Source organism: Demequina silvatica (genome assembly GCF_000971215.1).
Taxonomy (GTDB): domain Bacteria; phylum Actinomycetota; class Actinomycetes; order Actinomycetales; family Demequinaceae; genus Demequina; species Demequina silvatica.
The window spans coordinates 226,347-281,878 of record NZ_BBMA01000006.1 but is presented as its reverse complement, the minus strand read 5'-3'; the positions used below and the strand labels follow the sequence as shown (position 1 = coordinate 281,878).

Annotated in this window: 57 protein-coding genes, 1 tRNA gene and 1 riboswitch (1 of these 59 only partly in view); of the genes, 37 read left to right on the top strand and 21 right to left on the bottom strand. The window is 69.8% G+C overall.

Going from position 1 to position 55,532, the window contains the following annotated elements:
- The 4 genes in view from AOM05_RS10505 to AOM05_RS10490 are tightly spaced (at most 42 nt apart) and all read left to right on the top strand, a layout consistent with a single transcriptional unit that may run on beyond the window.
- Nucleotides 1-849, top strand: partial view of a dipeptide/oligopeptide/nickel ABC transporter permease/ATP-binding protein gene (locus tag AOM05_RS10505; RefSeq protein WP_062521983.1) — the end only. It extends 963 nt beyond the left edge of the window; only the last 849 of its 1,812 coding nucleotides appear in the window; its start codon lies beyond the left edge, outside the window; its stop codon occupies nt 847-849.
- Entirely contained in the window at nt 846-1,712 is an 867-nt protein-coding gene (locus AOM05_RS10500) for an ATP-binding cassette domain-containing protein (RefSeq protein ID WP_062521981.1), read from the top strand. Before AOM05_RS10505 ends, AOM05_RS10500 begins: the two co-directional genes overlap by 4 nt.
- A 42-nt stretch (nt 1,713-1,754) precedes the next feature.
- Nucleotides 1,755-4,202, top strand: a complete 2,448-nt coding sequence (locus AOM05_RS10495; RefSeq protein ID WP_062521979.1) for a glycoside hydrolase family 3 protein — start codon at nt 1,755-1,757, stop codon at nt 4,200-4,202.
- Entirely contained in the window at nt 4,199-5,704 is a 1,506-nt protein-coding gene (locus AOM05_RS10490) for a glycoside hydrolase family 43 protein (RefSeq protein WP_062521977.1), read from the top strand. Before AOM05_RS10495 ends, AOM05_RS10490 begins: the two co-directional genes overlap by 4 nt.
- 64 nt (nt 5,705-5,768) lie before the next feature.
- Here AOM05_RS10490 and AOM05_RS10485 read toward each other — a convergent pair whose 3' ends face one another.
- Nucleotides 5,769-6,404, bottom strand: a complete 636-nt coding sequence (locus AOM05_RS10485; protein ID WP_062521975.1) for a TetR/AcrR family transcriptional regulator — start codon at nt 6,402-6,404, stop codon at nt 5,769-5,771.
- Between the two features lie 203 nt (nt 6,405-6,607).
- Here AOM05_RS10485 and AOM05_RS10480 point away from each other — a divergent pair, with 203 nt between their 5' ends.
- Nucleotides 6,608-7,645, top strand: a complete 1,038-nt coding sequence (locus tag AOM05_RS10480; protein WP_062521973.1) for a nucleoside hydrolase — start codon at nt 6,608-6,610, stop codon at nt 7,643-7,645.
- A 2-nt stretch (nt 7,646-7,647) separates the two neighbouring features.
- A complete protein-coding gene (locus AOM05_RS10475; RefSeq protein ID WP_062521970.1) occupies nt 7,648-8,781 on the top strand; it encodes a serine hydrolase domain-containing protein in 1,134 nt (377 codons plus the stop codon).
- Nucleotides 8,782-8,864: 83 nt separating this feature from the next.
- On the opposite strand, the gene AOM05_RS10470 is transcribed toward AOM05_RS10475, so the two are convergent.
- Complete coding sequence (locus tag AOM05_RS10470) at nt 8,865-10,472, bottom strand: DUF1593 domain-containing protein (protein ID WP_082097454.1); 1,608 nt, start codon at nt 10,470-10,472, stop codon at nt 8,865-8,867.
- Between the two features lie 480 nt (nt 10,473-10,952).
- Nucleotides 10,953-11,068, top strand: a riboswitch (TPP riboswitch).
- A 109-nt stretch (nt 11,069-11,177) separates the two neighbouring features.
- Between AOM05_RS10470 and AOM05_RS10465 the strand changes: the two genes are divergently transcribed.
- The 4 genes from AOM05_RS10465 to AOM05_RS10450 all read left to right on the top strand — a co-directional run bounded on the left by AOM05_RS10465 (nt 11,178) and on the right by AOM05_RS10450 (nt 14,127).
- Nucleotides 11,178-11,471, top strand: a complete 294-nt coding sequence (locus AOM05_RS10465) for a thiamine-binding protein (RefSeq protein WP_062521967.1) — start codon at nt 11,178-11,180, stop codon at nt 11,469-11,471.
- Nucleotides 11,468-12,229: an ABC transporter permease gene (locus tag AOM05_RS10460; RefSeq protein ID WP_062521965.1), complete on the top strand. Its 762-nt coding sequence runs from the start codon at nt 11,468-11,470 to the stop codon at nt 12,227-12,229. The genes AOM05_RS10465 and AOM05_RS10460 overlap by 4 nt, the downstream gene beginning before the upstream one ends.
- A gap of 132 nt (nt 12,230-12,361) precedes the next feature.
- Complete coding sequence (locus AOM05_RS10455) at nt 12,362-13,270, top strand: ABC transporter substrate-binding protein (protein ID WP_228373268.1); 909 nt, start codon at nt 12,362-12,364, stop codon at nt 13,268-13,270.
- 164 nt (nt 13,271-13,434) lie between these two features.
- Nucleotides 13,435-14,127: an ABC transporter ATP-binding protein gene (locus tag AOM05_RS10450; RefSeq protein WP_062521961.1), complete on the top strand. Its 693-nt coding sequence runs from the start codon at nt 13,435-13,437 to the stop codon at nt 14,125-14,127.
- 180 nt (nt 14,128-14,307) lie between these two features.
- On the opposite strand, the gene AOM05_RS10445 is transcribed toward AOM05_RS10450, so the two are convergent.
- The 3 genes from AOM05_RS10445 to AOM05_RS10435 all read right to left on the bottom strand — a co-directional run bounded on the left by AOM05_RS10445 (nt 14,308) and on the right by AOM05_RS10435 (nt 17,139).
- Nucleotides 14,308-14,931, bottom strand: coding sequence for a superoxide dismutase (locus tag AOM05_RS10445; protein ID WP_062521959.1), 624 nt, complete (start codon nt 14,929-14,931; stop codon nt 14,308-14,310).
- 77 nt (nt 14,932-15,008) lie between these two features.
- Nucleotides 15,009-16,355 carry an FAD-dependent oxidoreductase gene (locus tag AOM05_RS10440; protein WP_228373267.1) on the bottom strand — a complete coding sequence of 449 codons (1,347 nt, stop codon included), beginning with the start codon at nt 16,353-16,355 and terminating at the stop codon, nt 15,009-15,011.
- A gap of 19 nt (nt 16,356-16,374) precedes the next feature.
- Nucleotides 16,375-17,139 carry an SDR family NAD(P)-dependent oxidoreductase gene (locus AOM05_RS10435; RefSeq protein WP_062521955.1) on the bottom strand — a complete coding sequence of 255 codons (765 nt, stop codon included), beginning with the start codon at nt 17,137-17,139 and terminating at the stop codon, nt 16,375-16,377.
- 96 nt (nt 17,140-17,235) lie between these two features.
- Here AOM05_RS10435 and AOM05_RS10430 point away from each other — a divergent pair, with 96 nt between their 5' ends.
- Nucleotides 17,236-17,622: a winged helix-turn-helix transcriptional regulator gene (locus tag AOM05_RS10430; protein ID WP_062521953.1), complete on the top strand. Its 387-nt coding sequence runs from the start codon at nt 17,236-17,238 to the stop codon at nt 17,620-17,622.
- Nucleotides 17,623-17,659: 37 nt separating this feature from the next.
- Here the strand turns inward: AOM05_RS10430 and AOM05_RS10425 are convergent, their stop codons facing one another.
- A complete protein-coding gene (locus tag AOM05_RS10425) occupies nt 17,660-18,667 on the bottom strand; it encodes a LacI family DNA-binding transcriptional regulator (RefSeq protein ID WP_169746749.1) in 1,008 nt (335 codons plus the stop codon).
- A 473-nt stretch (nt 18,668-19,140) separates the two neighbouring features.
- Between AOM05_RS10425 and AOM05_RS10420 the strand changes: the two genes are divergently transcribed.
- The 9 genes from AOM05_RS10420 (at nt 19,141) to AOM05_RS10380 (ending at nt 29,178) form a co-directional block, all read left to right on the top strand.
- Nucleotides 19,141-20,184 (top strand): nucleoside hydrolase, encoded by a 1,044-nt coding sequence (locus AOM05_RS10420; RefSeq protein ID WP_062521949.1) that lies wholly within the window; start codon nt 19,141-19,143, stop codon nt 20,182-20,184.
- 89 nt (nt 20,185-20,273) lie between these two features.
- Nucleotides 20,274-21,575 (top strand): ABC transporter substrate-binding protein, encoded by a 1,302-nt coding sequence (locus AOM05_RS10415; protein ID WP_228373266.1) that lies wholly within the window; start codon nt 20,274-20,276, stop codon nt 21,573-21,575.
- 207 nt (nt 21,576-21,782) lie between these two features.
- Complete coding sequence (locus AOM05_RS10410) at nt 21,783-22,583, top strand: carbohydrate ABC transporter permease (RefSeq protein WP_082097451.1); 801 nt, start codon at nt 21,783-21,785, stop codon at nt 22,581-22,583.
- Nucleotides 22,580-23,497, top strand: a complete 918-nt coding sequence (locus AOM05_RS10405) for a carbohydrate ABC transporter permease (RefSeq protein WP_228373265.1) — start codon at nt 22,580-22,582, stop codon at nt 23,495-23,497. The genes AOM05_RS10410 and AOM05_RS10405 overlap by 4 nt, the downstream gene beginning before the upstream one ends.
- Before the next feature lie 271 nt (nt 23,498-23,768).
- Nucleotides 23,769-25,172 (top strand): FGGY family carbohydrate kinase, encoded by a 1,404-nt coding sequence (locus AOM05_RS10400; protein ID WP_062521946.1) that lies wholly within the window; start codon nt 23,769-23,771, stop codon nt 25,170-25,172.
- Nucleotides 25,173-25,233: 61 nt separating this feature from the next.
- Nucleotides 25,234-26,223, top strand: coding sequence for a sugar phosphate isomerase/epimerase family protein (locus tag AOM05_RS10395; RefSeq protein WP_062521944.1), 990 nt, complete (start codon nt 25,234-25,236; stop codon nt 26,221-26,223).
- Nucleotide 26,224: 1 nt separating this feature from the next.
- Complete coding sequence (locus AOM05_RS10390; RefSeq protein ID WP_082097450.1) at nt 26,225-27,142, top strand: transketolase; 918 nt, start codon at nt 26,225-26,227, stop codon at nt 27,140-27,142.
- Nucleotides 27,139-28,080: a transketolase family protein gene (locus AOM05_RS10385; protein WP_062521942.1), complete on the top strand. Its 942-nt coding sequence runs from the start codon at nt 27,139-27,141 to the stop codon at nt 28,078-28,080. The genes AOM05_RS10390 and AOM05_RS10385 overlap by 4 nt, the downstream gene beginning before the upstream one ends.
- A gap of 96 nt (nt 28,081-28,176) precedes the next feature.
- On the top strand, nt 28,177-29,178 hold the full coding sequence (locus AOM05_RS10380) for a sugar-binding transcriptional regulator (RefSeq protein ID WP_228373264.1): 1,002 nt from the start codon (nt 28,177-28,179) through the stop codon (nt 29,176-29,178).
- A 7-nt stretch (nt 29,179-29,185) separates the two neighbouring features.
- On the opposite strand, the gene AOM05_RS10375 is transcribed toward AOM05_RS10380, so the two are convergent.
- A complete protein-coding gene (locus AOM05_RS10375; protein WP_062521938.1) occupies nt 29,186-29,578 on the bottom strand; it encodes an RbsD/FucU domain-containing protein in 393 nt (130 codons plus the stop codon).
- Nucleotides 29,575-30,480: a ribokinase gene (locus AOM05_RS10370; RefSeq protein ID WP_062521936.1), complete on the bottom strand. Its 906-nt coding sequence runs from the start codon at nt 30,478-30,480 to the stop codon at nt 29,575-29,577. Before AOM05_RS10370 ends, AOM05_RS10375 begins: the two co-directional genes overlap by 4 nt.
- A gap of 255 nt (nt 30,481-30,735) precedes the next feature.
- Between AOM05_RS10370 and AOM05_RS10365 the strand changes: the two genes are divergently transcribed.
- From AOM05_RS10365 to AOM05_RS10350, 4 genes are all read left to right on the top strand, one after another.
- The gene (locus tag AOM05_RS10365) at nt 30,736-31,395 is read left to right on the top strand and encodes a DUF2291 family protein (RefSeq protein WP_082097449.1); all 660 of its coding nucleotides are present in this window, start codon (nt 30,736-30,738) and stop codon (nt 31,393-31,395) included.
- Complete coding sequence (locus AOM05_RS10360; RefSeq protein ID WP_062521933.1) at nt 31,395-32,960, top strand: sugar ABC transporter ATP-binding protein; 1,566 nt, start codon at nt 31,395-31,397, stop codon at nt 32,958-32,960. The genes AOM05_RS10365 and AOM05_RS10360 overlap by 1 nt, the downstream gene beginning before the upstream one ends.
- Before the next feature lies 1 nt (nt 32,961).
- Nucleotides 32,962-34,101, top strand: coding sequence for an ABC transporter permease (locus AOM05_RS10355; protein ID WP_062521931.1), 1,140 nt, complete (start codon nt 32,962-32,964; stop codon nt 34,099-34,101).
- A gap of 73 nt (nt 34,102-34,174) precedes the next feature.
- The gene (locus AOM05_RS10350; protein WP_228373263.1) at nt 34,175-35,155 is read left to right on the top strand and encodes a D-ribose ABC transporter substrate-binding protein; all 981 of its coding nucleotides are present in this window, start codon (nt 34,175-34,177) and stop codon (nt 35,153-35,155) included.
- A 110-nt stretch (nt 35,156-35,265) separates the two neighbouring features.
- Here the strand turns inward: AOM05_RS10350 and AOM05_RS10345 are convergent, their stop codons facing one another.
- A complete protein-coding gene (locus tag AOM05_RS10345) occupies nt 35,266-35,910 on the bottom strand; it encodes an NAD(P)-dependent oxidoreductase (protein ID WP_062521928.1) in 645 nt (214 codons plus the stop codon).
- 26 nt (nt 35,911-35,936) lie between these two features.
- Nucleotides 35,937-36,389, bottom strand: coding sequence for a MarR family winged helix-turn-helix transcriptional regulator (locus AOM05_RS14285; RefSeq protein ID WP_062521926.1), 453 nt, complete (start codon nt 36,387-36,389; stop codon nt 35,937-35,939).
- A 26-nt stretch (nt 36,390-36,415) separates the two neighbouring features.
- On the opposite strand from AOM05_RS14285, the gene AOM05_RS10335 reads away from it, so the two are divergent.
- A complete protein-coding gene (locus AOM05_RS10335) occupies nt 36,416-37,585 on the top strand; it encodes an alkene reductase (protein WP_228373262.1) in 1,170 nt (389 codons plus the stop codon).
- A 91-nt stretch (nt 37,586-37,676) separates the two neighbouring features.
- Here the strand turns inward: AOM05_RS10335 and AOM05_RS10330 are convergent, their stop codons facing one another.
- Complete coding sequence (locus tag AOM05_RS10330; protein ID WP_082097447.1) at nt 37,677-39,236, bottom strand: nucleoside hydrolase-like domain-containing protein; 1,560 nt, start codon at nt 39,234-39,236, stop codon at nt 37,677-37,679.
- Nucleotides 39,237-39,489: 253 nt separating this feature from the next.
- Between AOM05_RS10330 and AOM05_RS10325 the strand changes: the two genes are divergently transcribed.
- From AOM05_RS10325 to dinB, 7 genes are all read left to right on the top strand, one after another.
- Nucleotides 39,490-40,485: a sugar-binding transcriptional regulator gene (locus AOM05_RS10325; RefSeq protein WP_062521920.1), complete on the top strand. Its 996-nt coding sequence runs from the start codon at nt 39,490-39,492 to the stop codon at nt 40,483-40,485.
- The gene (gene ribB, locus AOM05_RS10320; RefSeq protein WP_062521917.1) at nt 40,482-41,087 is read left to right on the top strand and encodes a 3,4-dihydroxy-2-butanone-4-phosphate synthase; all 606 of its coding nucleotides are present in this window, start codon (nt 40,482-40,484) and stop codon (nt 41,085-41,087) included. The genes AOM05_RS10325 and ribB overlap by 4 nt, the downstream gene beginning before the upstream one ends.
- Nucleotides 41,088-41,106: 19 nt before the next feature.
- The gene (locus AOM05_RS10315; RefSeq protein WP_062521915.1) at nt 41,107-42,345 is read left to right on the top strand and encodes a glycoside hydrolase family 1 protein; all 1,239 of its coding nucleotides are present in this window, start codon (nt 41,107-41,109) and stop codon (nt 42,343-42,345) included.
- Nucleotides 42,346-42,426: 81 nt separating this feature from the next.
- Nucleotides 42,427-42,783 carry a nuclear transport factor 2 family protein gene (locus tag AOM05_RS10310; protein ID WP_062521913.1) on the top strand — a complete coding sequence of 119 codons (357 nt, stop codon included), beginning with the start codon at nt 42,427-42,429 and terminating at the stop codon, nt 42,781-42,783.
- A 121-nt stretch (nt 42,784-42,904) separates the two neighbouring features.
- Entirely contained in the window at nt 42,905-43,501 is a 597-nt protein-coding gene (locus tag AOM05_RS10305; RefSeq protein WP_062521911.1) for a VOC family protein, read from the top strand.
- 31 nt (nt 43,502-43,532) lie between these two features.
- Nucleotides 43,533-44,168, top strand: coding sequence for a LysE family translocator (locus AOM05_RS10300; RefSeq protein WP_062521909.1), 636 nt, complete (start codon nt 43,533-43,535; stop codon nt 44,166-44,168).
- A gap of 100 nt (nt 44,169-44,268) precedes the next feature.
- Nucleotides 44,269-45,477 (top strand): DNA polymerase IV, encoded by a 1,209-nt coding sequence (gene dinB / locus AOM05_RS10295; protein ID WP_062521907.1) that lies wholly within the window; start codon nt 44,269-44,271, stop codon nt 45,475-45,477.
- Nucleotides 45,478-45,562: 85 nt separating this feature from the next.
- Here the strand turns inward: dinB and AOM05_RS10290 are convergent, their stop codons facing one another.
- A complete protein-coding gene (locus AOM05_RS10290; RefSeq protein WP_062521904.1) occupies nt 45,563-45,919 on the bottom strand; it encodes an iron chaperone in 357 nt (118 codons plus the stop codon).
- Nucleotides 45,920-46,584: 665 nt separating this feature from the next.
- Here AOM05_RS10290 and AOM05_RS10285 point away from each other — a divergent pair.
- A complete protein-coding gene (locus AOM05_RS10285; protein WP_062521902.1) occupies nt 46,585-47,169 on the top strand; it encodes a hypothetical protein in 585 nt (194 codons plus the stop codon).
- A 9-nt stretch (nt 47,170-47,178) separates the two neighbouring features.
- Here the strand turns inward: AOM05_RS10285 and AOM05_RS10280 are convergent.
- The 3 genes from AOM05_RS10280 to AOM05_RS10270 form a co-directional block, all read right to left on the bottom strand.
- A tRNA-Lys gene (locus AOM05_RS10280) sits at nt 47,179-47,251 on the bottom strand.
- A gap of 70 nt (nt 47,252-47,321) precedes the next feature.
- A complete protein-coding gene (locus tag AOM05_RS10275) occupies nt 47,322-47,873 on the bottom strand; it encodes a VanZ family protein (protein ID WP_062521900.1) in 552 nt (183 codons plus the stop codon).
- 74 nt (nt 47,874-47,947) lie between these two features.
- Nucleotides 47,948-48,856: a phosphotransferase gene (locus AOM05_RS10270; RefSeq protein WP_062521898.1), complete on the bottom strand. Its 909-nt coding sequence runs from the start codon at nt 48,854-48,856 to the stop codon at nt 47,948-47,950.
- Nucleotides 48,857-48,948: 92 nt separating this feature from the next.
- Here AOM05_RS10270 and AOM05_RS10265 point away from each other — a divergent pair, with 92 nt between their 5' ends.
- Entirely contained in the window at nt 48,949-49,158 is a 210-nt protein-coding gene (locus AOM05_RS10265; protein ID WP_062521896.1) for a hypothetical protein, read from the top strand.
- Between the two features lie 57 nt (nt 49,159-49,215).
- Here the strand turns inward: AOM05_RS10265 and AOM05_RS10260 are convergent, their stop codons facing one another.
- The 3 genes from AOM05_RS10260 to AOM05_RS10250 are packed head-to-tail and all read right to left on the bottom strand — an operon-like array spanning nt 49,216 to nt 51,394.
- Complete coding sequence (locus tag AOM05_RS10260) at nt 49,216-49,566, bottom strand: YciI family protein (RefSeq protein WP_062521894.1); 351 nt, start codon at nt 49,564-49,566, stop codon at nt 49,216-49,218.
- Nucleotides 49,567-49,619: 53 nt separating this feature from the next.
- On the bottom strand, nt 49,620-50,993 hold the full coding sequence (locus AOM05_RS10255) for a permease prefix domain 1-containing protein (RefSeq protein WP_062521892.1): 1,374 nt from the start codon (nt 50,991-50,993) through the stop codon (nt 49,620-49,622).
- Nucleotides 50,990-51,394, bottom strand: coding sequence for a PadR family transcriptional regulator (locus tag AOM05_RS10250; RefSeq protein ID WP_369401120.1), 405 nt, complete (start codon nt 51,392-51,394; stop codon nt 50,990-50,992). The genes AOM05_RS10255 and AOM05_RS10250 overlap by 4 nt, the downstream gene beginning before the upstream one ends.
- 98 nt (nt 51,395-51,492) lie before the next feature.
- On the opposite strand from AOM05_RS10250, the gene AOM05_RS10245 reads away from it, so the two are divergent.
- Nucleotides 51,493-52,083, top strand: coding sequence for a DUF1349 domain-containing protein (locus AOM05_RS10245; protein ID WP_062521889.1), 591 nt, complete (start codon nt 51,493-51,495; stop codon nt 52,081-52,083).
- A gap of 1 nt (nt 52,084) precedes the next feature.
- Here the strand turns inward: AOM05_RS10245 and AOM05_RS10240 are convergent, their stop codons facing one another.
- The 3 genes from AOM05_RS10240 to AOM05_RS10230 all read right to left on the bottom strand — a co-directional run bounded on the left by AOM05_RS10240 (nt 52,085) and on the right by AOM05_RS10230 (nt 53,582).
- Nucleotides 52,085-52,399, bottom strand: coding sequence for an AzlD domain-containing protein (locus AOM05_RS10240; protein ID WP_062521887.1), 315 nt, complete (start codon nt 52,397-52,399; stop codon nt 52,085-52,087).
- Nucleotides 52,396-53,160: an AzlC family ABC transporter permease gene (locus AOM05_RS10235; protein WP_062521884.1), complete on the bottom strand. Its 765-nt coding sequence runs from the start codon at nt 53,158-53,160 to the stop codon at nt 52,396-52,398. The genes AOM05_RS10240 and AOM05_RS10235 overlap by 4 nt, the downstream gene beginning before the upstream one ends.
- 131 nt (nt 53,161-53,291) lie before the next feature.
- A complete protein-coding gene (locus AOM05_RS10230) occupies nt 53,292-53,582 on the bottom strand; it encodes a DUF1540 domain-containing protein (protein ID WP_062521882.1) in 291 nt (96 codons plus the stop codon).
- A gap of 454 nt (nt 53,583-54,036) precedes the next feature.
- Between AOM05_RS10230 and msrB the strand changes: the two genes are divergently transcribed.
- Both msrB and AOM05_RS10220 read left to right on the top strand, forming a co-directional pair.
- Entirely contained in the window at nt 54,037-54,453 is a 417-nt protein-coding gene (gene msrB / locus AOM05_RS10225) for a peptide-methionine (R)-S-oxide reductase MsrB (protein WP_062521880.1), read from the top strand.
- Entirely contained in the window at nt 54,453-55,082 is a 630-nt protein-coding gene (locus AOM05_RS10220) for a hypothetical protein (RefSeq protein ID WP_228373261.1), read from the top strand. Before msrB ends, AOM05_RS10220 begins: the two co-directional genes overlap by 1 nt.
- The last annotated feature ends 450 nt before the right edge of the window (nt 55,083-55,532 follow it).

The following is a 55,532-nucleotide window of genomic DNA, read 5'->3' as shown; positions in this document are numbered from 1 at the left end:
GACCTGCTGCTCGAGGTCGACGGCCTCGTGGTCGGCTACGACCAGCCGGACGGCTCGCTCACGCAGGTGGTCAACGGCGTCTCGCTGACGGTCCGCAAGGGCGAGGTCCACGGCCTCATCGGCGAGTCCGGGTCGGGCAAGACCCAGACGGCGTTCTCGATCCTCGGGCTCCTCCCCGAGGGCGGGCGCGTCGCGGCCGGCAGCATCGTGTTCGACGGGGACGAGCTCACCGGCAAGTCTGTCAAGCAGATGCGCAAGATCCAGGGCAAGCGGATCTCCTACGTCCCGCAGGAGCCGATGTCCAACCTGGACCCGTCCTTCACCATCGGCAGCCAGCTGGTCGAGCCGATGCGGGAGACCCTCGGGATCTCCGGCAAGGAGGCGAAGGCGCGCGCGCTGGACCTCCTCGCCAAGGTGGGCCTGCCCGACCCGGAGAAGACCTTCCGGTCCTACCCGCACCAGGTCTCGGGCGGCCAGGCGCAGCGCGTCCTCATCGCCGGAGCGATCTCCTGCGAGCCGGACCTCATCATCGCCGACGAGCCGACCACGGCCCTCGACGTCACCGTCCAGGCCGACATCCTCGACCTGCTCCGGGGGCTCCAGCAGGAGCTCGGCGTGGCCGTGCTCCTGGTGACCCACAACTTCGGTGTGGTCGCGGACCTGTGCGACCGCGTGTCGGTCATGCAGAAGGGCCGGATCGTCGAGACCGGGCCCGCCCGGTCCATCTTCGCGGGCCCGCGCCACGCGTACACCCAGTCCCTGTTCGACGCGATCCTCGAGGACGGCGCCGCCCGCGGCTCGCTCTCGCACTCGTCGGACCGTCACGTCAACGCCGGAGGTGCCAAGTGACCGCCGCAGAACCGCTCCTCGAGGTCACCGACCTGGTGGTGGAGTACCCGATCAAGGGATTCGGCCGCAAGCCGTTCCGAGCGCTCAAGGGCGTGTCCATCGACGTCAAGCCCGGCGAGTGCGTGGGCCTGGTGGGCGAGTCCGGCTCGGGCAAGACCACGCTGGGCCGTGCGGTGCTGGGCCTCGCGCCCGTCACCGAGGGCTCGGTCAAGTTCAAGGGTCGCGAGATCGGCACCATCTCCCGCCGCGAGCGGCGCGAGCTGTCCGAGGACATCCAGGTGGTGTTCCAGGACCCGTACACGTCGCTCAACCCGTCGCTCACCATCGAGCAGACGCTCGCCGAGCCGCTGCGGGTGAAGAACGTGTCCGCGGCGGATGCCCGCAAGCGCGTGCGCACGCTGCTGGACCAGGTGGGGCTTCCCGCCGACGCCGCGCAGCGCCTGCCGCGCGAGTTCTCCGGCGGTCAGCGTCAGCGCATCGCGATCGCGAGGGCGCTCGCGCTCGAGCCGGCGCTGATCGTCTGCGACGAGCCGGTGTCCGCTCTCGACCTGTCCACCCAGGCCCGCGTCCTGGACCTGTTCAAGGACATCCAGGAGGCCACGGGCGTCGCGTACCTGTTCGTGTCGCACGACCTCGCGGTGGTGCGACACCTCAGCCATCGCGTTGCGGTGATGTACCACGGCGAGATCGTCGAGTACGGCGACGGGGACAAGGTCACCTCCGACCCCGAGCACCCGTACACGCAGCGGCTCCTCATGGCGGCCCCGGTCGCCGACCCCGACCGCCAGGCCCAGCGCCGCGCGGACCGGGCCCGGATGCTCGAGGCCCAGCGCGAGGCCGACCTTCAGGCGGGCGCCGCCTGAGGCGCGCCCGACCAGCCACGCACCACACGTAAGGAACATCGCATGACCACCCCCGACATCGAGGTCGCCGCCGACCTCGACGCCCTCATCGCCCGCCTCTCCCTCGAGGAGAAGGTCGAGCTGCTCACCGGCCGCGACTTCTGGTCGACCGTCCCGATCGAGAGCATCGGCCTGCGGTCGATGACCTTGTCCGACGGTCCGTCGGGCGTGCGCGGCCCCGTGTGGGACGAGCGTTCCCCGTCGCTCAACCTGCCCAGCGCATCGTCCCTCTCCGCGTCCTTCGACCCCGCGATCGCGTACCGCTACGGCCGCGTCGCGGCCGCCGAGGCCCGCCGCAAGGGCGTCGACGTGGTGCTCGGCCCCACCATCAACATCCACCGCTCGCCGCTGGGCGGCCGCCACTTCGAGGCGTTCAGCGAGGACCCGCGCTTCACTGCCGACCTCGCCGCCGCCTACGTGAACGGCCTCCAGGACGCGGGCGTGGGCGCGACGCCCAAGCACTACGTCGCGAACGACTTCGAGACGGAGCGCTACACCGCGAACGTCGAGGTCTCCGAGCGTGCGCTGCGCGAGGTCTACCTCCTCGCCTTCGAGCGGGCGGTCGTGGAGTCGCGCGCCTGGCTGGTGATGAGCGCCTACAACTCGATCAACGGCGTCACCGCGACCGAGAACGACCTCCTCACCAGCCCGCTGGTCGACGAGTGGGGCTTCGACGGCGTGGTGGTCTCCGACTGGACCGCCGTCCGCACCATCGACTCCGCGAAGGCGGACCAGCACCTGGTGATGCCCGGGCCGCACGGCCCGTGGGGCGCAGCGCTGGTCAAGGCCGTCGAGGCCGGCGAGGTCCCCGAGGCCGCGGTCGACGACAAAGTGCGTCGCATCCTCCGCCTCGCGCAGCGCGTGGGCGCGCTCGGCGACTCGGCACCCGCGGAGGTGCAGGCCGAGGACGGCCCCACGTTCGCCCGTGAGGCCTCGGCCGAGGGCATGGTGCTCCTCGAGAACCGCGGCCTGCTCCCGTGGGACGCCTCCGCGCTCCGCTCGGTCGCGGTGCTCGGCTCCAACGCCGAGCAGGCCCGCACCCAGGGCGGCGGCTCCGCCACGGTGGTGCCCGAGCGTGTCGACCCGCCGCTCGAGTGCCTGGTCAAGGCGCTGCCCGGCGGCGACGTCCGCTACTCCGTGGGCGCGATCAACCAGGTGGGGCTCGCGGGCCTGCAGGGCGACGTGCTGGTCAACCCCGTCACCGGCGGTCCCGGCGCGCGCGTCACGTTCCGCGACGCGGACGGCGGCGAGCTGTTCGCGGAGGACCGCCTTGCGACCGAGTTCGTCTGGTTCGGCGGCGACGCCCCGATCGCCGCCAGCCGCCGCGTCGAGACCGACTTCACGCTGGTCCCCAAGGGGGACGCCGAGGTCGAGCTCGGCTGCGCCGTCACCGGCCACGCCCGCCTGTGGATCGACGGCGAGCTCCGCATCGACGAGATGCTCACGCCCGAGGGCGACGACCTAGGTGCCGCCCTGCTGTCGCCGCGCCCGACAGGCGTGCCGGTCTCGCTGCGCGCCGGCGTCCCCGTCGAGGTCCGCTTCGAGGTGGACCTGGGCGAGAGGGACGATGCGCTGGCCGGGGCCCTCGCGTTCACCGTGGGCACGCGTCCGGTCCAGTCCTCGCCCGAGGAGATGATCGCGGAGGCCGCCCGGGTGGCGGCGGAGTCGGACGTCGCCGTCGTGGTGGTGGGCACCAACGAGAAGGTCGAGTCCGAGGGCTTCGACCGCGACTCCCTCGCGCTTCCCGGCCACCAGGACGCGCTGGTCGAGGCCGTCGCGGCCGCGAACCCCCGCACCGTGGTGATCGTGAACGCCGGCTCGCCGGTGCTGATGCCGTGGCGCGAGCGCGTGGGCGCGGTGCTGGTCGGCTGGTTCGGCGGGCAGGAGTTCGGGCACGCGCTCGTCGACATCCTCACCGGCGTGGTCGAGCCCGGCGGACGCCTCCCCACCACGTGGCCCGCCACCGAGGCGGACGTCCCTGTCCTCGACGTCACCCCCGTCGACGGCGTGCTCACCTACGACGAGGGGATCCACGTGGGCTACCGCGCCTGGCTGCGTGCCGGCGCGACGCCCGCCTACTGGTTCGGGCACGGCGCCGGCTATGCGACCTTCGAGGCCTTCGACCTCACGGTCGACGGCCCGGTGACCGCGGACCGCGACGCGACCGTCGAGGTCACCGTGCGCAACACCGGCGACCGCGCCGGCAAGCACGTGGTGCAGCTGTTCGCCGAGCGCGACGGCTCGACCGTCGAGCGTCCCGTCCGCTGGTACGTGGGCCACGCCGTCGCCCGCCTGGACGTGGCCGAGGAGGCCCGCCTGCGCATCGTCCTCCCCCACCGTGCCCTCGCGCACTGGGACGGCGGCTGGCAGGTCGAGGGCGGCACGTTCACGCTGCGTGCCGGCACCACGGCCGCGGACCTGCCGCTCACCGCCGAGGTCGACGCGCGATGACCGCGATCCCCAACCCGCTGCTGCCGGGCTTCAACCCGGACCCGTCCGTGGTCCGCGTGGGCGACACCTATTACATAGTGACGTCCACGTTCGAGTACCTGCCCGGCATCCCCGTCTACCGGTCGACGGACCTGGTCGAGTGGGAGCGGATCGGGAACGTCGTCACCCGCCCGGAGCAGGCCGAGCTCGAGGAGGTGTCGACCGCCGGCGGCGTGTGGGCGCCGACCATCCGGCACCGCGACGGCGTCTTCTACGTGATCGTGACCATCGCGATGGGCCGGGGCTGCGTGGTGTACTCCGCGATCGACCCCGCCGGCCCGTGGGACGACGGCGTGCTGATCGGGGAGATCGAGGGGATCGACCCCGACCTCAACTGGGACGACTCCGGGGTCGCGTTCGTCACCTACTCCGGCCTGGTGACCACGGGCGAGGACTTCGGGAAGCACACCGGCATCCGCCAGGTGGACGTGGACCTCGCGACGGGCGCGGTGCTGTCGGAGAAGCGCTCGCTCCAGGTGGGCACCGGCGGCATGTTCCCCGAGGCCCCGCACGTCTACAAGCGCGACGGCTGGTGGTACCTCATGATCGCCGAGGGCGGCACCGAGCGCGGCCACAGCGTGTCGATCGCACGCTCGCGCGACCCGCACGGCCCGTTCGAGAACGGCCCGGCCAACCCGATCCTCACCGCGCGCGGCACGGACCGCCCCGTCCAGAACACCGGCCATGGCGACCTGGTCGAGACGCCGGACGGCGAGTGGCTCATGGTGCTGCTGGGCGTGCGGCCGCGCGGCGCGGTGCGGTCGTTCTCCGCGCTCGGCCGCGAGACGTTCCACACGCGCGTGCGCTGGGTCGACGGCTGGCCCGAGGCGGACCCGGTGCTGCTCGCCCCGCGCCCCGGCGACGTGGTCGAGGAGATCGACCTGGGTGCGCCTCTCGACGGCGGCTGGATGGCCGTGCGCCGCACGCCTGCGTCCGTGATCTCACCCGTCGAGCGCCCCGGCGCGCTCACCCTGCGCGGCGAGGGCACCGGCATGGACGCCCTCGCACCCGTGTTCGTGGGCAGGCGGCAGCTCCACCAGACCGCGTCCGTCCGGGTGACGGTGAGGGTGGACGATGCGGCGGGCGGCCTCGCGGTGAGGTACGACGAGGCGACGTTCTACGAGGTGGTGGCGGAGGGCCGCGGCGACGTCACCGAGGTGACCGCGCGCGCGGTCGTCCCCGGCTTCGAGCGCGTGGCCTCCGTCACCGTGCCGGCCGGGCCCGTGGAGCTCGAGCTGGCCGCGGTGCGGCCGGAGGCGACCGCCTTCGTGTCGATGGTGACCAGCGACGTGGTGCGGTTGATCGCACGCGCGGGAGGGGTCGAGCACGTGCTCGCCGAGGTCGACGGGCGCTCGCTGTCCGCGGAGACCGCCGGATCCTTCACCGGTCGCGTGGTGGGGCTCGTCGCGCTGAGGGGCGACGTGTCCTTCGAGGGGTGGCGCTATGAGGGATCTGACGCGTAGCGCCGCCGTCGGCGGGGGAGGAGCGCCCCTTCCCCGCCGGCACCCCTCGGGCGACCGGCGCGGCTCAGGCGAGCCGGTCGGGCGCGCGGAACGGCTCGATCACCAGCGTGTCGAGGTAGCGCTTGACCTCGACCGTCATATCGACGCTGTCGCGGTTGAGCAGCCACTGCACCTGCAGCCCGTCCATGAGGGACACCAGGTGGATCGCGGTGCTCCGAGGCTCGATGCCGTCGCGCAGCCCGCCTTCGGCCTGGAGCTGCTTGAACGCACCTGTCACCAGATCGCGCACCCAGTCGTACCGCTCGATGAAGTAGCCGTGCGCCGGGTGGTCCGGGGTGGTCGCCTCCGCGGACAGCGTGCAGTAGAGCTCCACCACGCCGGGCTGGTTCATGTTGCGCTCGGTGATGTCGATCATGTTCTGGATGAGCGACCGGCCGTCCGCGGTGTCGACGTGGAAGTCGCGGGTCGCGACGTCGTCGCGGTGCTGGAGGGTCGCGATGAGCAGCGCCGCCTTGGTCGGGTAGTGGTGGAGCAGGCCCGCGTCGGACAGTCCCACGCGCTCGGCGACCTCGCGGAGCGAGCCGGAGCGGAAGCCCGACTCTGCGAACACCAGCAGGGCGGCGTCGAGGATCTTCTGCTTGGTCGCGCGGGTCTTCGCGTAGGGCCCGCGGGGTCCTCGCGTCTTCGGCGTCGTCGCCATGCTGCCTCCCTTGGCGCGTGCGTCCCGTCTTCCCCCCGGAAAACCGAGCGCACGCTCGCATTTCCACCACTGTACCCCGCGCGGCGCGGAAGCGACATCGTTTCACATCGACCCTCGCGGCCGATTGACACCGCGCGCCCGGCACGGTTCACTGGCACGAAGCACTCTACATGCTTATTTGAATCAATATGCAGGAGTCGACGATGACGCGCTTGCCCACCCCCGATGCCGACCACGGGATCGCTCCCGAGCGCCGGTGGCGGATCGGCGAGATCCCCTGGCTCACCGAGGTCGAACGCAACCCGCGCACCCGCGTGATCATCGACAACGACTTCATGGGCGACCCGGATGACCTGTTCCAGCTGGTCCACCACCTGCTCTCGCCCAGCGTCGAGATCCCGCTCATCGTCTCCTCGCACCTCCACGAGGGCGAGCCGTGGGACCCCAGCGACCGCCAGGCTGCGAACGGCGCGCTCGTGGTGCGCGACGTCCTGGCCCGCATGGGGATCGACGGCGACGGCCGCATCGTCGCCGGCGCGGAGGCCGCGCTCGCGGACCCCGCGACGCCTCGCGACACCCCCGCCGCCCGCGCGATCATCGCCGAGGCGCTGCGCGACGACCGGCGACCCCTCTACTACGCGGCCGGCGGCGGCCTCACCGACCTCGCCTCGGCGCTGCTCATCGAGCCGGCGATCGCGGAGCGCATGACGCTCGTGTGGATCGGCGGCTCGGAGCACCCCGGGCTCGGGATCATCGCTCCCGGCGTGCCGGCGGCCGAGTACAACCTCACCATCGACATCCCCGCCGCGCAGGCCGTGTTCGGCGACTCCGCGATCCCGATCTGGCAGGTGCCGCGCCCCGCGTACCGCCAGGCGATCGTGAGCTTCGCGGAGCTGCGCACCGGCATCAAGCCGCTCGGGCCCGTGGGTGCGTACCTCTACGACGAGCTGCTCGAGGTGGGCCGCATGCTCGCCGCGTTCGGCATGAATGCGGGCGAGACGTACGTGATCGGCGACCAGCCGCTGGTGCTCCTCACCGCGCTCCAGACCGCGTTCGAGCCGGATCCGGCCTCGAGTTGCTACGAGACGCGGCCCACCCCCCGCATCGATGCGGAGGGGCTCTACGCGGACCGCCCGGACGGGCGGCCCATGCGCGTCTACACCGCGGTGGACAACCGCCTCACCCTCGACGACCTCCGTGCGAAGCTCGCGGAGCTGGCAACCTGGCAGGAAGGACAGTGACGATGGAGACGCTGACGCACGCACTCAAGGGCTACGCCGACCCGCGGCTGGAGGAGGTGGTCGACCGCCTCGAGGGCTACCTCGCGGCCGACGACGACCTGTCCTTCCAGATCGCGGCATACAAGGACGGCCGTCTCATCCTCGACGCGCAGGGCGGCTCGCACCTGGGTGCCGACTCCCTGATGACGCCCTTCTCGGTGTCGAAGAACTCCATCGGGATGACCGTGGCGCTGCTGGTGCAGCGTGGAGCGCTCGACCTTGACGCGCTCGTCGCCGATTACTGGCCGGAGTTCGGTGTGCGAGGCAAGGACCGCGTCACCGTCCGCCAGCTCCTGTCCCACCAGGCGGGGCTCGCGGAGACCACGCCTGCGCTGAGCTGGGACCAGCTGCTCGACCACCACGCCGCGGCTGACGCGCTCGCGGCCGCGTGGCCCCTGTGGCGGCCCGGGAGCTCGTTCGGGTACCACGGCATCACCATCGGCAACCTCGCGTCGGAGCTGATCTTCCGCGCGACCGGCCGGACGCTCCACGAGGTCTACGAGCAGGACGTCCGCTCCGTCCTGGGGGTCGACTTCTACCTGGGGCTTCCGCCGGAGCTCGACCACCGCCGCGTCGCGACGCTTCCGATGGTGCCGCCCGAGGGAGCCGCCGCGGAGGAGTCGCCGTTCAACCCGATGGGCGCGCTCGTGTTCGGCGCGGTGCGGCCGGGAGCCGAGGTCGACGCCGCGAACGACGAGCGCTCGTGGCGGTTCGGCCACCCGGGCGTCTCCGCCTCCGTGTCCGCGCGCGGGATCGCGTCCCTGTTCGCCGGCTGCGTCACCGGGATCGACGGCGCCGAGCCGCTGCTCACCGAGGACACCGTCGCGCGCGTGGGCGAGCAGCAGGTGCGCGGCACCGACGTGGTGCTCGGCCAGGCGGACCGGGCGCACGGCATCGTGTTCCAGAAGCAGAGCGCGCAGCTCGGCTGGGGCGGCGTGCGCAGCTTCGGCCACGACGGCGCCGCCGGCGCGGTCGGCTGCGTCGACCCGGAGACGCGCATCGCGTTCGGCTTCACCATCGCCCGCGGCGCGTGGCCCGGCGGCGGCGACGCCCGCGCGATCCGCATCGCCCGAGACCTGGGGGCCATGGACCTGTGAGTGGTGTCCGTGCGTTCGCCGGGTGAAGGGTCGGCGCCGAGGGAGGAAAGCGGGAGGACATGCCTCCCTCGGCGCCGGTCCGACTAGCGGTGCTTGCCCTTCGAGCCGCTCACGGTGAGCACCACACGCTCGTACGTCGTCAGAGCGGGCGAGCCATCGTCGGTCACCTCCAGGATGATGTGGATGGTGTCCCCTGGCTGCGCATCGATGGGCACCCGCAACTTGGCCTGCGTGGTGTCGGCGCCGCTGATCGGCACCGTGCCCTCGTAGGTTCCGGCATCCAGGTACTGCCACCACCGATAGGTGAGCCGATCACCGTCGGGGTCCTTGCCGACCGCACTCAGCACGACGGTGGCGCCAGCCTTCCGCGAGAGGTCGAGACCGGATGCGACCTTGGTGAGAGGCAGGTGGTTCGCGTCCTCGTACCGGGGAGTCGAGCCCCAGTCGGCCCGCGCCGCGAAGTCGCGCTGGAATGCGCTGATCCAGCGCGTCTGCGCGAGGTTGGCGTCCAGCTCTCCGGTGGCCATATCGGTGTCGGGCGCGTCTGCCCAGCCGGTCGAGGTGGCCTCGAAACGGCCGCCCCAGCCGCCCCAGGACGGGTCCTCGCTGCTGCGTAGGCCGTTGAAGTCGAACAGCGCCATGAAAGACGGAGAGTCGCCTTCCGAGACGAAGTCGTAGGTGTCGATCGGTCCGCCGAAGATCCCCTCGTAGAAGGACATCCACGTGGGGTCGGCGACGAAGTTCTCGGCGGGCCGTCCCATGTTCAGCGTCTTGCCGTCGCCGAATCCGATGTACTTCGACGCAAGTGGACCGTGGTCGGTGATGATGTTCGGACCGATGAAGCTGCCCTTGAGGTAGGCCGCCTGGTCCGCAGGCACGCCCGCGCGCCGCCATGAGTATGCGAGCGACTCGAATTGGGTCAGGTTGTCGATGACCTTGATGTCCGGCCAGTTGGGCCGGATGTACGAGCCGAGCGTCGGGTCCTGATCGAGGATGTTGTAGAGCACAACCTTGCGGGAGATCTCCGCCTGGATCGCGGGCCAACCCGGGGTTCCTGCGTACTCCTCCTCGATCGACTTGAGGGCGCGCGCCGTCGTGTTCGGTCCGCCCCACACCTGGATGAAGAGCCTGTCCGGGTCATCCTTGAGAATCGCCTCCTTGATGAGCTCCGAGCCTTCGGTCACCTTCTCCATCTCGCCGACGTTCTCGATGTTGCCCACCTTGACGAGGGAGCGCAGGGTCTCCGGGCTCGGGTAGCCCTTGGCGTGCTTGATGAGGTTCGGGTACTCCTCGGCATATGCGTCGATGTAGTCGAACACCCACTGCTCATCGGTCCAGTTGAACCACGGGACATCGTCGCCGTTGCCCTTCCAGTGGAACTTCGAGCTGCTCAGCACGATGCCCTCGAGCGAGACCTCGTTCGCGTAGTAGAGCGCTCGTACGAACGACTCAAGATCGTCGATCTCGCCGTCCGTGGTGATGATGGTGCGGGGCTTGCCCTCGTTGACGAAGGGCTTCGGTGAGTGTGCCGGTGCGCTCGCCACCTCAACTGGCGCGGCAGCGGCAGCTGGCGCGAGGCAGGCCGCCGTCGCCACGGCGCAGGCCATGGCGACCAGAGACGTCGCGCGCTTTGTCGACGACGTGCGCTGTGAGAATGTGCTGCCGACGTGGGCAGGGATGATGCCGTTCATTGCGCTCCTTTGCACAAGTTCGGTCGAGCCGCTCGATGGGCTCCGACTGGGCAATCACGACAATAAGGAAGCGCCATGCTGGGTGCAACGTCCTATGCAAATATGCATAAATATGCTTCGCGACACGCGCTGGGCCTGCGATGCCGGTGATCCGGGCTGGTGGGCAGCGTCGTCGGTGAGGACGCTGGCGCGACGGTCGCGCCGGCGCGGACCGGGTCGGAGGTCTGCGACACGTCGCCCCCGGTACCGATGATCTGGAGTGCCTCCGTGTCATCCGCAAGCCCGTGCGCATCGTCCGGGCAGTACGCATGCGCCCGCACGCGGGCTGCAGCACAACTTGCCGCGGAACGGCGTTCCCCTGCCGGTCGAAGCGCGGGAGATGGTCACCTTGGTGCCGACGCTGTCCCATGTGAGCACGGCTGCGCCACAGCTCTGAGCACCGCGAACATGCGCAGCGCGGCTCGCGTGCGCTATGGTGCGATAGCCAACGCGGGGAGCTCGGGTCAGCCGAGCTGAGAGGACGTCTGTGATGCGACGTCGACCCGAGAACTTGACCTGGGTAATGCCAGCGTAAGGACGTGTTGCGGGTGCGGTGTCGCGCGGGTCATTCGTGATGCGCGCTCACGCGGGACCCGTGACGTGGCGCGCGCGAATATGGCGCGCCGACCATGCGCTGATGCTCGGGTCTGTACCCGAGGAGACACCATGATCGCCGAGATTCAAGTCCTGCCGAATCCCATCGGAACCGACGACGAGCGATATGCCTATGTGGACGCAGCGATAGAGGTCATCGCCTCATCCGGCATGACGTTCGAAGTGGGCGCCATGGGCACGACCATCGAGGGTGCACCCGACGCGGTGTGGGCACTGCTCCGGCGAGTTCACGAGGCGACCATGGCGGCCGGGGCCGCGCGTTGCCTCTCGATCATCAAAGTGTCGGAATCGGTGAATGATAGCGGCCCGTCGATCGAGGAGCTCGTTCGCAAGCACCGGCCGTGAGCCGGACGCGCCGGGTCGTGGTGGGTGGCGCCACCGTGGTGTTGATCGTTGCCGCTTGGGACGCCGCTGTTCGCTTCGGCGACCTGCCCCCGTTCCTGTTGCCCTCGCCGACTCGCGTCGTGGCGACCGCCATGGCCCACGCGGACAGCCTGGGTGCTCACGTCGCCACGACCGCGACAGAGGCGGTGTTGGGCCTGGCGCTTGGCGGTGTGGTGGGCTGGGTCCTCGCGTTCGTCACCACGTCGGTGCCCGTCACGGCGCAGGTGGCCCAGCCCATCGTCGTCCTGAGTCAGACCGTGCCGACCGTGGTCCTGGCGCCGCTCACCATTCTGTGGGTCGGCTTCGGGCTGACCTCGAAGGTGATCCTCGTTGCACTCACCGTGTTCTTTCCGGTGCTCATCTCCACCTCGGCCGCGATTCGCGGCGTCGATGCAGAACACGCAGACACTGTCGCGGGCTTGGGTGGCTCCCGACTCCATCAATTGACCCTGGTGCGGCTACCCGCATCGCTCCCGAGCGCGCTCGCGGGGCTCCGCATCGCGGGCACCTACGCCGTGGGCGCGGCTGTGGTGTCGGAGTACCTCGCAGGAGAGTCCGGACTCGGGGTCTTCATTCAACGTTCCCGGACGGCGTACGCGGTTGACCAGATGTTTGTGGGGATCGCCCTCATCGCGATCCTCGCCGGCAGTTTGGTCCTCGCGATCTCCGCGCTGCAGAGGGTCGCCACGCCCTGGGCGACGTCGTCAGTCCGCCTGTAGTCACACACCCCCATCCCACGAGGAGAAATCATGCATCATCGCGTCCTCACCGCTGCTGCGGTCGTCGCATCAGTGAGCCTCACCGCGTGCGCCGCGACCACGCCGGTCGCGTCCACATCGTCGCAGCCGCTCGTGCCGGTCACCGTGGTCCTCGACTGGACCCCGAACACCAATCACTCGGGCCTCTACCTCGCGCTCGAACGCGGTTGGTATGAGGACGCCGGGCTCGACGTGACGGTGATCGAGCCGGGCGAGACCTCCGGTCTGCAGCTCGTGGCGGCCGGTCAGGCAACCTTCGCGTACTCAGTCGCCGAGGGGCTCTTGCCTGCGCGTGCGGCGGGAGCCGACGTGGTGTCCGTCGCGGCAGTGATCGAGGAGAACACCTCGTCTTTGCTCGCACTCGCCGATGACGGGATCACACGCCCCCGCGACCTTGAAGGGAAGCGCTACGGGTCCTATGGATCACCGCTCGAGACCGCGATCATCTCGAGCCTTGTCGAGTGCGATGGCGGCGACCCGACACGGGTCGAACACACGCCGCTCGTGAGCGATGACTTCCGCATAGGCCTGAGCGAGGACCAGTTCGACGCCGCGTGGGTGTTCGACGCCTGGGACACCATCCGGCTCAAGGATGTGGATGGCCTCGACGTCTCCACGCTTGCGTTCCGTGACTGGTTCGCGTGCATCCCCAACTGGTACACGCCGCTCTTGGCGACTAGCGCGGACATCATCTCGGAGAACCCTGCAACCGTCCGAGCGTTCGTCGAGACGACGGCTCAGGGCTATGCAGCGGCGATGTCTGACCCCGCTGCGGCCGCCGAATCGCTGCTGGCCGCCGCACCGGAACTCGACCCGACGCTCGTACGCGAGAGCGCTACGTGGCTCGCGACGCGGTACGCCGCCTCGCCGGGTGCATGGGGGACGCAGGACTCTGAGACGTGGACGCGGTTCGCGGAGTGGCTCGCGGATGCCGAGATTCTCGCGGGCGACCCCCGCATCGAGGAAGCATGGACCAACGCCTTCTTGCCGGGGAAGTCGTGAGCTCACGCGGGGGCGGGGTTGCGTCCCGGTCGCCAGCAGGCGACGCGGCGCTCGCGCCTGCTGCGTACTCGCGGGAGCCCGGCGGCACGCCGTGGGTCAGGGCGCGCAGTCTCGGAGTGGCCTTCCCGAGCGGTCGCACATCATCTGTTCGCGCACTTGACGACGTGTCCCTCGACGTCGCTCGCGGGTCGTTCGTCGCCATCCTGGGCCCGTCCGGCTGCGGCAAGTCCACTCTCCTGCGCGCGATCGGAGGGTTGCTTGGCCCGCGCGTCGCGGTCAGCGGGTCGATCGACGTGCCTGTCGGGTCGGACGGTCGGCGCGCGACCGCGTGGATGCCACAGCGCGATGGGCTGTTGCCGTGGAGACGTGCGTTGTCCAATGCGATGGTCGGCGCGATCGTTGCTGGAATCCCACGCGAGACGGCCCTCCCACGCGCTCGGCGGCTTTTTCAGGAGTTCGGGTTGGCGGGATTCGAACGTGCATGGCCTCACGAGCTGTCCGGCGGGATGCGTCAGCGCGTGGCGTTGCTGCGCACCTGCATGACGGAACGGCCCGTGCTCCTTCTGGATGAGCCCTTCGGCGCCCTCGATCCGTTGACCCGCAGGCGTATGAACCGGTGGCTCGCATCGCTCGACCTCGCGGGACACGGCGTTGCCGGTGAGGGGACACCGACCGGGTCCTCGTCGGCGGGTCGGTCGGTCGTGCTCGTCACGCACGACGTAGACGAGGCCATGGCGCTCGCAGACAGGGTCGTGGTGATGTCGGGCCGTCCCGGTCGCGTGATTGCGGATATCCGGTCGCGCGGGGGCGGCACACCATTCGATCGCGAGGCCATTCTTGATGCGTTGGACAGTTGACGGCGGCCAGGGCGATATCGCGCTCGACGTCGTCGACGGGATGCGGGACGTTTGGGAAGTCGCGCGACAAGGAAGCGCATCGTGGGGTGCGGCGACGCCCGCATTTATGAACGAAGACTCCGCACGCCTTGGACGGCGCCCGCGATGCCGGTGGTCAGGCACTGCGGGCGCCGTCGCCCGCTAGGAGGCCAGCGGGCCGCGCGTGTTGCGCAAGGCCTGATCGAAGCGCTGTGAGACATCGGCCCAGTTGGCGATGTTCCAGAACGCCTCAACGTAGTCCGCCCGCACGTTCGCGTAGTCGAGGTAGTACGCGTGCTCCCACACGTCGAGCTGCAGCAGGGGCGTGACGCCGAGAGGCGCGTTCCCCTGCTGGTCGAAGAGCTGGAAGATGACGGGCTTCGCGCCCAGGCCGTCCCACGCAAGCACGGCCCAGCCCGAGCCCTGAACGCCGAGAGCGGTCGCCGTGAAGTGGGCTCGGAAGGCGTCGAACGAGCCGAACGCGTCGTCGAGCGCCGCCGCGAGTTCGCCGACCGGCCGGTCGCCGCCCTCCGGCGACAGGTTGTTCCAGAACACGCTGTGGTTGACGTGGCCGCCGAGGTTGAACGCAAGGTCCTTCTCAAGCTTGTTGACGGAGGTGAAATCTCCTGCCTCGCGCGCCGCCGCGAGCTGCTCGAGAGCGGTGTTCGCGCCGTTCACGTATGCCTGGTGGTGCTTCGAGTGGTGAAGCTCCATCACCCGAGGCGAGATGTGCGGTGCGAGCGCGGCGTAGTCGTATGGCAGATCGGGGAGCGTGTAGGTGGGCATGAGGAGTTCCTTTCTTGTTTCTTGAACTGGGGTCTGACGGCGAGGAGCGGCCGGCTTGTGCCACGTTCGCGGTGGTGTCACGTGGTGAGCGAGAGCATCCCCGTCCAGTCAGCGACCTTGGTGCGCTCTCGTCCTCGGCGCGCGCCACCCGCCTGTTCCGCTGCGTCGAGGCGCAGCCAGCCTTCCCAGTCGGCGATGGTTGCCCCGGGGATGTGGTCCATCCCGCTTCTCGGGTCCATCCATGCGCCCGCAGAGTCACGGCAATCGGACAGGAGCGCGGAGACCGTCTCCGCCGCGTCGGACTTCGTCGAGCCGATCAGCCCGATCGGCCCCCGCTTGATCCAGCCGGTCGTGTACAGGCGAGGCACCGTTCCTCCGCCGGCATGGTCGCTCACGCGACCGCGGACATGGGGGATCGTATGACGTTCCTGGTCGAACGGTACCCCGGGCACCGGCGTGGACCGGTAGCCGATCGCACGGTAGACAGCTTGGACCGGGTAACGCGTGATCTCGCCGGTGCCCTCGACCCGTCCCAGTTCGGTGGGCCGTGTGCGCTCGACGTCGATCGCTTGAACGGAGGTGGTGCCCACCAGGCGGACCGGTCTCTGGTGGAAGTGGAGGTGCACGCGCCGGGCGGCCGTCGGTATGGCGGGGGCGCGGTCGGCCCATTCCCGGAGCGTCTCGACGATGATGCGACGCTGGGCGAACTGGCGGATCATGCGCTCGCCATGGTCGTCGAGCACAAGGTCGCGCGGGTCGACCACGAGGTCTACGTCGGTCACCTCGCCGAGTTCACGGAGCTCGTTCGGAGAGAACCGCGCATCCGCAGGACCACGCCGCGCGAACAGGTGCACGTCGCGCACGCAGCTCGCCTCAAGCGCTTCCTCCACGTGGCGCGGGATGTCCGTGGTACGCATGTCGTCGATGGGCCGTGCGAGCACGCGCGCCACATCGAGCGCCACGTTGCCCGCGCCGATGACCGCTGTCGCTCGTGCGCTGAGGTCCCAGTCGACCTCGGTGTCCGGATGTCCGTCGTACCACGCGACGAAGCTCGAGGCGCCGTGCGAGTCGGCGAGGCCCTCCCCAGGGATGCCGAGATCGAGGTCCTTGTCCGCCCCGGTGGCGATGACGACCGCCGCGTACGCGTGAAGCAGGTCGGCGACGTGGACGTCACGACCCACCTCTACATTCCCTCGTAGGCGGATCCGGGGGTTGTCCATGACTGCGTGCAGTGTCGACGTGATGCGCTTGATCCGAGGGTGATCCGGGGCGACGCCGTATCGCACCAACCCGAACGGAGCCGGGAAGCGCTCGTAGAGGTCGACCTCCACCAGCGGGTCATCCCGTAGCAGCAGGTCGGCCGCGTACGTACCGGCAGGGCCGGCGCCCACGATGGCGACGCGAGGTCGCTCCGCGGTATTCACTTCGGCGTGCCTATGCAGGTCATGCATCAGCGGCGAGCGCCACGGGCGCTGTGAGGAAGGCGTCGAGATCGGTGGTGGTCTCCAGCGCGACGTCCTGTCCGTCGATGGAGGCATCACTGGCGACATGGACGCTTGCGAGTCCGACCTGGTCGGCCGTCAGCCAGTCGTGCCTGCCCTGGGGTCGGCTGCGGTTGATGATGGGGCCGAGCACGAGCGCGTTGACGCGCCGGGCCCGGTCGAGCTCCGCCGTGAGCACCTTGCGCATCATCAGCAGTGCGGCTCCCTGCATGCTCACGATGCCGGCGCCCGGGTACGGCGTGTGCGCCGAGAAGCCGGTGATGATGGTGTAGCTGCCGTCGGTCGCCAGGCGTGGCACCAGCGCGTGGGCGAGTGCGGTGTGGGTGAGCGCGGTGGCGGAGAAGACCTTGTCCCAATCGTTCGCCGTGATCTGCCAGAGAGCCTTCCCGGCCCACCAGCCGCCGACGGCGGCGACCACGTGGTCGATTGCGCCGTGCCGGGCGACGATGCGGTCGCCGAGCGCGTTCGCCTCCGCAAGGGTGCCGTACTCGCCCGCGATCCCCACGAGGCGATCCCGCAGCTGCGGTGCCATCAGCGCGGTCAACTGGTCCAAACGCGCCTGGTGGCGCGACGGGACCACGACCGTCGCGCCCGCGCTCAGGAAGGCGCGGACGATGCCTTCTCCAACGTTTCCGGTGCCTCCGGGAACGACGATGATCTTGCCATCGAGGGTGTCGTCCGAGGGGGTGTGGTGCGCTGTGGTCATGGTGGTGCCTCTCTCAGGTTGCGATGTCGCAGGGCTGCGACTGATACAACCAAGTTACATATTGTTACCCAGTTGTGCAAGAGGTATGGTGGAGGCGTGAGTCAGTTCGATCCCTTGCACGCGTGCCACTACACGGAGCAGGTGTTCCGCCTGTTCGGCAAGCGGTGGACGGGCCTGATCGTCGATCTTCTGCTCCAACGCCCCGCACGGTTCAGCGAGCTGCGCGATGCGCTGCCGGAGCTGTCGAACCGGGTCTTGAGCCAGCGTCTCGCCGAGTTGCAGGATGCGGGACTCGTCGCGCGCGATGTTGATCCCGGACCTGCGATCACGGTCACCTACCGTCTGACGGCGAACGGGGAGGGCCTCGGCCCGGCGATGGTCGCGTTGCGGGTGTGGGCGGGGGCGCCGACGGATGCCGACGGCAACCCCGTTCCGCTCTCGGCCCTGCACGACCAACTGGTCTCCGGCGTCCCGGAGAACTGAGGCGTGCGGCGCGTCGCGCGACGGCGGCGGGGCCCCGTCAGGCGACGTGCGGCGGTCGCGCGGTGGAGGCGCGGACGACCAGTTCGGGCTCGATCGTCACGTGTTGCGCCGGTCGACCGGTAAGGATCTGCTGCCGAAGCATGGTGAAGGTGGCTCGCCCCAATTCCTTGAAGTCCAATCGCATCGTGGTGAGCGGTGGCGAGAAGAACTCTGCGGTGGGCATGTCGTCCACGCCGACGATGGAGTAGTCCGACGGTGCGCGCAGCCCACGCGCCTCGAGCGCGCTCATCGCGCCTAGCGCGATCTCGTCGTTCGCCGCGAAGATCGCCGTGAAGCTGTCGAGGGCCACGGCTGTCCCGGCACGCGCGCCCGACGCGGAGGTCCAGTCTGATGCGAGTGCGACCACCTGGGGCTCCAGCCCGGCTGCTGCCATGGCGTCGCGATATCCGCGCTCGCGCTCGCGCGCCTCATTCCGCGACGCAGGGCCGGCGACATGGATGATTCGGCGGTGGCCAAGTTCGATCAGATGGCGTGTCCCGATCAGGCCAGCCGAGTGTGAGTGCGTACCGGCCGAACCCTCGAGCGCCAGCGGCAACTCGGAGACGGTGATGGTGGGCACACGGGTGTCCCAGCCCGCGAGCAGGGTCTCGACTCCGGGGACGGGGGTCGAAAGCACGACCCCGTCGACCTTCGCCGCGAGGAAGCGGGTGAGCGCGCGCTTCGCCTCGCGTTCCCAGTCGGCAGGCGAGTCGAAATCGAGGTCGAGCTGCGTGATCATCACAGTGACGTCGGCGGCGCGTGCGGCCAGAGCGAGCCCGGTGAGGACTCCCGAGCTGCCGTAATTGAGCGCGCCCATCGAAAGCACTCCGACGGTGTCTGTCCGGTCCGCTCGCAGGTTGCGGGCCGCGAGGTTGGGCACGTAACCGAGCTCGTCGATGGCCGCCGCGATCCGTTGCCGTGTCGCATCGCTGACGTACCCCGTTCCCGTGAAGTACCGGGAGACGGTCTGCGCAGACACGTCCGCGAGGCGGCCGACGTCGACCATGCTCGGTCGTGCGGACCCGCGCGTCCTGGCCATCGGTCAACCACCCATCTCTGCGGCGCTGCAACATAACGATTGTGTGACGTTGGCCCCCATCATAGGGACCGCCCTGCGCCCCGCGGGTGAGCAGGCCGGGGCGGCGCGGTGCGCGGCGGTCGCAGGCGGAGCTAGTCCGGCAGGCCTCTCCGCTGTGTATCTAGCAGGTGCGATGCTTCAACGGGGGTACGTCCTCGGCACGGCGTGCCAGGAGGCCCGTTGATGTCGACGTGTGATGTTCGGTGTGCCGGCACCGGCCAGGCGCGGCGACAGCCCGGGCGATCTCGCGGTTGACGCCTGGCGCGATGCGCTTTAGGTTATCGATAACTCATCGCGGGGTGGCCACCATCGGCTACCTTCGGTGATCCATTTGCAGACCACGCGCGTCGCGGTACGGGCCCTTCTGCATTCGATAGCGACTGAAAATGCAGGAGTCAACGATGACGACCGTTCCGAGGCCCGGCGACGCCGGTCACCGCACCCAGGCGCGCCGGTGGCGCCTAGGCCAGACGCCGTGGCGTGGCGAGGGATCGCACGCGGCGCCGCGAGCTCGTGTGATCATCGACAACGACTTCTCCGGCGACCCGGATGACCTGTACCAGCTGGTGCATCACGTTCTCTCCCCGAGCGTCGAGATCGTCGCGGTGATCGCCTCGCACCTCCGAGAGGGCGACCCGTTCGACGCCGGGCCGGACACCGCCGCAAACGCGTTCGCAGTCGCCGAGGACGTGTTCCGTCGCATGGGCCTCGAGTCGACCGAGGTGATCGTGCAGGGCGCGTCGACCGGCCTCACGAGCGTCGACGAGCCGCGCGACTCCGACGCGGCGCGCCGCATCATCGCCGAGGCGATGCGCGACGACGTCGACACGCCGCTCTTCGTGGCGGTGGGAGGCGGGCTCACCGATCTGGCGTCCGCGTACCTCATGGAGCCTGCGATCGCCGATCGGCTCACCGTCGTCTGGATCGGTGGGTCGGAGCACGACGGGCTCGCGTACCCGCCGCCGGACGGCATGCCGATCGAGTACAACCTCCTCATCGACGTCACTGCAGGCGAGGTGGTGTTCGGAGGCTCGGAGCTCCACATCTGGCAGGTGCCTCGCGACATCTACCGCCAGTGCCTCGTCTCCGACGCGGAGCTGCGCATGCGTGTGCGCGACCAGGGCCCGCTGGGCGCTTACCTGTACGACGAGGTGCGCCTCGTCATCGACCGCGCGACGCAGGAGGGCCGCGGGCCCGCGGAGACCTACGCGCTCGGCGACTCACCGCTGGTGCTGCTCACGGCGCTGCAGTCTCTCTTCGAGGCCGACCCGTCGTCCAGCGACTACGTGCTCAAGCCCACGCCGGCTTTGACGTCGGACGGGGCCTACCGTCCGGTCGCCGGAGCGCGGCCGATGCGGGTCTACACCCGCGTCGACACTCGACTCATGTTCGAGGACTTCTTCATCAAGCTTCACGAGTTCGAGCGATGGCAGGGAGCCGTCTGAATTCGTGGGACCGCGGCGAGGAGGAGCTCGTCGCACCACAAGATGCCCGCAAGGGCGGGGCGCACGCCCCACTTCTCAAGGAGGCAAAGGTGCTGAACAAGAAGAAGACCGCCGGGGCGTTCCTCGCCGCCGGTGCGCTGGCCCTGCTCACCGCGTGCAGCGGCGGATCCAGCGATGATGCGACGCCGGACTCGACCGCCGGCGGATCGACCGGCGGCGCGCCGACCGGCGAGGTGAAGATCTGGATGCCGACGCAGGAGGACAGCCAGTCCACCGCGTGGGAGGCGATCGTCGAGGGCTTCAACGCGACCTACCCCGACGTGACGATCAACCTCGAGACGCGCTCCGTCGATGAGCTCAAGACGGCCCTGCGTCAGGCGGCGGGCACGTCTGCTGTGCCGGACATCTACTGGTACTGGGAGGGCTCGGGCCTGGGTGGAGAGCTCGTCGACGTCGGCATGAGCCGCGACCTCACCGACTACTACGAGCAGTACGGGTGGGAGGACCGCTTCACGCCGGCCGCCCTCGCCGGTGTCACCCAGTACGGTGGGTTCCACGGCATCCCGTGGACGCAGCAGGGTGAGGCGCTCTACTACAACAAGGCGCTGTTCGAAGAGGCCGGCATCACCGAGCTGCCGACCACCTACGAGGGGCTTGTCGAGGCTGCAGAGGCTCTCAAGGCCGCGGGTATCACGCCGATCCAGTTCGGTGGCACCGTCAACTGGCACGTGATGCGACTGCTGGACGCGCTCATCGAGACCAAGTGCGGCGCCGATGTCGCCGACGAACTCAACAAGGGCGACGGCGACTGGGGCACCGAGGCATGTGTCACCGACGCGTTCACCGAGTTCAAGAGCTGGGGCGACAACTACATGAACGAGGGCTTCATGGCCCTCTCCAACGACGACTCGTCGCAGCTGTTCTACTCGGGCGATGCGGCGATGGCGTTCGAAGGCACCTGGTTCGAGGGCAACATCGTCGACAACGGGATGGACGTCGAGAACGTCGGCATCTTCACCTTCCCCACGGACACGGGCCGCCTCTACGGCTTCGGTGAGGGCTTCTACATCACCGAGCAGGCCGAGAACCCCGACGCCGCAGCGCTGTTCCTCGATTACGCCACCTCTGTCGAGGGTCAGGACCTCGCAGGCAACGCCTGGGCCGCGCTGTCGGTCAACAAGGAGGTCGACCGTTCCGACGCATCGGCGCTCGCGCCGACCTGGATCGAGATCTTCAACGCTGCGACGGGGATCTACACCAACAACGACCAGAACTTCTCGACCGCGGTGACGACGGAGTACTGGCGCATCCAGAACGCGGTCCTGCTGGGCGACATCGACCCCGCTGACGCGGGCGCGGAGTTCCAGTCCTTCCGCGAGGCCAACCAGTAGTAACCACCTCGGCTTCCGTGGCGGGCCTCGCGCCCGCCACGGAAGCCGCCAGGAGACATCGTGACCACACAATCCCCCCCTCGCTCGGGCGCGCCGACGCCGAGCCGAAGCGCACGCCCGGTCCGCCGCAGGCGATCCCCCTTCCTTCGTGCGCTGCCCTACCTGATCCCAGCCGTAGGCCTCTACGGGTACTTCCTCCTCTACCCCATGCTCGACGCCGTTCGGCTGTCGTTCTTCACCTGGTCGGGTTTCAAGACCGATGAACCCGCGTTCGTCGGCATCGACAACTACGTCCGGATGTTCACCTCGGACCCGGTCTTCTGGAAGGCGTTCGGCAACTCGGTCATCTGGGTGGTGCTCTCGCTGCTGGTGCCAATGATGCTGGCCCTCCTGTTGGCGCTCGGCCTCAACAGGAAGATGCTCGGTCGCAACCTGTTGCGGTCGGTGTTCTATCTGCCCGCGGTGTTCGCTTCGATCACCGTGGCGGCGATGTGGCGTTGGCTCTACAACCCGACTCTGGGAATGGTGAACCAGCTGCTCGAGGCGGTCGGGCTGGAGGAGTGGACGCGCACCTGGCTCGGGGATCCCAAGATCGCTCTGTACTCGGTCTTCGTGGCATCCGTGTGGCAGGCCGTCGGCTTCTCCATGGTGCTGCTGCTCGCCGGACTCCAGAACGTTCCTCAGGAGCTGGTCGAGGCCGCGAAGATCGATGGTGCCAACGCCTGGCAGGTGTTCCGCAACGTCACCATCCCCGCGTTGCGTCCCACCTTCATCGTCGTGGTCATCCTGACCATGATCAACTCGCTCAAGGTCTTCGACCTCATCGTCGGCATGACAGGTGGCGGGCCTGCGCAATCGACTCAGGTCCTGGCCTTGTGGTCGTACACGCAATCGTTCACCAACCACAGCTTCGGGCAGGGTGGTGCCGTGGCGACGGTCCTGCTGCTCGTATCGCTCGCCCTCGTGGTGCCGTACATGCTGTGGACCATGAGAGGAGAGGACAAGTGAGCGCCGCCGTCACGATGCCTCAGTCCACCCCTGCGGGTGACGCGAGGGTGAAGCCCAAGCGCGAGCGCACCTTCACACAGACGAACGGTCGTCCCGACTACGTGAAGATCGGGCTATGGGTGTCCCTCATGGTCACCGGTGCGCTCTGGGCGATCCCGTTCTACATCATGTTCGTCACGTCGTTGAAGTCGAAGGCGGAGATCTCGCAGACCTCGGCCTGGTCGCTGCCCCAGGACTGGGTGTGGTCGAACTATGCCGACGCCATCGAGACGGGCAACCTGTGGACCACCGGGGGCAACAGCCTCCTCATCTCGCTCGTCAAGGTTCCGCTCGGCCTGCTGCTCGCGGCGGCCTGCGCCTATGCCATCGCACGCATCAGGTTCAAGTTCAACCGCGTGGCGCTGGGCGTGATCGCCGTCGGTTCGATGGTTCCCATCCAGATCGGCCTGGGGCCGCTGTTCTCGACGATGGTGAACCTGGACCTGCTCGACAACGTGTGGGGCCTGATGCTGCCCTACCTGGCGTTCGGCATTCCGTATCAAGTCTTCGTGCTGTACGGCTTCATGCGGGCAGTGCCGGACGAGATCGAGGAGTCCGCGCGTATCGACGGCGCCTCGACCTTCCGCGTGTTCTGGCAGCTGATCCTTCCGCTCGCGAAGCCCGCGCTCGCAGCGCTGTTCATCCTCGACTTCGTCGCGACCTGGAACGAGTATGCGATGGCGACCACGCTGCTCCAGTCGCAGGACAACTGGACCATCCCGCTCGCGGTGCAGTCGTTCTCAACCCAGTTCGCCACGGACTACGGGCCGCTGAACGCCTTCGTGTTCATGTCGGCGGTGCCGGTGCTCATCGTCTACCTCCTGTTCCAGCGGTACTTCGTCTCGGGGGCGCTCGCGGGAGCCGTCAAGGGCTGACGATGCTCGGTATGGCCGGGTCCCGGCGTCGCACGGACATCCCGGCGACGGGACCCGGCCATTCGCACGTCCGGCGCCCGACCGGGCGGCGCACCCGTCCGCCGGGCCGCGCAACCCTTAGTTGACAGGCTCGCGTCGACACGATTCACTTGCACTAGTTCTTCTCTATTCCGGAGTGAATTTCCATGCAACCGTCAATGATGACCCGGTCCCCTGCGCCGTGTGCGCGCGACGCGGCGCTGCGCTCGCGGGTGCGCGCAGAGGCGGCCTGATGAGCATCGTCCTAGCCCTCGACGAAGGCACCACGAACGCCAAGGCGGTCGCGATCGACGAGCGCGGCGCGGTCCTGGCGACCGCGAGCCGGCCCGTGTCGATCATGCACGCCGCGCCTGGGTGGACCGAGCAGGACGCCGATGAGCTCTGGGAGGCCTCGCTCGACGTGCTCGCGCGGGTGTTCGCCCAGGTAGACGCCGCGGACGTCATCGGCGTCGCGATCAGCAACCAGCGCGAGTCCGTCGTGGCATGGGAGCCCGGCACAGGCGTTCCTGCCGGGCCGGTGCTCAGCTGGCAGGACACGCGCACCGCGCAGAGGTGCCGTGCGCTAGAGGGGCACGCGGCGTTGGTCCGGGAGCGCACCGGACTGCCGCTCGATCCGATGTTCTCGGCCCCCAAGATGGCGTGGCTGCTTGAGGGCGCACCTCGCGGCGCAGTCGTCGGCACCGTCGACTCGTGGCTGATCTGGAAGCTCACCGGCGGCGGCGATCACGTCGTCGAGGCGGGGAATGCGTCCCGTACGTTGCTGATGAGCCTGGAGACCCTGGACTGGGATCCCGATCTCCTCGCCTTGTTCGGCGTGCCAAGAGAAGCCCTGCCGCGCATCGTCCCCTCGACTGGGCCGTTCGGAGGCACCGCGTGCGAGGGACTGCCCTCGGGTCTCCCGATCCTCGCGGTGATGGCAGACTCGCACGCCGCACTGCGGGGGCATGGCGGCGGCGCTCCCGGATTGGTGAAGGCCACTTTCGGCACCGGGTCGTCGGTGATGCAGGGCACCGGTGCGGACCGTCGCGACGCCCCCGGGCTCGCGACCACCCTGGCGTGGGTCGACGGTGAGCCGGTGTATGCGCTCGAGGGCAACATCCGATACTCCGGCGCCGCCCTCGACTGGGCCGCGCGCATGGTCGGCGCGCCGAGCGCCGCGGCGCTCGGCGAGCTCGCCGCGACGGTGGAGGACGCCGGCGGCGTTTGCCTGGTACCTGCCTTCGGGGGGCTCGGCGCCCCCCATTGGGATCCCTCGGCGACCGGCGTGATCGTGGGCCTCGGCGCGGCTTCCGGGCCCGCCGCTCTCGCGCGCGCCGCCTTCGACGCCGTCGCGCACCAGGTGACGGATGTCGTCGAGGCGATGGGGATGCCCGCCGGCGCGCTGCGCGCGGACGGAGGCGCGACGGCTTCGGCGCTCCTCATGCAGGCACAGGCGGATGCACTGGGGTGCGATGTCGTCGTCGTGGGCGACGCGGATGTCGCGCTGCGCGGCGTGGCGAGCGCCGCCTTCGGTCGGGTCGGAGTGCAGCTCGCCCCCGTGCCTGCGTCCCGGGTCCATTCCTCGCGAGCCGCCGCCGATGAGCGCACGGTGTCTCGGTCCAGATGGAGAAGCGCGCTCGAGAAGTCCCGGGGCTGACTCGCCAAGGACGGCGTAGTAGTCCTATACTGATTGCAAGAAGAATCGAAGGTGAATAAAAATGTCTGAACTTCCTCGCTTCGGAGCCGGGCTCTGGCACTTTGCCAGCTACCTCGACCGGTACGCGACCGACGGCTACAAGGAGCCCCTCACCACGCTGGAGCAGATCGACCGCGCGGGCGAGGTCGAGGACCTCTCCGTGGTGGACGTGCCCTACCCCTTCACCGAGGGTGTGACTGTCGAGCAGGTCAAGGACGCGCTCGCCAAGAACGGCCTCGAGTGCATCGGTGTCACCCCCGAGATCTACATGCGCAAGTACGGCAAGGGCGCCTTCACCAACCCTGACCCGCAGGTGCGTGCGGACGCGATCGCGTTCCTGCACGAGGCGGCGGACGTGGTGCGTGCGCTCGGCGCCAACTACCTCAAGGTGTGGCCCGGCCAGGACGGCTGGGACTACCCGTTCCAGGTGGACCACGGCCAGCAGTGGCGCCTCGCCGTCGACGGCATGCGCGAGCTCGCGCAGGCGAACCCCGACATCAAGATCGTGATCGAGTACAAGCCGCGCGAACCCCGCAACAAGATGTTCTGGGACTCGGCGGCTAAGACCGCGCTGGGCATCCAGGCCATGGGCGTCGACAACGTGGGCGTGCTGCTCGACTTCGGCCACGCGCTGTTCGGTGGCGAATCGCCGTCGGCCGCCGCGCAGCTGCTCATCGATCACGGCCTGCTGTGGGCCATGGACGTCAACGACAACCTGCGCGGGTGGGACGACGACATGGTGGTCGGCACCGTACACCCCGTCGAGGTGTTCGAGTTCTTCTACACCCTGAAGATCAACAACTGGGAGGGCGTGTGGCAGCTCGACCAGTTCCCCTTCCGTGAGGACACCGTCGAGGCCGCCAACCTCTCCATCCGGTTCCTCAAGGGCCTGCACCGTGCGCTCGACGAGCTCGACATCGACGCGCTGCGCGAGGCCCAGTCCCGTCAGGACGCGATCGGCGCGCAGAAGCTGGTCCAGGACGTCCTGTTCAGCTGCTTGAGGAGCGAGTGAGATGACAGTGAGCGAAGACCTCGTCCCCGAGGTCCACCCTGAGGACGTGCCCCAGGAGACCTTCGAGGTGATCGGTCGCGTCCCCGAGGGCGCGACGCGCGAGGAGGCCATCGCGCACCTGCGCGACGCCGCCCGCGCCGTGCGCGGCCGCGACATCCGCATGGTGCGCGCGGCCGGCCTCGGCCACATCGGAGGCGAGTTCTCCGTGATCGACATCCTGGTGACGCTGTACCTGGACTCCCTCAACATGGGCCCCGAGCTGCTGGGCGACCCTGACCGCGACCGGTTCATCCTGTCCAAGGGGCACGCCGCAGCGGCGTTGTACACGACCCTGGCGGCCGCCGGGTTCATCGACCCTGAGGACCTCAGCACGTTCATGCAGCCGATGTCGCAGCTCAACGGCCACCCGGCGCGTACCAAGATCGCTGCCGTCGAGGCGAGCACCGGCCCGCTGGGCCACGGCCTCCCGATCGCGGTCGGCACTGCGCTCGCGGGCAAGCTCGACGGCTCCGCGCGGCGCACCTTCGTGGTGACCGGCGACGGTGAGATGCAGGAGGGCTCCAACTGGGAGGCTCTCATGACCGCCGGAAACCATGGTCTCGCGAACTTGTGCGTGATCGTGGACCGCAACCGGCTCCAGCAGGGTGCCCGCGTGGCCGACACGAACGACCTCGAGCCGCTGCCGGACAAGCTGCGCGCGTTCGGCATGGAGGTGGTCGAGCTCGAGGGTCACGATCATGGCGCTCTCCGCGATGCGTTCGCCAACGTCCCGGCCGCGTCGGGGAAGCCCACCGCGATCGTGGCGCACACCATGAAGGGTCACCCGATCTCGTTCATGTCCGACAACGTCGCCTGGCACCACAAGGTGCCCTCCGAGGAGCAGGTCGAGGCGGCCCTTACCGAGCTGGAGCAGTCATGACCGCCACCGCTGAGAAGAAGCTGCACGACTGCCGCGACGCCTGGGTCGAGGCGCTGGTCGAGCTGGGCCAGGAGGACGACCGCATCGTCGCCGTGGTCAACGACTCCGTCGGTTCGTCGAAGCTGGGTCCGTTCCAGTCCGAGTTCCCCGAGCGCCTCATCAACGTCGGCATCGCCGAGCAGGACATGGTGGGCGTGGGCGCCGGTCTCGCGAACGGCGGCAAGGTGCCATTCGTCTCGGCGGCCTCCTGCTTCCTCACCGCTCGCGCGATGGAGCAGATCAAGGTCGATGCGGCCTACTCCGAGCACCACATGGTGCTGGTGGGGCAGAGCCCCGGCATGGCCTACGGGGAGCTGGGCCCGACGCACCACTCGATCGAGGACCTCGCCTGGCTGCGCACCATCCCGAACCTCACTGTCGTGGTGCCGGCCGACCCGGAGGAGACGCGTCAGGCGGTCCGTTGGGCAGCTCGGCATGACGGTCCGGTGTTCATCCGTGTGTCGCGCATGGGCGTGCCGGACGTCAACCCGGAGGGCTACGAGTTTGCCCCGGGCAAGGCCGTGACCCTTCGCGAGGGCTCGGACGTCACCCTGATCGCGACCGGCACCGTCGTGTCGCGTGCGCTTGAGGCAGCGGACCGGCTGGCCGAGCGGGGTGTAGACGCCCGTGTCCTCAACATGCCGACGATCTCGCCTCTCGACCAGGACGCGATCCTCGCCGCCGCGGCGGAGACGAAGGGCATCGTCACGGTCGAGGAGGCGCTCACCAGCGGCCTCGGCGGTGCGGTGGCGGAGCTGGTGGTCCGGCATACGCCTGTGCCCATGCGCTTCGTCGGCGTGACCGGCTTCGCCCCCACGGGCGAGGTGGGATGGCTTCTCGATCACTTCGGCATCAGCGCCGAGGGGATCGTGAGCGCAGCATTGGAGATCCTCGCATAGGAGGCTTGCATGATCCGGGGGCGCGGTCGCGCCGCGCTCCCGGACTTCGCGCGCCGTGAATAGACTGTCGCCACCGATTCCTATGGGAGGACTGTGGTGCGCGCAGACGAGACGTACACGCCCGGACGCCGGTATGTCGGGCCTGACGAGCACATGCGGCTCATGGTGCGCGTCGCACGGATGTACCACGAGCAGGGCATGCGCCAGGCGGAGATCGCGGATCATCTCCACGTCTCGCAACCCCGAGTGTCGCGCCTGCTCAAGCGTGCACTCGAGGTCGGAGTGGTGCGTACCACGGTGTCGGAGCCTGCGGGCGTGTTCACCGAGCTGGAGCGCGCGCTCGAGAGGACCTACGGCCTGTCGGAGGCTGTGGTGGTCGATCCCGGCGGCGACGACGGCGGCCGGGCGTTGGGGTCGGCGGCGGCGACCTACCTCGAGACCACGCTGATCGGCGGCGAGAGCGTCGGCATCTCCTCCTGGAGCTCGTCGCTGTTGTCCGCCGTCGATGCGCTCCGGCCGTCCAACGTGCGCGTGGCTGACACCGTGATCCAGTTGGTGGGCGGCGTCGGAGAGTCGCAGGTGCAGGTCGAGGCCACCCGGCTCCTGACGCGGCTGGCGTCAGCGACCGGCGCGGAGCCGATCTTCCTGCCCGCACCCGGGCTGCTCGGCTCGGCGGCGGCGAGGGAGTCGCTCATGTCAGATGTCTCAGTGCTGTCGGTCGCCTCGCGATGGCCTCAACTCACGATGGCGTTGGTGGGGATCGGCGCGACCGAGCCGTCGCCGCTGCTGCGGAGCTCGGGCAACGCGATCTCGGACGAGGATCAGGCGGCGCTGCGGCGCAGTGGCGCAGTCGGCGATGTCTGCCTGCGTTACTTCGACGAGAACGGCGAAGCGGTTCAGACAGACTTCGACGACCGCGTGATCGGAGTGTCGCCCGAGGTCCTTCGCGGCATCCCCCGTCGCGTAGGAGTCGCGGGTGGCATTCGCAAGGCGGCCGCGATCCGCGGTGCGCTCGTCGGTGGATGGATCAATGTGCTGATCACCGATGTCGCGACCGCGCGTCTGCTCGTCGAGGCGGAAGGGCCGGCGGCCTCATAGCGCATCATCACACCGCGAACGGCACCCCGCACCGCAGGATCACGTTCGAGTACGCGGTATCCTCGCCGGTCCGGATCGCGAGCCTGCAGTTGGCGACCATCGCCTTGAGGTCGGGGTGGTCGACGCGCTCGGCGGCGAAGCCCAGGCGCGAGTCGACCCAGCCCCCGCACGGCCAATCGTCGGCCTGGCGCGACACCCACGCGTGCTCGAACACCGCGTCCGCGAGCAGCGCGTCGAGAACGCTCGTGAACGTCGGTTGGCCGTAGACCACGGCGAGGTCCACCACCGGCACGCCGGGCGGGATCGGCAGACCCGCGTCCGCGACCACGATGGTGTCGGTGTGCCCGAGCCGGGCGATCGCGCCGGCCAGGGGTGCGTTGATGATGCCGCCTCGCTTCATGGGAGCTCCTTGTCGGTGGTGGGGTAGGACGGCTGTGCGCCGGGGTGCTGGACGGAGTACGCGGCGACGCGGGTGGCCTCGGTGGCGGCGTCCCGCAGCGTGGTGCCACGCGCGAGCGCGGCGGCGAGCGCGCCCACGAAGGCGTCGCCCGCGCCGGTGGTGTCGACGGCCGCGACCGGCCGCGCCGGCACGGTCCACGGGCCGGACTCATCGACCCCGAGGCAGCCCTCGCTTCCGAGCGTCACCACCACGGACGGCACGCCCAGCGCGCGCAACGCGAGCGCCGTGTCCAGCGGATCGGGCGGAGGCGGTGCGCCCATCGCGGCGCCGAGCACGATGCCGGCCTCATGCTCGTTGACCACCAGCGGATCCGCGCGACGCAGCGACGCGAGCGCGAAGGCGGTGGCCGGCGCGGCGTTGAGGACCACCCGGGTCCCGTGGGCACCGGCCAGGGCGATCGCGTGCTCGACCGTGGCGATCGGCAGCTCGGCCTGGACCACGGCGACACTGCTGCCCGCGATCGCGTCGGCCGCCGACTGAACCTGCGCATCGTTCACCGTCGCGTTCGCGCCAGGCACCACGACGATCGTGTTCTCACCGTCGCGGGCCACCGTGATGATGGCGAGGCCCGTCGGGCCGGGACGATGCGCCACACGGGAGATATCGACGCCCGCCTCCGCGAGGGTGGCCACGGCGGTGGTCGAGGCGCCGTCCGAGCCGACCGCGCCGACCATCACCGTGGAGGCGCCGCGCCGCGCCGCGGCGACGGCCTGGTTGGCCCCCTTGCCACCAGGCGATTCGCTCGCTCCCAATGCGAGAAGCGTCTCTCCGGGGGAGGGGTGGCGTGCCACCGTCGCGATCAGGTCGAGGTTGATCGACCCCACCACCACTACATCATTCATGCGACTCGTCCTCGTTGACGGTTGACAGTTCCGGCCCCGCGTCAATAGTGTAACCACAACCGCATTCAAACTGGAATATGTATTCACCGGGATGAGCGGACGGAACGATCAGAGTGGATCGGTGATGGGTGGACTGCAGGTGAGTCGGCTGGCGGCGAGTGGGGAATCCATCGCCGCGGGGGCTCGCCACGCCCGCGGGCTCTGCCCGCGGATCCCGTCGGGATCGATCCAGGCGCGCGAAGGAGGGCGCTGAGGATGACTGCTACGGAAGTGCGCAGGCCGGTGTGGCGCAGGCCCGCCGTGATCGGTGGCGTCGGGGTGACGGCGCTGGTGGTCGCGATGGTGCTCAGCACCGAGTTCGTGAGCAACGACGCGCAGGCGATCGCGGCGGACACCGCGACCGAGTTTGCGGCCCTCAACTACGAGGACGTGATCGTGCCGTCGCTGACGGATCGCGCGATCCCCGTCGAGGAGCTCATCGCGATGATGGCCGAGGACCCGGAGGGCACGGGCGAGGAGTACGGGCGTCGTGAGGACGCGAACAAGCCGTACAGCTTCCCTGTAGTCGCCACCGGCGTCGTCGCGGAGGGCTCGTTCGGCGAGGTGGCGCTGGAGGTCGAGGGGCTGCCCGAGGGCGTGACCGTCGGCGTCGCGGTGCCGCCGCTCGGGTCCTCGACGGCGTTGCGCGACGCCGGCACCGAGGTGGCGTTCGGCGACTTCGTGAACCAGACGGAGTACCAGAACGTCGCGATCGAGCTGAACAAGCTCGCCGCAGAGAACGCGTACGCGGACGTCGACCTCGATTCGCTGCAGGGCAAGTCCATCACCGTGACCGGCGCGCTGTCGTGGTCCTCGAAGACCGGCGGCGAGGTCGACCACGTGGTCGTGGTCCCCGTCACCGTCGAGGTCGGCTGATGTCCGAGTCCAACGGGCGCATCACCACCCGCGGCGCGGTGGTGATGCGGGCCGAGGCCGTCACCAAGGCGTACGGCGGTACGCACGCCCTGCGCGGCGTCGACTTCGAGCTCCGCGTCGGCGAGGTCACCGCGCTCATCGGCGAGAACGGCGCGGGAAAGTCCACGCTCATGAAGATCCTGGCGGGCGTCGAGCAGCCGAGCTCCGGCACCATCACGCTCGACGGCGAGGTGGTCGCGTTCGCCAACCCGACCGAGGCACTCTCCCGGGGCGTCGCGATCATCCACCAGGAGCTGAGCCTCTGCCTCAACATGTCCATCGCGGACAACATCTTCCTGGGACGCGAGCGGGTGCGGAACGGCGCCGTCGACTTCGCGGCGCAGCGCGAGGAGACGGTGCAGCTGCTCGAGCGGCTCGAGGAGCCCCTCGACCCACGCACCACCGCCGCGGACCTGCGCCTCGGTCAGCAGCAGATCGTCGAGATCGCGCGCGCGCTCAGCGAGGACGCACGCATCCTCATCATGGATGAGCCGACCTCCGCGCTGTCGCACGCCGAGGTCCAGGTGCTGTTCCGCCTCATTCGCGAGCTCACGTCGCGTGGCGTCTCCGTGGTCTACATCTCGCACCACCTGGACGAGTGCCTCGAGCTCGCGGACACCGCGGTGGTGCTGCGCGACGGCGAGATCGTCGCGCGCGCCCCCATGGCCGAGGTCGACCTGCCGTGGATCGTGTCGCAGATGGTCGGGCGCGAGTCGGGCGACCTGTACGCGCCCATGGCGTACGACCCGGGTGAGGTGCTGCTCTCGCTCGACGGAGTCGTCGTCTCGGACCCCGACAGCCCAGGCCGCCTGGCCGCGCGAGACGTCTCGTTCGACGTCCACGCGGGGGAGGTGGTGGGCATCTACGGGCTCATGGGCGCCGGCCGCACCGAGCTGCTCGAGGCGCTCGCGGGACGGAACCCCATCCTCGCCGGCTCGGTCACTCTCGACGGCAAGGATCTGACGGGGCTCAGCGTCGAGGACCGCATCGACCGCGGACTCATCCTGGTCCCGGAGGATCGGCAGCGCGACGGGCTCGTTCAGGTGCTCTCGGTGGGCCGCAACATGGCGCTCGCCTCGGTAGGGAAGTTCGTCCAGGGGCTGTTCCTCAACCCCAAGCCCGAGTCGGAGCTGCTCGCTGAGACCGCGCGCGGCGTCAAGGTGAAGATGGCAGGCTTCGACGCCGCCATCGGCTCGCTGTCCGGCGGCAACCAGCAGAAGGTCGTCATCGGCAAGGCGCTCATGACCGAGCCGCGCGTGGTGGTGCTCGACGAGCCGACCCGCGGCATCGACGTGGGCGCCAAGGCAGACATCTTCGCCCTCATGGCGTCGCAGGCCCGCGAGGGTCGCGCCGTCCTCTTCGCCACCTCGGAGCTCGACGAGGTCCTCTACGCGAGCGACCGGATCATCGTCATGGCACGAGGGCGAGTCGTCGCGGAGCTCGACCCGCGCACCACCAGTCGAGAGCAGCTCATGGCCATCGCTGATTCCCCCGCGCAGGCCACCAACGCCCGAAACGAGGCATGACATGACCGCAACGCAGCAGTCGCCCAAGACCTCCGGATCCGTCGCGACGACGGGTCGGACCCGCAGGCCGATCATCGGGGACCGGGGGGTGGGCGAGTTCCTCCTCGATCAGCGCGCTTTCGTCGCGCTGATCGTCCTGGTGATCGTGTTCGCCCTGCTCTCTGACGCGTTCCTCACGCCGAGCAACCTCATCACCATGACCAAGCACGTCGCCTACAACGCGATCCTCGCGCTCGGCATGCTGCTGGTCATCACCACCGCGGGCATCGACCTCTCCGTCGGGTCGATCGTGGGCCTCTCCGGGATCGTGGCGGGGGTGATGCTGCAAGGCTGGCAGCTGTCCCTCTTCGACGTCACGGCGTATCCCGCGGTCTGGGTGGTGATCATCGTCGCGCTGGCGGTAGGCGCCTTGGTCGGTTCTCTCAACGGCTTGTTGGTCACAAGATTCAACGTCGCGCCATTCATCGCGACGCTGGGCACCATGTACATCGCCCGCGGCGCCGCGCTCCTCATCTCGAACGGCTCGACGTTCCCCAAGCTGCAGGGTGACCCCGAACTCGGCAACACCGGCTTCTCCTTCCTCGGCGTCGCGCGGCCCCTGGGGATCCCGACGGCGATCTGGATCATGGTGGCCTTCGCCATCGTGATCGCACTGCTGGTGAACAAGACCAGGTTCGGCCGGTGGCTCTACGCGACCGGCGGCAACGAGCGCGCCGCCCAGCTGTCCGGCGTGCCGGTCAAGAAGGTCAAGATGCGCGTCTACATCATCAGCGGCATCTGTGCCGCGATGGCGGGCCTCATCATCGCGTCTGAGCTCACGTCCGCCGCGCCTCAGACGGGCAACACCTTCGAGCTCAACGCCATCGCGGCCGTCGTCATCGGCGGAGCGTCCCTCGCGGGTGGTCGAGGCACGGTGAAGGGTGCGCTGATCGGCGCGTTCGTCATCGGCTTCCTGTCCGACGGACTCGTCCTCGTGGGCGTCTCAAGCTTCTGGCAGACCGTCATCAAGGGTCTGGTGATCGTCCTCGCGGTGATCCTCGACCAGGGCCAGGAGCGCCTCAAGAAGGCGAGAGCGGCGGCACAGGCCGCACAAAGCGTCAAGCAGGAGGCGGCGGAACGCGAAGCCGCCAAGGCTGCTTGATCCAACCCAGGAAATACAAGGAGAGAAGATGCTAGGCAAGTTCCGCAAAGGCGCTGTGATTGCCGCAGCAGCCATGTCCATTGTCGCCCTGAGCGCGTGCTCGTCCGGCGGCTCGTCCACCGAGACGTCCTCGTCCGCGGCGGCACCGACCACCGAGGCCAGCGCTCCCGCCACCGGCGGCGAGGCCGGCGGCCTCATCGCGGTCATCACCCCGTCGCACTCCAACGTCTTCTTCAAGGCGGAGGCGGACGCCGCGGTCGCTGAGGCCGAGGCGCTCGGCTACACGGCCCAGGCCGACTCGCACGACGACGACCCGAACAAGCAGTCGGAGCTCATCGACTCGGCGATCTCCAACGGCGCCGTCGCGATCATCCTCGACAACGCCGGTGCCGACGTCACCATCGGCGCCGTCCAGAAGGCGAAGGACGCGGGCATCCCCGTGTTCCTGATCGACCGAGAGATCAACGAGACCGGCATCGCCGTCTCGCAGATCGTGGCGAACAACTCGCAGGGCGCCGGCCTTGTGGGCGAGTCCTTCGTGGCCGCCATGGAGGGCGAGGGCACGTACATCGAGCTGCTCGGCCGCGAGACCGACACGAACGCTGCCGTGCGTTCCGAGGCGTACCACTCGGTGATCGACCAGTACGCCGACATGGAGATGGTCGCGCAGGAGACCGCCAACTGGGACCAGCAGGAGGCCTTCAACAAGGTCCAGACGCTGCTCGAGGCCAACCCTGACGTCAAGGGCATCATCGCGGGCAACGACACGATGGCGCTCGGCGCCGTCGCCGCCGTCGACGCGGCCGGCCTCACCGGCAAGGTGATCGTGGCCGGCTTCGACGGAAGCCCCGACGCCGCTCAGGCGATCAAGGACGGCAAGCTGCTGTCCACCGGCCTCCAGCCCGCCGTGCTGATTTCGCAGATGGCGGTTCAGCAGGCCGACGAGTACATCCGCAACGGCTCGACCGGCCAGCCCGAGAAGCAGTCCGTGGACTGCGTGCTCATCGACGAGTCCAACGTCGACAAGTACACGGTGTTCGCCCTCGAGGGCTGACGCCGACCCCACCTCCTCCAGAGAGGCAGCGCCCCCGCGGGATCCCCGCGGGGGCGCTGCTGTGACACCTGGGGGTGCGCTTGGCGGGTCCGTACGGCGCGCGCGGCGATTCAGGCTGTCGCGGCGCTGATGAGCTCGCGATCGTATGCGTCGGTCAACGCGGCCTCGAGCATGACCCACGCGGCGTCCTCATAGGACACGAACATGCCCGCGGGTCGGTTGACTCGGATGGCACCACGGACTTCGGCGCTGAGATGCCCGATCGACGCCATGCGACCCGGGCAGAAGATCACGTAGTTGATGCCCTCGTCGCGGATCGCGTCGATGCACGCCTGGTGTGCGCGGTACACGGCCTCGGCAGCTGGCCACTGGGACACGAACTGGACGTACGCGGGTGTGACGCCGTCCTCCGACATCACGTTGGTGCCGCCGGCGGGCCAGCACAGCTTCTTCGCGCCGTTGCGCCGGCAGGCGGCGGCGAGCTCACGCGCCATGGTGCGGTGGGCGCCGTTCCCGGACAGCACTACGTCCACGCCGCGCAGAGCCAGGTCGAGCGCCTCGGGGTCGGTGGCATCCCCGATGATGACGGACTCGAGCCGGGCCATCGTGTCGGTACCGATCCGTGCAAGCAACCGGCCCTCGTCGCGTACGAGCACCGACACGCGCGCGCCGCGGCTCAGCGCCTCGTCGACCATGTGGGCGCCCAGGCCGCCGACGCCAGCGATCAGGACGTGAGGGGATGCGGGATCTGTCATGGAGTCATTCCTTCCTAGGGTGGCGATCAGCAGGCGGCGTCGTCGACGCCGGGGTGCGCGTTGCCGACGAGCTTCTCGAGCAGCGGGATCAGGGCCGCCCGGTCGTCGGGCGAGAGGCGCAGCATGACGGGACTGCTCCGCTCGACGGCGCGGGTGAGCCGGGATCGGATGCTCTGGCCGGCGGGCGTCAGCTGCAGTTGCTTGATTCGGCGGTCCGCGCCGCTCTCGCGCGTCGCCAGCCCGTGCTCCTCCAGCTGGTCGGCGAGAGCGGTGACATACGAGCGGTCGCATGACAGCAGATCGGCGAGCGCGCGCATCGGCATCGGGTCCTCGAGCTGAAGCACCGCGCGCGCGAGCGCGACGGGCAGGCCCAGCTCGCCCGCGATCGCGGTGAACCCCGCCTTCGACTGAGCGGCCGCGTCCACCAGCAGCTGGGACAGCTGATGGGCCTCGGCTATGCGTTCCCTGCGCGATTCCATGGGTCGACAATAGCGCGACTGGTCAATTGTTTACCAACTTAACTGTTGTGGTACGGTGCCGAACGTTTGAGTTGCTCAATAACTTTCGCATCCACGACGCCGTTCCTAGGAGGAGCCCACCCATGCCGACCGCATTCGACACGTACGACCTCGCCGGCCTGACGCTGAGCAACCGCATCGTGATGGCGCCGATGACCCGAAGCCGCGCCTACGGCGACGGCGCGACGCCGACCCCGCTGATGGCCACGTACTACGCGCAGCGGGCGGGCGCAGGCCTTATCGTCACCGAGGGCATCCAGCCGTCCGTCGTCGGACAGGGGTATCCCGACACCCCTGGGCTGCACTCCGATGCTCAGATCGACGCGTGGCGTGAGGTCACGGATGCCGTGCATCAGGCGGACGGACGGATCTTCGCGCAGCTCATGCATGCGGGCCGGATCGGCCACGCGGATCTGCTGCCGGGTGACCTGACTCCGGTCGGGCCGTCCGAAGTGGCCGCGGAGGGCACCGTCTATACGCATGCCGGGCCCCGGGCCTACCCCGTTCCGCACGCCTTGACCGAGGCGGAGATCCTCGCGACCGTCGACGATTTCGCGGCGGCGGCCCGCAACGCGATGCGCGCCGGCTTCGACGGCGTCGAGCTGCACGGTGCCAACGGCTATCTCATCCACCAGTTCCTCGCGCCGAGCGCCAACCGGCGCACGGATGCGTGGGGCGGTCCGGTCGGCGCTCGGATCCGCTTCGCACTCGAGGTGGTGCGCGCCGTGGTCGACGCGATCGGCGCCGAGCATGTGGGCATCCGCCTGTCGCCGCGGATGCCCTTCCAGAGCATCGTCGAGCCGGATGCGGAGGACACCTACCTCGCATTGGTGCGGGAGTTCGACGGACTCGGGCTTGCATACCTCCACATCGCGGAGGCGCCCGGGCAGCGGGCGCTGACCCGCGCTATCCGAGAGGCGTACTCGGGCACGGTCATCCTCAACCCCGACACGATGCCCGCGCCGACCGGCCCCGACGCGGTCGCCCTCATCGAGAATGGTCTCGCCGACCTGGTTTCGTGGGGCGCGCTGTTCCTCGCGAACCCGGACCTTCCCCGTCGCCTCGCGCAGGGTGGGCCGTTCGCACAGGCGGACAGGAGCAAGGCGTTCGGAGGCGATCACCGCGGCTACACGGACTACCCGGCGTTGGTGGGCTGAGCCGCGCGGAAGCGCGCACAGATGCGCCGGGACCCCGAGGGTCCCGGCGCATCCGGTATCGCCATCCGTCCCCCACGGACGGAGACGTGTGTCAACCGACGGTGACCACCACGCGCTGGTAGTGCGTCAGGGCCGGCGTGCCATCATCGGTCGCCTCGAGGATCAGGTGGATCGTCTGACCCGGCTCAGCGTCCGTCGGCACCTTGAACCTCACCGCACCGTTGTTCCCGGACTGCACGATCTCGACCGTGCCCGCGTAGGTGTCGGCGTCTTCGTACTGCCACCACGACGTTGCCACGGCGTCGCCGTCGACATCGCCGACGATCGCCCGCAACGGAACCGTGCTGCCCGGCATGGCCGTGATGTCGACTCCCTGCGCCACGCGGGCGGTCGGGTTGTGGTTGGCCTCGGAGTAGTCGTCCGCGATGCCCCAGTCCACGCGAGCAGCGAAGTCGTTCTGGAGTTCGTCGAGCCACCGCATCTGCGCATACATCTTGCAGGGATCGATGAACCCACCGCCGCACGAGCTCACGAACGGGCTCTGGTCCGCCGCGTCCTTCCAGCCGTACGAGACGGTGTCGAAGCGACCGCCCCAACCACCCCACGTCGGGTCTTCGGACGAGCGGAGGCCGTTGAAGTCGAGCAGGTACATGAACGACGGAGAGTCGCCCTCGGAGAGGAAGTCGTACACATTGAAGCCGGTGTTCTGGTCCGGGCGCCAGCGGTTGTTCTGGTCGTCGCCTGGCGTCGGCTTGCCGTCGCGCATGGTGCGGTACTCGTACGCGAGGGGGCCGTGGTCGTTCACGATGTTCGGGCCGAGCCAGTCGCCTCTCAAGGTGTCGAGCTGATCAGCGGGAAGCGCGTTCCGCCAGAAGTACGCGAAGCCCCAGAATGCCCCCTGGTTGTCGATGATCTTGACGTCGGGCCAGGCGGGCTTGATGTAGTTCGCGAGGGTGTTGTCCTGCGTGAGGATGTTGTAGACCACGACCTTCTCGGAGATCTCGGCCTGCATCGCGGGCCACTCCGGGGAGCTCGAGTACTCCTCCTCGATCGACTTCAGCGCGCGAGCGAGAGAGTTGGTGCCGCCCCAGGCGAGGACGTAGAGCGGGCCCGGCTCGTCGGCGAGGATGCGATCGACGATGAGCTCCGAACCCTCGGTGACCTCCTCCATCTCGTGAACGTTGGAGATGTTGCCGATCTTGTAGATGCTGTGGAGCTCCTCGGGCGACGGGTAGTCCGCGTCGTGCTTGACCAGGTTCGGGTAGATCTCGCCGTACTTGTCGATGTAGTCCGAGATCCATTCGGTGCCGGTCCACCGGAACGGTGCGACGTCGTCGCCGTTGCCGGCCCAGTGGTACATGGAGCTGGTCAGCACGATGCCCTCGGTGTCGAACTCATTCGCGTAGTAGAGGTAGCGGATGAAGCTGTCCATGTCGTCGACCTCACCGTCGTTGGTAAGGATGACGCGTGGCTTGGCGTCCTCGGTCGCCTTGGCCTGGGCGGCCTGGATGGGTGCAGCCTCGGGCGGTGCGGCCACGGCGGGCGCCGCCGCCGCGATGCCGCACCCGAGTGCGGCGAGCCCGAGGACGGCTGCGCCGCCGAGGGATCGAGCGCGTGTCGGCAGTGCTGGTCGAGCAAGGGTGAACCCCATGACTTTCTCCGTTCATCGACGTTGACAACGGCCGGGCTCGTGGGGCGCCCGAGCTGCATCTGCATTAATATTCAGTCATGCCTATGCACTCGCCACTCTATTGACGCGACTCGACGGATGTCAATCGGAAGCCGCAAATCGGAGCTGCGTGATCGGTGGGACCGCGCACGGCCCGCACGGCGGGCGGTTGTCGCGGGGCAGTTCAGGGTACGGTTGCATATCTGTTCGCAAGCGAATGAAGCCGAGGAGGGCCATGTCGGAGTCTGACGCGGCGACGCGGGGCGATGCTTACTCTCATGTCGACGACCACACCAGGCTGATGGTGCGCATCGCACGCATGTATCACGAGCAGGGGCTCCGCCAGGCGCAGATCGCCGCGCGCCTCCACGTATCGCAGCCGCGGGTGTCGCGCCTTCTCAAGCGCGCGGTCGACGCCGGGATCGTGCGCACCACCGTGTCGGAGCCGGGCGGCGTGTTCACAGAGCTGGAACGACGGTTGGAGCGGGCCTTCGGCCTGGTGGAGGCGGTCGTCGTCGACCCCGGAGGCCAGGATGAGGTGCGTGCGGTCGGGAGCGCGACCGCGGCGTACCTCGAGACCACGATGACCGGCGGCGACCGGGTCGGGATCTCCTCGTGGAGCGCGTCATTGATCGCGGCCGTCGACGCCATGCGGCCCGCCCACTCGGTCGTGGCAACCTCCGTGGTGCAACTCATGGGTGGCGTCGGTGAGTCGCGCGTGCAGGTCGAGGCGACGCGCATGCTGACCCGGTTCGCCGCGGCCACGGGTGCGGAGCCGGTGTTCCTTCCCGCGCCGGGCCTGCTAGGAAGTTCGTCTGCGCGGGAGTCGCTCATGGCTGATCCCTCGGTCATGTCGGTCGCCTCGCATTGGCCCGATCTGACGATAGCGTTGCTCGGCATCGGCACCACGGAGCCATCGCCGCTGCTGCGCAGCTCCGGAAACGCGGTCACTGAGGCGGACGAGGCATCGCTGCGCGCGGTCGGTGCGGTCGGCGACGTCTGTCTGCGCTACTTCGATGCGGACGGGTTGCCGGTGCGATCGGGGTTCGACGGTCGTGTCATCGGCATCAGCCCGGACGTCCTACGCTCGATCCCGCGCCGTATCGGCGTCGCGGGCGGCACCCGCAAGCTCGCGGCGATCCGCGGAGCGTTGCATGGTGGGTGGGTGAACGTCCTCGTCACGGATGTCGCGATCGCGCGCGCGCTAGTGGAGAGTGAGCAGCACAGGTGAGTCAAAGGCCAGTCGAGGCGGCGATCGCCGCGATCCGGGAGGGCCTGCCCGTGGTGGTCACCGACCACCCGGACCGTGAGGACGAAGGCGACCTGGTGATCGCCGCGCAATGCGCATCGCCGGAGTGGGTCGCGTTCATGATGCGGGAGTGTCGCGGGCTCATCTGCGCCCCCATCCTCGCGGCCCGCGCGGACGAGCTGGGCCTGCCGCCCATGGTGCCGCAGAACGCCGAGGCGTTGCGGACCGCGTTCACCGTCTCGGTCGATGCGGCGCAGGGCGTGACGACGGGCATCTCCGCCAGCGATCGCGCCAAGGCGATCGCGATTCTTGTCGATCCGGCGCGCGGCTCTGGCGACCTGGTACGTCCTGGCCATCTGTTCCCGCTCGTCGCGGCCGAGGGCGGTGTGGTCGCGCGACCTGGGCATACCGAGGCCGCCGTCGATCTCGCGCGGCTCGCCGGCTGGGAGCCGGCGGGCGTGATCTGCGAGATCGCGGGCGAGGACGGGGAGATGCTCCGCGGGGCCGACCTCCGTGCGTTCTCCGAGGCACACGGGTTTGTGCAGGTGTCGATCGACGAGCTCGTCGAGTACATGGCGGTCTAGGCAGGGGCAGGTGGTAGAGATGCGGTCCGAGCACACGATCGCGCCGTTCGGAGCAGTGCCCGCCCATTGGCTGTGGGGCATCGCGACGTCGTCGCACCAGGTCGAGGGCGGCAACGAGGGCAACGACTGGTCGCGGTGGGAACAGCCGCCAGGCGTGCGGACCGCTGAGCCGAGCGGCGCTGCGTGCGACTCGTGGAACCGCTGGCCGGAGGACCTGCGCCTGGTCGCGGGCATGGGACTCGATGCGTACCGGTTCTCCCTCGAGTGGAGCCGGATCGAGCCGCAGGACGGCGTGATCGACCAGGCTGCACTCGACACCTATGCGGCGATGCTGCGCGGCGCGCGCGACCTGGGCCTACGCACCATGGTGACGCTGCACTCCTTCACCACGCCGCAGTGGGTGGTGGATCGAGGTGGATGGGAGGCCGCGGACACGGCCGACCTGTTCGCGCGCTACGCCGGGATCGTCGCTGCACAGCTGGGCGAGCTCATCGATGTCGCGGTGACGTTCAACGAGCCCAACACCGTCACGAGCCAGGGCTACTGGAACGGCGTCTTTCCGCCGGGCTTCAAGCAGGACGTCGCGGCTCTCGAGCGCGCCACGGACACCTTTCTCGCCGCGCACCGGGCGGGTGCCAGCGCTCTGCGCGAGGGGCCCGGCGATTTCCCCGTCGGTCTCACGGTGTCGCTCCAGGATGTCGTCGTCCATGTGGACGATGACCCGCGATCGCCCGGCGTGCACCTCGTCGACCATCCGGAGGCAGACCCCACCCCGCGCCTCACCGCGCTCCTCACCACCGTCTACCTTGAGGCCGCGCGCCGCGACGACTTCATCGGCGTCCAGACCTACATGACCCAGCACGTGGGATCCAAGGGTCAGGCCCTGGAGATGCCGCCGGAATGGCGCGTCACCAATCTCGGCTACCTCTACTCGCCCGAGGCGGTCCTGCACACGGTCCCGCTCGCGGCGCGTGTCGCGGAGGTGCCCATCATGATCACCGGAACAGGCGTCACCACCGACAACGAGGATGAGCGCATCGAGTACTACGCGCGATTCCTCGCCGCGCTCCGGACGACGATGGACGCGGACGCCGACGTCCGTGGCTTCATCGCGTGGAGCCTGATCGACAACTTCGAATGGCAGTTCGGGTTCGCGCCGCACTTCGGCATGCACTCTGTCGACCGGACCACCTTCGCGCGCACCCCCAAGGTTTCGGCACGCTGGTATGCGGAGGTCGTCCGCGCATCGCGGGTCTGAATCGCCCGAGGCCCACGGGACGATGCGCCGGCCCCGCCCGCTCCGATGGCGCCTTCGCGCCGGGCCGGGTAGACACGAAGCATGACCCGCACGAGCGACTGGCTGGACGGCTACATCAAGGCCTGGGCATCCAAGGAGGACGCGGACATCCGCGCCCTCTTCACCGACGACGCCGAGTACTGGTTCCGGCCCAACGACCCGGAACCGGTCAAGGGCATCGACGCGATCATCGAGGCGTGGAAGGAGCCCGAGCCGTCGAACCCGACCTACAGCCTCGCGGTCCTCATCGAGAACAGCGAGCTCGGGATCATCACGGGCACGGTCGACTATCCGGGCCACGAGAGCTACACCAACCTCTGGGAGGTGTGGTTCGCGCCGGACGGCCGCGCGGCGCGGTTCATCGAGTGGTTCATGACCCCGCGGGAGACCGCGGACTGAACGTCGCGTGCCCGCCCGGCCCGCGCATCGTCCCTCGCCGTTGCGGACGCTGAGCGTCCGGGGTAGACACGAGACGTGGTGGCACCCGGGGGTCGCCACCCGCGGATCGAGGGGGTATGCCATGGGCGACCGGGTCGGCGACATCATCGGCGACTACCGCGCGTTCGTCGCGCGCCAGCGCGATCGCCTCCTCGACCGTGGGATCGACATCTCTCCCTATGAGTTCAGCCACCTCGCCTACCGCCTGCCGGAGTGGGACCAGTACGTCCACGTGAGGGACCTGCTCGAGCGGGATTCGGTGGCGAACATGGAGGGCGTTTGGAACGGCAGGCCCATGTCGATGCTGGTGCTCGCGGAGCCGCTCCGAGTGCTCGACGGGCGCGGCATCCCGCTCATCGAGCTGATCCCGCCGGTCCACCAGCGCGTCTACAAGATGGGCATGGAGCACGTGGGGCTGGTGGTCGGCGCGGAGGCCGAGGAGTTCTCTCGCCGTCACCGAGCGGTGCTCACGGGGCAGCAGTTCCAGAACGAGTGGAACGAGCCGTACTACATCCTGTTCGGGGACTTCACCCACGTGAAGTTCCACCAGCGTCCGCTGCGTGAGGTGGTCGAGCTGCAGGGCGGCACGTTCGACGGGTTCCGCCACGTGGAAGGCTGGCGGCCCCAGCAGCTGGTCACCGCGACCGGGCCGGACCCGCTGCCGCGCGACCTCGGCTGACCGGTTCGCCCGCGCCGCCTAGAGTCGCCCCATGACGCTCTCTCAGGCCGTGCTCGGCTTCGGCGCGGTGGCACTGCTGCTCACCGTCGTGCCCGGGATCGACACCACGCTGGTCCTGCGCTCAACCCTGGTGGGCGGCCGTCGCCAGGCCGCCGCGGCCGCGTTCGGGATCACGCTCGGGCTGTTCGTGTGGGGCGCCGCCGCCGCGGTGGGCGCGGCCGCGTTGCTCGCGGCCTCCGAGTGGGCGTTCCGGGTGGTGACGTGGGGCGGCGCGGCGTACATCGTCTACCTGGGCGGACGCATGCTGTGGCGGGCCGTGCGAGGGGACGATGCGGCGGTCGCCCTGGAGCCCACGCCCGGTCCGCGCGGGGTTGGGCGGGCGCTCGCGACGGGCTTCACCACCAACCTGCTCAATCCCAAGACCGGGGTCTTCTACATCGCGACAATCCCGCAGTTCATCCCGGACGGGTACTCGCCGCTGGCCGTGGGGCTGCTGCTCGCGGCGGTGCACGCGGCGCTGGGGCTGGTGTGGTTCGCGCTGATCATCCTGGGCGCGGGCTACGCGCGGCGATGGCTCGCGAGCGTGCGCGGCGTGCGGGTGGTCGACGCCGTCGCGGGGACTGTGCTGGTCGCGATGGGGGTCCGCCTGGCGCTGGCGCATCGCTAGCCCGAGTCGGCGTGACCCGTCGGCCCGGCACCTGGCGAGTGCGATGTCGGCCACCGGTGAGACCATTCCTGGAGGACCGTGTGCGGGCAGGAGGTGTGGGATGCGCGGCGAAGCGACGGTGCTCCACGCCGACCTCGACGCGTTCTACGCCTCGGTCGAGCAACGCGACGAGCCCGCACTTCGGGGACGGCCCGTGATCGTGGGCGGCGGCGTCGTGGCGGCCGCGAGCTATGAAGCGAAGGCCCGGGGCGTGCGCACCGCGATGGGGGTGCATCGGGCGCGTGCGCTCTGTCCCGACGCGATCGTCGTTGCGCCGCGCATGGAGGCCTACTCCGCGGCGAGCCGTGCCGTGTTCGCGATCTTCCACGACACCACGCCGTACGTGGAGGGAATCTCGATCGACGAGGCGTTCCTCGAGGTGGGGGGCCTGCGCCGTATTGCGGGGACCCCCGAGGAGATCGCCGTGCGCCTGCGGGAACGCGTGCGTGCCGAGGTCGGGCTCCCGATCTCGGTGGGCGTCGCGAGGACCAAGTTCCTCGCGAAGGTCGCGAGCGCGGTCAGCAAGCCCGACGGGCTCCTGGTGGTGGGGCCGGACCGCGAGGAGGCGTTCCTTCACCCGCTCCCGGTCGAACGGCTCTGGGGCGTGGGCGCGGTGACCGCGGAGAAGCTGCACCGCAACGGCGTCTACACGGTCGGGCAGCTGGCAGAGCTCGAGTCCGCGACCGCCGAGCGATGGCTTGGCAAGGCTGCCGGCGCGCATCTGCATGCGCTGGCCCGGCTCCGGGACCCGCGGCCCGTCGACACGACCAAGCGCCACGGATCCATCGGCTCGCAGCGCGCGCTCGGCAATCGGTCGTATGCAGGTGGCGAGCTCGGGCTGATCCTCACGCAGATCGTCGACGCCCTCGCGAAGCGCCTGCGCGATCGCGGATCGTCGTGCGCCACCGTGGTCCTGAGGCTGCGCTACGGCGACTTCGCGAAGGCGACGCGATCGCACACGCTCGCCGCGCCTACCGATCGCACCGAGGTACTGCTCGCCGTCGCCCAGCGGTTGCTCGCTGCGGCGGGTCCCGACATCGCCGCACGCGGCATCACCCTCATCGGCGTCTCGCTCTCGCAGCTGACCAGCGCCGGCGAGGTTCAGGCGGAGCTTCCGATCGACTGGAACGACGGGGCGCGCATCGACGCCGCGCTCGACACCGCCCTCGACGCGGTCCGTGATCGGTTCGGCTCCGCCGCCGTCACACGCGCGGCGCTCATCGGTCGTGACCCTGGTGTGTCGGCGCCGCGCCTGCCTGAACACGAGTAGGCACGGTGCAGGAGCCGCGCGGTAAGCGCGGCCCTGTCACGGCGGGCCTCCACGGGACCGCGCGGACCCTCTTCAGGCCGGGTGGCTACGAGCCGACGGACCGCCGCGCCGCGTCAAGGAGGCCTGTCAGCAGCTCGCCAGGGATCGGCGTGCTGTCGGTGAACGTCACGCCGGTCTTGGTGTGCTTGAGGCCAGCGTCCTCGATGGCTTCGGCGCACTCCGCGACCGCCTCGGCAGGCAGGTAGAGGCCGCACTGCTTGCTGAAGGCCGCGTATCCGATCATGGTCGCGTCGCCGACGCGGAAGCCAGGCATCCCATAGGCGATCACCTCGTCCGCGTCAGGAAGGGCGGTCGTGATCGCGGCGCGCAAGGCGCGCAGCGCGGGCCGGAAGCGCTCGGGTGCGGCGTCGATGTACTCGTCGTGCGAAGCGTGCTCGGTCACGTTGCGATCCCTGGTGAGTCGGGGAGTGGGGAGCGCGCATCGCTCGCCGTCCGGCTGCCGCCACTTCCCCAGCGCCAGCCTAGGTCAGTCGTGCATCCGCGGCGGTGCCGCGGCGACACACGGGCTTTGCCTGCATCAGCGGCGGCTCCCAAGGGGCGCGCCGCGGGCGATGCGATGCTGCGAGTGTTCTCCGTGGTCGGCGCCTCACACGTGCCCGTGGCGCAGGGGTGTGCGCACGCTCGCCGATTTCATGCACTTTCGCGGGGTTTGGGGCGGCCGCGAGCGCATCGCGCACTCACCCATCACGTGAAACGCCTGGTAGATCGCATCTGGAACTTCCAGCGCTTGTGTGCTCGCCGTCGATCGCGCGTGGAAGTGCATGAAAACGGCGAGCGTCGCGAACGGTTCCTGGGCGCGGCGCGCCCCGGCAACGAAGGGTGGCGTGCAGCCAACTGAAGTTGGCGGTCGCCAACTTCAGTTGGCTCGCGATCTGAGCCGATCTAGTTCGGCGGCTGTCAAATTGTTGTTACGCGGAAGGCATCTGATCCCTTGCGGCCTATGGGGTCGCGATAAGGGTGGAGGTGGGTATGGGGGCAACCGCGGTTCCGAGTCCTATGGGGCTCAAACATTGACCAATCGATATTTTGGAGAATAACCTCCACCATATGAGAACAGAGCCGCCGCTCCTCGCCCCGATCTTCCGGTCGGACGGGCAAGCGCGCCTGCTCTCGGTCGTGATCCTTGGCGACGATGAGATCAGCCTGACCGATCTCGCGTCACGGGCTGAGCTGGCCTATCCCACCGCGCACCGAGAAGTCGCGCGACTGCTGGATGCCGGCATCCTTGCCGAACGGCTTGTCGGACGCACACGCATGCTCCGCGCAAGCGACGCGAGCCCGCTGGTTCCGCCGCTGCGCGAGATCCTCCTCATCGCGACGGGGCCGGTGGCGCTCCTCGCCGAGGAGTTCGCGCGGATAGATGGAATCGAGGCTGCGTTCCTCTACGGTTCGTTCGCCGCCCGCATGCGTGGCGTCACGGGGGCGGCGCCGAATGACATCGACGTGATGGTGATTGGCGCGCCCGACCCGGAGTCGGTGTACCGGGCATGCGATCGTGCCGAGGAGTGGGTGCATCGGCCGGTCAACGCGACGATCCTCACACCCGATGAGGCTCGCGGGGACTCCGGGTTCCTCGACCAGGTGCGCAACAGTCCGACCGTGCCGATCATCGGAGGTGAGCAATGGTCGTGACGCCTCGAGTGGGCCCCGTGGGGCTCGAACCCACGACCTACGGATTAAAAGTCCGCTGCTCTACCGACTGAGCTAGAGGCCCACGGCCAATGCTAGCCGCGCCGCGCATCGTCCCTCGCAACCGGCGAACCGGACGATACCCGCGAGCGAACTCAGGCCCGCGCCCGCTCCGCCCGTCCGGAGGACCCGCCGAGCGACAGCACCAGCGCGGCCGCGAACGCGCCGAGGAAGGCGCCGGCGGTGTTGAGGATGATGTCGTCGACGTCCGCGACGCGCCCCAGCAGGTACTGCGTCGCCTCGATCGCCGCGGACAGCGCGAGCCCGAGCCCGGTCCCCGTGACCACGCGCAGGAAGAATCCGCCACGCGTCATCATCGCCGCGACCGTCCCCAACGGCACGAACAGCAGCACGTTCCCCACGAGGTTCATCCACGGCGCGCCCGCGCCGGTCTCGAGCGCGCGGCGGATCTCCTGGCCGGGCGTGAGGTTGACGCCGCCGGTGCCGCCGGAGTGCGTGACCACCGTGAGCCCGATGGTCACCCACAGGATCACCGCGAGGCACGTGAGCATCGCGGCCCACAGCGCGGTCCGGCGCCCGTGCCCGAAGATCGCACCCACGCCCCACGCGACCAGCACCAGCACGGCGCCGATCGCCGCGATCGGCAGCATGCCTGCCGTCGCGGACGCGGGTTGGAGCGCGGGCATCGTCCCTCCTCAAGGGGTTCGCGGGGTCAACGCCCGAGACTACGCGCGCGTGCCCGCGCTCGGAACCGCCCGCCTCAGCGCAGCACGTGCAGCTCGCCGAAACCCCGCCACGCCATCGCGATGTTGAGCGGACGGTCGAGCACGGCCCACGAGGCGCACTTCGCCACCGCGATGCCGCGCATCCGCGCCTCCAGCCCGGGGTCCTCGCATCCGGACGCCTCGCGGTACGCCTGCACCGCCAGCGACACCCCCGCGGCGGGCATCGCGGTGTAGAGGAAGGACAGGTCGACCGCGCGCTCGCAGCCCGCCATCTTGCCCCAGTCGATGATCCCCGCGAACCCGCCGTCGACGCCCAGCAGGTTGGAGCCGTGCGGGTCCGCGTGCGACCACACCACCTCGGTGGGGGCGGGCGCTTCGAGCGCCTCGAGCCAGACCTCCCTGAGCGCGGCGCGGTCGAGCCGCTCGCCGTGCGGACCCTCAGCGTCCACCAGCATCCCGAGCGCCCAGTCGAGGTTGTCCTCGCGCTCGACCAGCGTGATCGACTGCTCGGGGTTGAACCACGCGTCCTCGCCGGCTGGCGAGTGCACCTGGGCGAACGCGCGCCCCAGGTCCGGCCCGGAGCTCGCGTCCAGCGGCGCCGTGTCCGCGGTCGCGCCGGGCAGCCAGCTCACCACCGCCCACGGCCACGGGTAGCCGTCCTGCGCGACGCCGCTCGCGACCACGCGCGGGTGGGGGAACGTCCACGCGGCGCCCACGTGCTCGAGCAGCCGCGACTCGCGCGCGAGCGGCCCCACCGCCGCCTCGACGCGCGGCAGCCGCAGCCCCAGCTCCTCGCCCAGGCGGTAGACCACCATGTCCCAGCCGTCGAACCGCTCGCCGATCTCGAGGTGCGCCAGCCCCGGCAGCTGCCGGTCCACCAGCGCCCTCGCGAGCGCGCGCGAGATCGCCGGGTGGGCGGGCGGCGGGCCGGCGTCGCGGATCATCCTGCGAAATTACCAGCGGCCGGAGGGACGATGCGCGGGCTGGGTCCCCGCCCCGGCGGGCGTTGTCGGAGGGCGCCGCTATCTTCTGATCCGTGATCGATGTGCAGCTGCTTGAGGGGATGCGTGCCGCGGCCTACCGCGCGGCGCTCGGGGTCGTGTCGGATGAGGCGGTCGCCGCGCGCGTCGCCCAGGACGTGGTCGCCCATCTCATCCGCCGCGGCATCGCCGACCTCGCCGATCCCATCGCGCACGCCGCGGCGTGCGGCGCCGCCGAGGCGACCGGGTCGGGCCGCGCCGCGTAGCGCCGCGTCCGCGCCTCAGGACCCGCGCGCCCGCGCCCAGCGACCCGCGCGCCCGCGCTACTCGCCCTGGAGCGGCCGGATCTCGACGGGTCCGTTGACTGCGACGGACATGCGCTCGGCCCAGGCGCGCGCGGCGTCGGCGTCCGCGACGTCGATCACCCAGTAGCCGCCCAGCTGCGGCGCCAGGGGGTTGCGCGGGCCGTCGGCGACCGTGACCTCGCCGTCGACCACGGACACCACGCTCGCGGTGGCCGGCTCCTGCAGCCCGCCGCCGTAGACCCATGCGCCGGTGGACATCAGCTCCTCGTTGAGGGCGGCGACCGCGGCGTACATCGCATCGACGTCGGTGCCCTCGGGTTGGACCGGCTGCGAGTAGTCGTGGTGGACGGACAGCATGAACTCGGACATCGCGCCTCCCTGCGCTCAGCGGGCCTGGGCCCAGTCTGCGCGACGCCCACCGATCACGCGAATGCGAACAGCGGCGGAACCACCACGCAGACGGCCAGGGCCCAGGCGCCGTAGACCGGGATGTAGCCGGTCTGCCAGCGCAGCAGGGGAGTGAGATCGCGGCCCCGGAACACGCGCTGCACGTACAGCCACGCCGTCACCGCGAGGTTGGCGACCAGCACCAGGTTCATGCCGAGCGTCGCGAGGCGGTTGGGTGTGAAGCCGAAGTCCGCGATGCGCCCCGCCATCGCGGCGAGCGCCGCCAGGTCGAGCAGCAGCGCCGCCACCACGAGCGCGAGCTGCATCCGGTCCGCCCAGCTCACCGGGCTTGCGGGCGACTGCGCCGTCAGCGAGTACAGCACCAGGCCCAGCACCACCACCAGCAGCAGATCGACCGCGATGAGCGACTCGCGGCTCTCCTCGAAGCCGCCCGACACCACCGCGCCGGCCAGCATCGCGAGCACGGCGAGCGTCGCGATCGGCGTGAACACCCGGGTGAGGACCGGTGCGATGGTCTCGAGCACCTCCTGCTTCGACTCGACCAGCCACGCGGCGACCACGGTCGCGCCGCCCGCGCCGAGCGGCAGCACCCAGAAGAAGATCGCGTCCTCGATCGCGATCCCGAGGCCGTTGAACACGGCGAGCGACACGCCGACCAGCGCACCGCCGGCGGTGGCGATGAGGAACATGTAGATCGCCCACTCGCCGGTGAATCGGATGAAGTCCATCCGCGCCGCGCGCGACCGCCAGTGCCCGCCGGCGTAGCCCACGCCCACCGCGATCCACATCACGATCACGGCGTGGATCGCGAACAGCACCGCCGTGTCGGCCTGCGCATCGAACGGGTACGAGAGCCCCAGCGCGACCAGACCGACGGTCGCGCCTCCGATCGCGGCGAGCACGCGGGACGATGCGCGGCGCCGCCACCACAGGAACGTCGCCAGCACGCCGAGCACCAGGGGGATCATCACCAGGAAGGTGTCCTGCGGGTTCTCCTCGGGGCCGACGAGCCAGCCGATCTTCGCGGCGAGTCCCGCGAGGACCCCGAATCCCAGCGCCGCGGCGACACCCATGCGCGAGCGTGGCGCCCCACCGTCGAGGACCAGGTCGCGCCACAGCCGGCGGGAGTGCTGGCGTGCGAACTCGCGCGCCACCTCGGCCTGGCTGCCCATGCGCTTCACCGCGACCAGCAGCGCCTCGTCGTCGGCGAGACCCGCATCCATGAGCCCGTCGACGTGTCCGCGCAGGTGGTCCTCGAGCTCGTCGGCGTCCTCTTTCGAGACGGACCCGCGCGCGAAGATGTACTGCCGCCAGCGGCCGATCTCGGCCTCGACCTCGGGGCCCACGCCCGGCGTGCCCACCGGGCCCGACGCCTCGGTGCCGGTCACAGCGCGACTCCCGGGCGCATCGTCCCCAGCGCGGCCGCGTTCGCGACGTCCTTCCAGGCGGACTGCAGCGCCCCGACCACCGCGGCCCACTGGCGGCGGTGCTCGACGAGCTCGGCGCGGCCGGACGGCGTGACCTCGTAGTAGCGGCGCCGACGGCCGGTCTCGGAGGCGCCCCAGCGGGAGGTGACGTGGCCCGCGTCCTCGAGCCGGTGGAGCAGGGGGTAGAGGAGGCCGTCGGTCCACTCGATCTCGCCGCCGGACAGCTCGCGCACGCGCTTCACGATCGCGTAGCCGTAGCTCTCGCCCTCCGCGAGGATCGCGAGCACCAGCGGTGCGGCGCTCGCGGCCATGAGGTCCTTGCCCACCTTCATCTCGGACTCCTCCGTCTCGGCAACCCTCACAGCAGGATACATAGAGGTGCAAGGTATGGCGAGCGCGGCGACTCCGTGAGTCCTGCATGCAGGACGCGACGCCCAGGAAGCACGCCTACGCTGGCGGCATGGACCTCGCATCGCTGCTGGAGACCGGCACCTGGACCACCCCGCCCGTTGCCGCCGCCCTGAGCGACGGCGTCCTCGAGGTGGAGGCGCGCGAGGGCTCGGACGCGTGGCGCGTCACCAGCTACGGCTTCATCCACGACGACGCCCATGCCCTGGTAGTCCCCCTCGACAACGGTGCGGCCATCGAGGTGAGCTGGATGCTCGACTACGACGCGCAGTTCGATCAGGGCGGCGTGATGCTACGCGTCGACGCCGAGAGCTGGATCAAGGCTGGCGTCGAGGTCTCCGACGGCGAGCCCCAGGTGGGCGCGGTGGTCACCAGGGGAGTCTCGGACTGGTCGGTCGCACCGGTGCCCGAGTGGGCCGGCCGCGAGGTCACCATCCGTGCCTCGCGCTCGGGCGACGCCGTGACCCTCCGTGCCCGGGCGGGCGACGAGCCATGGCGCCTAGTCCGCGTGGCCCCGCTCGACTCGGACGCAGTCGTGCTGGCCGGCCCGTTCTGCGCGGCCCCCACGCGCCCGGGCCTGGCAGTGCGCTTCACGGGCGTGCGAGTGGGCCCGGCGGACGCCTCCCTGCACCCCGAGAACTGAGCTACAGCCCCGCGAGCAGCAGCGCCGCGAAGGCGGCCGCGCCGGCGGCCATGGTCCAGCCGGAGGAGCGCTTCCACAGCGCGACCCCGACCGCCACGAGCGCCGCGAGGTGCCACGCGCCGAACGCCCGCCACTCACCCTGGTCGAGCAGCAGCGAGTTCGCGATGATCGCCGCCAGCGCGGCCGGGCCCACCAGGCGCAGCGAGCGCTCGACCCGGGGCGGCAGCCGCCGCTCGCCGCCGAACATCACGATCCCGGACACGCGGATCGCGTAGGTGCCGATCCCGGCCGCGAGGAAGATCAGGAAGGTCTTCATTCGCCCGCCCCCGGATCATGAGCGAGGCCGTCGTCGGTGTCGGGATGCGCGGCCCGGTCGGGCACGAGCGACCCCACCACGATGCCCGCGATCGCTCCCGCAAGCACGTTGAGCCCGTACGGCAGTCCGTGCGCGGCGAGCACCACCACGGTCGACACGCCCACCGCGGTGAGTGCGGGCGCCCCGCGCAGCCCGGGCACCAGCACCGCGAGGAACATGAGCGGCACGATGAACCCGATCTGCCACGCCTCGGGGATCACCGGGCCCAGCGCGATGCCCGCCGCCGACCCGACGCACCACACCGCCACGAACGGCAGCGCCCCACCCACCACGAACCACCGGCGGCGCACCGGGTCCGGCCACCGCTCGTGCTCCTGGAGCGCGACCACCGCCGCCTGGTCGGTCATGAGGTGCGCGAGGCCCAGCTTCCAGCGTCGCGGGAAGGCCGCGAACACGGGCGCGAGCGCCGCCGAGTACAGCGCGAACCGCGCATTGATCACCAGCGCCGTGAGCACCGCGATCACCGCGGGCGCGCCCGTGCGGATCGACTCGACGATCGCGATCTGGCTGGCCCCGGCCACCACGGACACGGACGCGAAGTTGCCCACCCACGGGTTGATGCCCGCGACGTTGACGAGCGCGCCGAACGCCAGCCCGAAGAGCGCCGATCCGGGCATGAGCGGCGCGATGGCCTTGAGGCCCGACCACGCGTCCGCCCACTGGGGCGGCGCGACGCCGAGCAGGGTGCGGGAGGGGGTCACGTGGGCGAGTCTCTCACCCGGGTGTGACAGCGGTGTGTCGGCACGGCGTCGGGAGGGACGATGCGCCGGGCACCGCTCGGCCCCGGCGTCGCCCGGGTAGGGGCGCGGCCGGGGCCGGGTGGTGTGACGGTCTAGACGCGGGCCATGAAGGTGAGGCAGTCGGCGACGTCGGTGCTGCCGCCCACCGCGATCGAGTCTGCGGTGCACATGAGGTCCTTGTTGTGCTGGCAGTCCTCGCGGTTGCAGGCGCCGACGGTCGCGGTCGGGTCCGCGCCGCCCTTGTGGTCGGTCTCCGTGAAGGTGTTGCAGTGCGCGTGCGCGCCGCCCACCGAGATGGCGCCGGCGTGGCAGCCGTCGTGGTTGTAGCCGCAGCTCGCGACCGAGCAGGACGAGACGATAGGCAGTCCGATCGAGACGGGCATGGCTTCCTCCGGGGGTGGTCGGGCGTGTACGGAAAGTGCTGACATTCGCCAATATACGCGCGGAAATGCGGATATCAAGCGTTCCGGATATATGCGCGAATTGCGTTTCCCATTTCCGTGGAATTCCATTCGAGCGGTGTTTCGATAATCCCGCCCGGCGCGCCTGACGCGCGCCGCCGCGCCTGACCCGGCCCCCGCATCGTCCGTACAGGCGTCAAGAAAGTTGGGTGACGCGGGAACAAACGGAGCCTCCCCGTCGTCTCTATCCATGTACCCACCACGGCGCGAAGCCGCATGGGACGCCCAGGTGAGAACGCGTGGCGTCCGACCTCCTCCCCCCCTCGGAGGTCGGGCGCCTCGCGTCTTCCTTCGGGCCCGGGTCGCTGGCGACGAGCACGACGCGCGATTCGGGTGCGCGTCGCGCGCGTACGCTCTTCCAAGGAAGGGAGTCCCCTTGAGTCTCAACAAGATCGTCAAGACCGACGCCGAGTGGCGCGCCCAGTTGACGGACCTCGAGTTCGCGGTGCTGCGCGAGGCGGGCACCGAGCGCCCGTGGACCGGCGAGCTCATCGAGGAGAAGCGCGACGGCGTGTTCCGGTGCCGCGCGTGCGGCGCCCAGCTGTTCGCCTCCGGCACCAAGTTCGACAGCCACTGCGGCTGGCCCAGCTTCTACGATGCCGACCCCGGCGCGGTGGTGCTCCTCGAGGACCGCTCGCACGGCATGGTCCGCACCGAGGTCCGCTGCGCGGCCTGCGACTCGCACCTGGGGCACGTGTTCCCCGACGCGCCGCAGACCCCCACCGGCGACCGCTACTGCATCAACTCGGTGTCCCTGACGTTCGATCAGGGCGGCGCGGGCGAGCAGGCCTGATGGTCGAGCCGCGCTTCCGCCGTCCGGCCATGCTCGACATCGAGATGGCCGACGAGATCGAGGGCGACATCGACCCTGCCGACCGCGCCCTGATCGCCCATGAGACGGCGCTCGCGATCGTGTCGCAGGCGCGACAGTCCGGGGATCCGGCGCTGGTCGAGCGGCTGGTGAAGCTGGTCGACGAGGAAGGCATCGACACCGTCGCCATGATGTGGGCGAAGGCCGGCGAGCACACGCTGCCCGGCGCCCTGTGGCGGATCTACATGATCCGCGAATGGGTGAAGCACGATGCCGCGGCCGTGGCCCGCTCGTACCACCAGGGGGTCCACGCGGCGCATGTCCGCCATGCGATCGCCGGCGTCGAGGACCCGCCCGGTCCCGACGAGGTGCGCACCCTCGCCGACGCGGTGCTCTCGGGCGTCTTCTCGGGAGACCTGGCGGTCGCGCTCGAGCGCGCCGGCGCGTTCTGCCGCGTGGTCGCCACCGGCGCCGCGTTCGAGGCGGAGTCCGACGAGGGCCACGCCGACCGCCGCGCCCACCGCACCACCCTGCGCGCGTCGCAGCTTCTGCGGACCGGCGAGGATCTCGAGCGGTGCGCCGCGATGTGGCGCGAGGGCCGGCTGGACTGAGCTGCGCCGCCCTCGCGGACGGACGCCTATCCACGCGCCCGAGGCACCCCTCCACCAGCCCGGCCCGATGTGAACGGACACACGTCCGGACGGGGCGACCGGCGCATCGTCCCGTGTGGAGGAGCGCGCGGGTGGGCGCGTGCGGCGCCCGCGCGGCAGAGATGTTCGCGATCCGCGAGAAGGGTCCACAGTCGCATTGCCAGGCGGCCCGTCCGGCGTATGGTGGGGGTGACGTCGGACCGCGGTAGCCCCGGGCTCCAAATCCAGCCGCTTCGAGCGGCCTTCGCGCCGACTGGCGCTCCCGGTCCGACGTCGTTCACACCCCCGCCGCGGCGCCGCCGCTACCCCGCGCGAGTCCGCTGCGCACGGTCTGGCCGGCGACGCGCCGCGCCCAGCCGCCTGCGACGGCGCCCCGCCGGGGTGTCGGCGCTGAAACCGTGCGCAGCGAAT

Excerpts from the sequence above, each read along its gene's own strand:
- AOM05_RS10245 (WP_062521889.1), top strand. The coding sequence starts at position 51,493 with ATGGACCTCGCATCGCTGCTGGAGACCGGCACCTGGACCACCCCGCCC.
- AOM05_RS10470 (WP_082097454.1), bottom strand. The coding sequence starts at position 10,472 with ATGAACGGCATCATCCCTGCCCACGTCGGCAGCACATTCTCACAGCGC.
- AOM05_RS10270 (WP_062521898.1), bottom strand. The coding sequence starts at position 48,856 with ATGATCCGCGACGCCGGCCCGCCGCCCGCCCACCCGGCGATCTCGCGC.
- AOM05_RS10490 (WP_062521977.1), top strand. The coding sequence starts at position 4,199 with ATGACCGCGATCCCCAACCCGCTGCTGCCGGGCTTCAACCCGGACCCG.
- AOM05_RS10330 (WP_082097447.1), bottom strand. The coding sequence starts at position 39,236 with ATGGGGTTCACCCTTGCTCGACCAGCACTGCCGACACGCGCTCGATCC.
- AOM05_RS10495 (WP_062521979.1), top strand. The coding sequence starts at position 1,755 with ATGACCACCCCCGACATCGAGGTCGCCGCCGACCTCGACGCCCTCATC.
- AOM05_RS10435 (WP_062521955.1), bottom strand. The coding sequence starts at position 17,139 with ATGACCACAGCGCACCACACCCCCTCGGACGACACCCTCGATGGCAAG.
- AOM05_RS10230 (WP_062521882.1), bottom strand. The coding sequence starts at position 53,582 with ATGCCCGTCTCGATCGGACTGCCTATCGTCTCGTCCTGCTCGGTCGCG.
- AOM05_RS10360 (WP_062521933.1), top strand. The coding sequence starts at position 31,395 with ATGTCCGAGTCCAACGGGCGCATCACCACCCGCGGCGCGGTGGTGATG.
- AOM05_RS10485 (WP_062521975.1), bottom strand. The coding sequence starts at position 6,404 with ATGGCGACGACGCCGAAGACGCGAGGACCCCGCGGGCCCTACGCGAAG.
- AOM05_RS10375 (WP_062521938.1), bottom strand. The coding sequence starts at position 29,578 with ATGAAGCGAGGCGGCATCATCAACGCACCCCTGGCCGGCGCGATCGCC.
- AOM05_RS10445 (WP_062521959.1), bottom strand. The coding sequence starts at position 14,931 with ATGCCCACCTACACGCTCCCCGATCTGCCATACGACTACGCCGCGCTC.
- AOM05_RS10345 (WP_062521928.1), bottom strand. The coding sequence starts at position 35,910 with ATGACAGATCCCGCATCCCCTCACGTCCTGATCGCTGGCGTCGGCGGC.
- AOM05_RS10220 (WP_228373261.1), top strand. The coding sequence starts at position 54,453 with ATGGTCGAGCCGCGCTTCCGCCGTCCGGCCATGCTCGACATCGAGATG.
- AOM05_RS10325 (WP_062521920.1), top strand. The coding sequence starts at position 39,490 with ATGTCGGAGTCTGACGCGGCGACGCGGGGCGATGCTTACTCTCATGTC.
- AOM05_RS10420 (WP_062521949.1), top strand. The coding sequence starts at position 19,141 with ATGACGACCGTTCCGAGGCCCGGCGACGCCGGTCACCGCACCCAGGCG.
- AOM05_RS10240 (WP_062521887.1), bottom strand. The coding sequence starts at position 52,399 with ATGAAGACCTTCCTGATCTTCCTCGCGGCCGGGATCGGCACCTACGCG.
- dinB (WP_062521907.1), top strand. The coding sequence starts at position 44,269 with ATGCGCGGCGAAGCGACGGTGCTCCACGCCGACCTCGACGCGTTCTAC.
- AOM05_RS10475 (WP_062521970.1), top strand. The coding sequence starts at position 7,648 with ATGGAGACGCTGACGCACGCACTCAAGGGCTACGCCGACCCGCGGCTG.
- AOM05_RS10310 (WP_062521913.1), top strand. The coding sequence starts at position 42,427 with ATGACCCGCACGAGCGACTGGCTGGACGGCTACATCAAGGCCTGGGCA.
- AOM05_RS14285 (WP_062521926.1), bottom strand. The coding sequence starts at position 36,389 with ATGGAATCGCGCAGGGAACGCATAGCCGAGGCCCATCAGCTGTCCCAG.
- AOM05_RS10300 (WP_062521909.1), top strand. The coding sequence starts at position 43,533 with ATGACGCTCTCTCAGGCCGTGCTCGGCTTCGGCGCGGTGGCACTGCTG.
- AOM05_RS10410 (WP_082097451.1), top strand. The coding sequence starts at position 21,783 with ATGCTCGACGCCGTTCGGCTGTCGTTCTTCACCTGGTCGGGTTTCAAG.
- AOM05_RS10465 (WP_062521967.1), top strand. The coding sequence starts at position 11,178 with ATGATCGCCGAGATTCAAGTCCTGCCGAATCCCATCGGAACCGACGAC.
- AOM05_RS10385 (WP_062521942.1), top strand. The coding sequence starts at position 27,139 with ATGACCGCCACCGCTGAGAAGAAGCTGCACGACTGCCGCGACGCCTGG.
- AOM05_RS10390 (WP_082097450.1), top strand. The coding sequence starts at position 26,225 with ATGACAGTGAGCGAAGACCTCGTCCCCGAGGTCCACCCTGAGGACGTG.
- AOM05_RS10370 (WP_062521936.1), bottom strand. The coding sequence starts at position 30,480 with ATGAATGATGTAGTGGTGGTGGGGTCGATCAACCTCGACCTGATCGCG.
- AOM05_RS10275 (WP_062521900.1), bottom strand. The coding sequence starts at position 47,873 with ATGCCCGCGCTCCAACCCGCGTCCGCGACGGCAGGCATGCTGCCGATC.
- AOM05_RS10365 (WP_082097449.1), top strand. The coding sequence starts at position 30,736 with ATGACTGCTACGGAAGTGCGCAGGCCGGTGTGGCGCAGGCCCGCCGTG.
- AOM05_RS10395 (WP_062521944.1), top strand. The coding sequence starts at position 25,234 with ATGTCTGAACTTCCTCGCTTCGGAGCCGGGCTCTGGCACTTTGCCAGC.
- AOM05_RS10305 (WP_062521911.1), top strand. The coding sequence starts at position 42,905 with ATGGGCGACCGGGTCGGCGACATCATCGGCGACTACCGCGCGTTCGTC.
- AOM05_RS10425 (WP_169746749.1), bottom strand. The coding sequence starts at position 18,667 with ATGGTCGACGTCGGCCGCCTCGCGGACGTGTCTGCGCAGACCGTCTCC.
- AOM05_RS10260 (WP_062521894.1), bottom strand. The coding sequence starts at position 49,566 with ATGTCCGAGTTCATGCTGTCCGTCCACCACGACTACTCGCAGCCGGTC.
- AOM05_RS10285 (WP_062521902.1), top strand. The coding sequence starts at position 46,585 with ATGAGAACAGAGCCGCCGCTCCTCGCCCCGATCTTCCGGTCGGACGGG.
- AOM05_RS10355 (WP_062521931.1), top strand. The coding sequence starts at position 32,962 with ATGACCGCAACGCAGCAGTCGCCCAAGACCTCCGGATCCGTCGCGACG.
- AOM05_RS10400 (WP_062521946.1), top strand. The coding sequence starts at position 23,769 with ATGAGCATCGTCCTAGCCCTCGACGAAGGCACCACGAACGCCAAGGCG.
- AOM05_RS10315 (WP_062521915.1), top strand. The coding sequence starts at position 41,107 with ATGCGGTCCGAGCACACGATCGCGCCGTTCGGAGCAGTGCCCGCCCAT.
- AOM05_RS10350 (WP_228373263.1), top strand. The coding sequence starts at position 34,175 with ATGTCCATTGTCGCCCTGAGCGCGTGCTCGTCCGGCGGCTCGTCCACC.
- AOM05_RS10480 (WP_062521973.1), top strand. The coding sequence starts at position 6,608 with ATGACGCGCTTGCCCACCCCCGATGCCGACCACGGGATCGCTCCCGAG.